This window comes from Azoarcus sp. DN11, from assembly GCF_003628555.1.
Taxonomy (GTDB): Bacteria; Pseudomonadota; Gammaproteobacteria; order Burkholderiales; family Rhodocyclaceae; genus Aromatoleum.
Window position 1 is genome coordinate 1575846 of record NZ_CP021731.1, and the last position, 57671, is coordinate 1633516.

Here is a 57671-nt window from a genome sequence, read left to right on the forward strand (position 1 = left end):
CGGCGAGGAGGCTGTCGGTCGGGTAGTCGAGCAGGGCGGCCAGCAGGCGGAAGATTTTCATCGTTGTCTCCTTTAGTCGCGGGGGCCGGCAAGAGGCGCCGGTTCGCGCGGTTCGGCGGACTCGGTACGGCGTTCGGGGAAGAGGGCGAAAGTGCCGTAACCCTTGGAGTTGTCGGCGCCGAAGGTGAAGCCGTTCTGGCCCTGGAAGCCGTGGTAGTCGTCCAGCCGGATTTCCTCGTGCGCAGTCGGCACGACGAAGCGGTCCTCGTAGTTGGCGATCGCGAGGTAGCGGTACATGTCCTTCGCGTTCTGCTCGGTGATGCCGGCGCGGTTGAGCGGGGCGAGGTCCGGCTGGCCGTCCACGTTGATCGAGCGCATGTAGGAGCGCATCGCGAGCAGGCGGTTGAGCGCGCTGGTGATGTACTCCGTCTTGCCGGCGGTGAGCAGGTTCGCGAGGTATTGCACCGGCAGGCGCATCGCCTCGGCCTTCGGGATCACGCCGTCCGATTCGGTCGGCAGGTTCTTCTGGTCGATCTGCGACTGCACGGGCGAGAGCGGCGGCACGTACCAGATCATCGGCAGCGTGCGGAACTCGGGGTGCAGCGGGAAGGCGATCTTCCACTCGACGGCCATCTTGTAGATCGGCGACTTCTGCGCGGCGTCGATCCAGCTCTGCGGCACGCCGTCCTTGAGCGCCTGGGCGATGATCGCGGGGTCGTAGGGGTCGACGAAGAGATCCAGGTGGGCCTTGTAGAGGTCCTGCTCGTTGTCGGTGGAGGCGGCGTCGAGCAGCTTGTCGGCGTCGTAGAGGATGATGCCGTTGTAGCGGATGCGGCCGACGCAGGACTCGGAACAGACGGTCGGCAGGCCGGATTCGACGCGCGGGTAGCAGCCGATGCACTTCTCGGCCTTGGACGATTCCCAGTTGAAGAACACCTTCTTGTACGGGCAGCCGGAGATGCACATGCGCCAGCCGCGGCAGCGGTCCTGGTCGGCGAGCACGATGCCGTCTTCCTCGCGCTTGTACATCGCGCCCGAGGGGCAGGAGGCGACGCAGGCGGGGTTGATGCAGTGGTTGCAGATGCGCGGCAGGTACATGTGGAAGGTGTTCTCGAACTGCTTGTACATCTCCTTCTGCATGTTCGCGAAGTTGGCGTCCTGCGAGCGCGCGGCGAATTCACCGGCGAGGTCGTCTTCCCAGTTCGGGCCCCAGGTGATCTTGTCCATCTTCTCGCCGGTGATCTGCGACACCGGGCGCGCGGTCGGCGCGGCTTCGGACAGCGGTGCGTTGTGCAGGCGCGCGTAGTCGTAGGTGAAGGGCTCGTAGTAGTCGTCGATCTCGGGCATGTTGGGGTTGGCGAAGATCTGCACGATCTTCTTCAGCTTGCCGCCGGCCTTGAGCTCGAGCTTGCCGTTGACCTTTTCCCAGCCGCCTTTCCACTTTTCCTGGTTTTCCCAGTTCTTCGGATAGCCGATGCCGGGCTTCGACTCGACGTTGTTGAACCAGGCGTACTCGATGCCCTTGCGGTTCGACCACACGTTCTTGCAGGTCACCGAGCAGGTGTGGCAACCGATGCATTTGTCGAGGTTGAACACCATCGCGAATTGCGCGCGGATTTTCATGCGTTTCTCCTGATGCTTGATCCTTTGGGGCGGGGGCGTTGTGCCGCTCCCCGCCGGCTGGGGTATCTGCTCCGCCGGGCTGCGGAACTCGCTCGCTGCGCTCGCTCAGACAGTCCTCGCCCGGCTCCGCAGACACCCCATCCTGCGTTTGTTCGTACTCGTGGTCTTACCGCGGACCCACCCCGACCGGGTTGCGCTGCTGCTCGCGTTCCGGTGTCAGCGGGCGCTCCAGCCAGTCGATGTCCTGATCCGCGACCTTGTGCAGCACGACCACTTCGTCACGCTGGCAGCCCACCGTACCGTAGTAGTTGAAGCTGTACGCGAGCTGGGCGTAGCCGCCGACCATGTTGGTGGGCTTGACGATCACGCGCGTCACCGAGTTCAGGATGCCGCCGCGCTTGCCGGTGGAGGGCGAGCCCGGCACGTTCACCGTCTTCTCCTGGGCGTGGTACATCAGCGCCATGCCGCGCGGCACGCGTTGGGAGACCACCGCGCGGGCCATCGTCGCGCCGTTGGCGTTGATCGCCTCGACCCAGTCGTTGTCCTTGAGGCCGATTTCCTTCGCGTCGTCCTCGGACACCCACACGTAGGGGCCGCCGCGGAACAGCGACAGCATGCGCAGGTTGTCCTGGTAGGACGAGTGGATGCCCCACTTGGAGTGCGGCGTGATCCACGACAGCGTCAGGTGCGGCTTCTTGCGCACCGAATCCGGGATCACGTTCTGGGCCTTCATGTCGACCGGCGGACGGTAGGCGCAGAAGCCTTCGCCGAAGTCGAGGAACCATTCGTGATCCTGGTAGAAGTGCGCGCGGCCGGTGAGGGTGCGGAACGGGATGTGCTCGTGGATGTTGGTGTAGCCCGCGGTGTAGCTGACGGTCTCCGACTCGATCCCGGACCAGGTCGGTGCGGTGATGATCTTCCTCGGCTGGGCCTGGATGTCGCGGAAGGTGATCTTGTCCTCGTGACGGCCGGCGTACAGGTGGTGGTGGTCGATGCCGGTCTTCTTGGAGAGCGCCGACCACGACTTGTGCGCGACCTCGCCGTTGGTCTCGGGCGCCATGCGCATCACCGCGTCGCACACCGAGATGTCCTCTTCGAGCGAAGGCATGCCGAAGGAAACCCCCGGGATCTTTACCGTGTAGTTGCACTTCTTGAGCTCTTCGTACTCGGCGTCCGTGTTCCAGTCGAGACCCTTCACGTTGTTGCCGAGCTTGGTCATCAGGGGGCCAAGCGCGATGTACTTCTTGTACGTGTCGGCGAAGTTGCGCTCGACCACTTTCAGCAGCGGCATGGTCTTGCCCGGCACCGGCTCGCATTCGCCCTTCTTCCAGTCGCGCACCTGGCCGAGCGGTTGCGCGAGCTCGAACGGCGAGTCGTGCTGCATCGGCAGCGCGACGATGTCCTTGGCGACGCCCAGATGCTTCTCGGCGAGATCGGAAAAGGTCTTCGCGATGGTACGGAAGATCTGCCAGTCCGACTTCGACTCCCAGCCCGGCGTCACGGCTTCCGACAGCGGGTGGATGAAGGGGTGCATGTCGGTGGTGTTGAGGTCGTTCTTCTCGTACCACGTGGCCGTCGGCAGGATGATGTCGGAGTAGGCGCCGGTCGAGTTCAGGCGGAAGTTGATGTCCACCATCAGGTCGAGCTTGCCGACGGGCGCTTCCTCGCGCCACTTCACTTCCTTCGTGCCCTTGCCGTCGCCGCCTTCCTGTAGCACGCCGTTCTGCGCGCCCAGCAGGTGCTTGAGGAAGTACTCGTGGCCCTTCGCGGACGAACCGATGAGGTTGGCGCGCCACACGAAGAGGTTGCGCGGCCAGTTCTCCTCGGCGTCCGGGTCGGCGAAGGCGACGTCGAGCTTGCCCGACTTGAGTTCGTCGACGATGTACTTGGCGATGCCGGCCTCATCCGTTGCACCGGCCTTTTCGGCGGCAGCGACGAGTTCCAGCGGGTTGCGGTTGAAGTGCGGCATGGACGGCAGCCAGCCCATGCGGGTCGCGGCGACGTTGTAGTCGGCGAGCTTGTAGCCCTTGTACTTGCCTTTCGCGGCCGGCTGCAGCAGCTCGTCGGCGTCGATGGTCTCGTAGCGCCACTGGTCGGTGTGGAAGTACCAGTAGGAGGTCGAGTTCTGGTGGCGCGGCGGGCGCTGCCAGTCGAGCGCGAACGCGATCGGCGCCCAGCCCGCCTGTGGACGCAGCTTCTCCTGGCCGACGTAGTGTGCCCAGCCGCCGCCCGACTGGCCGACGCAGCCGCACATGTGCAGCAGGTTCATGATCGACCGGTACTGCATGTCGTTGTGGTACCAGTGGTTGATCGCCGCACCCATGATGACCATCGACTTGCCGCGCGTCTTGGCGGCGTTCTGCGCGAACTCGCGGCCGGTGCGCTCGATGTCGGCGGCCTTCACGCCGGTGACCTTCGACGCCCAGGCCGGCGTGTAGGCGACCTTCGCGTCGTCGTAGGAGCTCGCGACGTTGCCGCCGCCGAGGCCGCGGTCGATGCCGTACTGCGCGACCTGCAGGTCGAACACGGAGGTCACGTACACGGTTTCGCCGGAGGCGAGCTTGAGCGTGCGGACCGGCACGTTGCGGTACAGCAGGCCCGCTTCGCCCGGCTGGAAGTGCGGGAAGCCGACCGACACGACGTCGTGGTGCTTGTCGATGCACGACAGTTCGGCGTCGATCTCGGCTTGCGTTGCGGCGTTCTTCGGCAGCAGGTTCCACTTGCCTTCCTCGCCCCAGCGGAAGCCCACCGAGCCGTTCGGCGCGACGTAGGCATTGGTCAGCGAATCGAAGACGATCGTTTTCCAGTCGGGATTGTTCATCTCGCCCAGCAGGTCGTCGAAGTCCGATGCGCGCAGGTTGCGGTCGGAGACGTAGCCTTCGCCGTGCTTGCGCAGGATCACCTGCATCGGCAGGTCGGTGTATTTCTGCGCGTACTCGATGAAGTAGGGCTCCTGGCGCTCGAGGAAATATTCCTTCAGCGCGACGTGGCCCATCGCGAGGAAGGCGGCCGCGTCGGTGCCTTGCTTGACCGGCATCCACAGGTCGGCGAACTTCACGTATTCGGCGTAGTCCGGCGCCATCGACACGACCTTCGCGCCCTTGTAGCGGACTTCGGTCGCGAAGTGCGCATCCGGCGTGCGGGTCATTGGCAGGTTCGCGCCGGTGATGATGAGGTAGGTCGAGTTGTACCAGTCGGCCGCTTCCGGCACGTCAGTCTGCTCGCCCCAGGTCTGCGGGCTGGCCGCGGGCAGGTCGCAGTACCAGTCGTAGAACGAGCCGCAGGCCGCGCCGATCAGCGACAGGTAACGCGCGCCGGCCGCGTAGGAGATCATCGACATCGCCGGGATCGGCGAGAAGCCGTAGATGCGGTCCGGGCCCCACTTCTTGATCGTGTAGATGTTCGCCGCGGCGATGATCTCGTTCACTTCCTGCCAGTCCGTGCGCACGAAGCCGCCCAGGCCGCGCACCTTCACGTACTTGTCGCGCTTCTTGCTGTCGGCCTGGATCGCCGCCCAGGCTTCGACCGGGTCCTTGCCGCTCTTGCGCTCGGCGCGATACACCTCGAGCAGGCGCCCGCGGATCATCGGATGCTTGATGCGGTGCGGCGAATACAGGTACCACGAGAACGAGGCGCCGCGCTGGCAGCCGCGCGGTTCGTGGTTCGGCAGGTCCTCGCGGGTGCGCGGGTAGTCGGTCTGCTGCATCTCGAACGACACCAGGCCGTTCTTCACGAAGATCTTCCACGAACAGCCGCCCGTGCAGTTCACGCCGTGCGTCGACCGCACGACCTTGTCGTGGCGCCAACGGTTGCGGTAGGCGTCTTCCCAGCTGCGGTCCTCGTTGGTGACGATGCCGTGGCCGCCGGCGAAGGTGTCCTTCACCTTGTCGAAGAATTTCAGGCGGTCGAGAAAATGACTCATTGCTTGCTCCTGTGAATCCGGCTGTGCGTTTCGGTCGTTGTTATGTTCGAAGTGGGGTCAGGGGTTGCGGATGTAGGCGTTCCTGCGCAGGTAGAACCACCAGTTGATGAGCAGGCACAGCGCGTAGAACGCGGCGAAACCGTACATCGCGTTCTCCGGCGTGCCGGCCTTGATCTGCTGGCCGATCACGACCGGCGCGATGAAGGAGCCGTAGGCGCCGACCGCCGAGGTCCAGCCCAGCACCGGGCCGCGCTGGTCCTGGTCGAAGACGAAGCCCACGGTGCGGAAGGTCGAGCCGTTGCCGATGCCGGAGGCGGCGAACAGCAGGATGAAGAGCAGCATGAACACCAGGAAATACTGCTCGGGTGCGGCCGACTGGTAGGCCAGATGCATCACGTAGCCGGTCACCGCGGAGGCCACGACGAGCACGTAGGAGATCCACTGGGTGACGATCGAGCCACCGAGCTTGTCCGAGATCCAGCCGCCCAGCGGACGGATCAGCGCGCCGACGAAGGGGCCGATCCACGCGTACATCAGCGCGGAAGGCGCGTTCGGGTTCTTCGCGTGGATCCAGGCGTTGGTGGCGGCGTCGAAGGTGTGGGTGTTGCCGAAGATCACCGTGATCGACAGCGGCACCGCCATCGAGAAGCCGATGAAGGAGCCGAAGGTGACGAGGTACAGCGCCGTCATCGACCACGTGTGCTTGTTGCGGAAGATCGCGAACTGCTTGTCGAGGTTGGCCCTGACGTCGCTCGTCGCCACCGCCTTCATGCCGAACAGCGTGCCGATCGTCACCAGCGGCGGCACGGCCCACATGCCGTTGCCCGAAAGCAACCCGAGGCCGCTCGGCGCCGGCAGGTAGAGGTACAGGCCGATGCCGGACACGACGAGCGCCACGGCATAGAGCGCCAGGATCTTGCCCATCGCCGCGCCGGTCGAGCCGATCGCGGGCGAGACCGTGCGCAGGTTGTTCAGGCCGAACCAGCCCACCACCGCGAGCGGCACGAGCAGCAGCAGCCACAGGAAACCTGCGTTCTGCACGTAGGTCGGCGTGCCGGCGGCGATCTTGCCGATCAGCGTGGCGGAATCCTTCGTCAGCGGCAGCGCGTCACCGCCCAGCGCGCCGAAGAGGCCGATGGTCATGACCGCGGGGATCAGGATCTGCGAGGTCGTCACGCCGAAGTTGCCGAGGCCCGCATTGAGTCCCAGCGCCGTGCCCTGCAGGCGCTTGGGGAAGAAGGTGCTGATGTTGGCCATCGAACAGGCGAAGTTGCCGCCGCCGATGCCCGAGAGCAGCGCCATCAGCTGGAACACCCACAGCGGCGTGTTCTTGTCCTGTAGCGCGATGCCGGTGCCGAGCGCCGGGATCATCAGCAGTGCGGTGGTCAGCCACACGGTGTTGCGCCCGCCGCAGATGCGGATGAAGAAGGACGCCGGGATGCGCAGCGTCGCGCCCGAGAGGCCGGAGATCGCCGCGATCGAGAACAGCTGGTCGGGCGTGAAGGGGAAGCCCGCGTTGGCCATCTGCACCGTGAGGATCCCCCACATCAGCCACACGGCGAAGCCGCACAGCAGGCTGGGAATGGAGATCCACAGGTTGCGGTTGGCGACGCGCTTGCCTTCGCGTGCCCAGAAGGTCTCGTCCTCGGGGCGCCAGTCCGCGATGTCCGCGCCGCGCGCGCGCTCGCCGGGGAGTACGCCGGCGGGAACGGAACCCGGGACCGGGCGGAGTTTTGCGGGGGCCATGCTTCCTCCTTGCTCAGGATTTGATGTTGTTTTCGGGAATCACTCGGTCGCGGCCGCGGGGCCGCCGTGCAACACATCGGTGCGGCGCACCTCGGTCCAGTACATCCAGATCAGCGACACCCAGGTCACGCCGTAAAGCAGCATGAAGGCGCTGGAACGCACGCCGGTCAGGTCGAGCAGCGCCCCGAACATGATCGGCAGCAGGAAGCCGCCGAGGCCGCCGACCAGGCCCACGATCCCGGAGACCGCGCCGATCTCGTGCGGGAATTCATCCGAGATGTACTTGAACACCGAAGCCTTGCCGAAGGCCCAGGCCACGCCGACGGTGAACATCAGCACCGTGAAGAACCAGACGTTGTGGTGGATCGCGAAGGTCTTCGGGCCGGACACGGTCATCACGGTGAACTCGGTGTGCGGGTAGGACAGCAGGAACAGGCACACCCACGACACCCACATCACCCACCAAGTCACCTTGTGCGCGCCGAAGCGGTCCGAGAACCAGCCGCCGACCGCGCGCAGCACGCCGCCCGGCAGCGAGAAACAGGCCGCCAGCAGGGCAGCGGTTTCCAGTCCCAGGCCGAATTCGGTCACGTAGTACTTGGTCATCCACAGCGCGAGCGCGACGTAGCCGCCGAACACGATCGAGTAGTACTGGCAGTACTTCCACACGCGCGGGTTCTTCAGCACGCGCAGCTGATCGGCGAACTTCACGCTCGACGACACGCGGTGCTCGGGGTCTTCGTAGGTGAAGAGCCAGAAGGCGATCGCGATCGCCAGCATCGCCGCGGCGAACGCCTTCGGCACGAATTCCCAGCCGAACGCGACGACCAGCACCGGGGCGACGAGCTTGGTGACCGCCGCGCCGGAGTTGCCGGCACCGAACACCCCCATTGCGAAGCCCTGGTTCTTGCGTTCGAACCAGCGCGCACAGTAGGCGATGCCGACCGAGAACGAGCCGCCGGCGAGGCCGACGAAGAGGCCCGCGAGCAGGAACTGCCAGTATTCGGTTGCCTGGCTGATCAGCCAGATCGGTGCGATCGTGGCGAGCATCAGCGCGAAGAACACCAGCCGGCCGCCCAGTTTGTCGGTCAGCATCCCGAGGGGCAGGCGCACCAGCGCGCCGGTCAGCACCGGCGTCGCGGCGAGCAGCCCGAACTGCGTTTCATTGAGGCCCAGCTGCGCCTTGATCGGAATGCCGATCACCGCGAACAGCATCCACGCGGCAAAACACATCGTGAATGCCGTCGTGCTCATCACCAGAACGGAAAACTGCTTGCGACGTTGCGAGGCCATCTTCCCCTTCCCCCAAGGCAGAGCGCGTTGCGCTCCATGCTGGCAGCAAGGTTATGCCTCGCGAGTCGCCGCGAACATTCGCCGAAAGCAGGGGTGAGGGACTAGTTCGTGGCAGGGGGACTAGTTCTTCGGTACTAGTCCGGGCCTGAGAGGCTTGTCGTTGCCAGGGCGGCCTGGCCTGTCTGGCTCAACGTGAACCGGGGCGACTCCCATTTTTCGGGCGATGTGACCTAGTTCCTGCCCCTCTGGCGTGCGATGCGGGGAAAATCCCCCAATGCCGGCTGGAGCGGCATCCATCGGCGAACGCAGCGAAAAAAATGCGCGCGGCCGTGTGGTCCGGCTTTTCCCCTCTGACCCGCGGGTGCGCCACTGAGGGAGGAGCGGCCATGATCACAGACGTTAAAGCGGGGCGTGCCGGTGCGCGCGCCCCGACCCCTTCGAGCGCCGCCGGGCTGGCTGGCGTGGCAGTGCCGGAATTGCATGAATCGCACGAATCGCGACGCCTGTTCCTGCAGCAGGCGGTGACCTGCAGCACCGTCCTCCCCGTACTGGTCGGACTCACGGGCCCCGCCTGGGGCGCCAACGCGAATCCCCCGGCGACCACCGGTCCCCGGGTGGTGCGCAGCTTCAACGATGCCTATCTGGAACTCGTTCGGCTCCTGCGCGAAGCCTGCGAGGTGGAGCACGTACTGATGCTCCAGTACCTCTACGCTGGCTTCTCCCTTACCCCTGCCTACCGGACCCTAGCGGGCAGCGGCACTCCGGGAGCCGATACGCTGCTGGGGGTTGCCGTGCAGGAGATGCAGCACCTGGCGAGCGTCAACCACCTGCTGGTGCTCCTCGGGGCGGCCCCCAACCTGCTTTCGGCAGAGTTTCCGTACGAGCCCCAGATCTATCCCTTCGAGTTCAACCTCGAGCCGCTGAGCCCGCGGAGCCTTTCCAAGTACATCTACGCCGAGGCCCCGATCGGCTTCTTCGATGGCCCCCGAAGTCCTGCCGACGCACAATTCGCCGACAGCGTCCTGGCGATGATCGGCCCCAAGCGCCGTCCCAACCACGTGGGCAGCCTCTACAACGCGCTCATCGCCCTCGTCGGGGAGGTGAGTCGCCGTCCGGGCATGCCCAAACTCGACGCCTGGCTGGCCAAATTGGAAGCGATCAAGGCGGAGGGGGAGAAGGAGCATTTCATCTTCTTCAAGAACGTGTTCCTGGCGCACCACCCGGCCTTCGACGGCCATCGCGACGCCTGGCAACTGGCGCCGACCGATCCCGCGTATCCTGCCTACGCGGTGCCGGTGAACCCCACGGCCTATGTGGGGCATGAGAACGAGATCCTGAACCCGGACCTGCGCGCCCTGGCTTGGCTCGCCGACCTGCACTACTGGACGGCACTGCTGCTGCTCGACCTGCACTTCCGCAGCGGCGACGACATGCCACGGAGCCTCGCTCTGGCGCACATGTCCGGGCCGCTGTTGAGCCTCGGGCGGCACCTGCCCATCCTCGGCGGCGGGCTGCCTTTCGACCCGCTGAACTTCGGCAGTGCGCCGGCGCTCGACATGGTGGGTAGCCGGCGGCTCATCGCGAGCCTCGTGCGGGAGAGCATGGAGCTCGCCAAGGCGATGGCTCCGGCCCTGCCGGCCGATTACCCCGCGGGCGTGGCCGAAACCACTCTCGTCGCCTTGAGCGACAACAGGCAGATCGCGGCACGCGCGCCCTGAGTTTCAATTCACCCGCGCCACCGAATGAGGTGGCGCTCAGGCCGCGTGCGCCCGGCGATAGTTTCCGAGCACCTTGACGATATTCGCGAAGAGGAAGATGAACTCGGCGGTGACGAGGGCGCCGGCAAGCCGGATCAGCCAGGGATTGCCGGCGAGCGCGGCGAGCAGCAGCGCCGCGAGCGCCGCCGCGTGCACGCCCAGGTGACGCCGGATCGGCTTGTCGGGCTGCAGCTTCTTCATGTTCGGCGCCTTGCCGACGTCCTGGGTCAGGTGCAGCCACGCGAGGAAGGGCACGATCTTGTAGAGCATGCCGACAATCACGCTGACGAAGCCGCCATGCAGTACCAGGATGCCCGCGAGGATGGGCCAGGCCTGGTGGTCCGAATGATGTGCGACCAGCACACACGCGAGTCCCGCGATGAAGCTGCCCATGCCCAGCTGGAACGCCCGTGTCGTCATGTCCGGCACCGACCGGCGCGACTGGCGCTGCAGCTTCAGGGTGCTCACCGCGAACGCCACGCAGAGCACTGCGAGCGCGGTCGACAGCGCGAACTCCGCGACGCCCAGTTCGCCGTACACCGTTGCGCTCCACAGCACCAGCACGGCGCCTGTGCCCAGCGCCCAGAAGCGCGTCAGGGGCGCCGGGTAGTTCGGCGTGATCTGGAACATCGGCACTACCACCCAGCTCGCCGCCGCGAGCAACACCCCGGCTCCGCCCAACAGCGCCCAGCCGATATGCAGCTTCAGCACCACCAGCAGCGGCAGGGCGAGGCCGCGCGACAGGGTCAGCCCCAGCGCCATGCCCAGCGCGATCGCGACCGTGAACCCGAGCAGTGCGATGCGCATGTCGCGTGGTGTCGCCTGCGCGACGGGTATTCGCCGCAACCCGAGGAAGGCCGCTGCGACGAAGATGGCCAGTCCGCCCCCCAGCAGCACCGTCGCCGGCATGAGAAAGCCGTGGGAACCGCTGCCGAGCCCCCACGCGAGGCACAGCGCCCCGATCGTCATCGCCAGATGCACGATGGTCGCGATCGGGCCCGAGCGCGGAATCACCGCGCCCGCCACCACCGGCAGCACCTGGAACATCGCCCCCAGCATCACCGTCAGCATGAAGCCCACGGTCACCAGATGCGTGACCGCCAGCGCCCCCGGCGTCCAGCGCGAATCGAGCAGTTCCGGTGCGGCGAGCAGCGTTGCGCCGGCAGCCACGCCGAAGATCGGTGCGGTCAGGAAGAAACGCAGCGGCGTCGAGAAAGCCGGCGCCGCGTCGTAGCTGAGGGTCTGCCCGTCGGGAATCATGGGTTCAGGATGTCGATTTCGACGACGCCGTCGTCACGGATGCGGTTCTCGTACTTGTAGCCGTCGCGGTCCAGGATCCGGAACAGCGGGTAAGGCATGCGGTCCAGCAACAAGGTCATGCTCTCGCCCTTGGGCAGGTCCGCCAGCGTATCCATCGCCAGTTCGAAGGGTTGCGGTGGTTCCAGACCGCGCGCGTCTACGACTTTTTTCATCAGGCCCTCGCGTGAAGGCGCTCGCTCAGCCCGGCGGCGACATCGGAGCCGCCAAGGTGCGAGTCGCACATGGGATAAAGGATATTCTCCTCCTTCATGTTGTGCTGCTGCATCAGGATCAGCAAGGTTTCCGATTCGCCGGCATAGTCGTCGCCGTCCTTGTTCGCGAGTGCGTCGCGCATGCGGGCGAGCGCGCTGCGCATCTCGGCATGTTCGCCGCGCATCACCTTTGTCGGCCCTTCGGTCATCCCGGTGGCGGCTTCGAACTTCGGGAAGAGCAGGGATTCCTCGGCATCGAAATGGTTTTCCATTTCTGCCGCGAACTGCTCGAACGCTGCGCTTGCCTCGTCCCACTTGCCCTTGGCTGCAGCCGTCTCGGCACGGGCGAAGGTCTGGTCGCAGCTGCGGTGGTCGTCGGTCATCAGGGAAGTGATCTGGCTCATGGTCGCGGGTCTCCGGTTAGGTGATTGCAATTCTCCCAATCCGCGAAGGGGGATCCTTGATGCTTATCAAACCGTTCGTGTATCCAATCAATTCAGGAGCGGGGCCGAATCGGGAATCCACGCGCGGTGCAATGGCAAACGCATTTACAGCCGGAAACATCCACACAGGCATGTCATGGCCAGAATGCGCACCGGGCAAGGATCGCGCGCGCAAGATTCACACCCGCGCGCGGGCCTGCTAGATTGATGTCATTGGGCGCGTGAAACGTCCGCCCACCCGTCCGGTATTCTCGTGGAGGCACTGCATGTCCGTTGAAGGGCTGGCTCGCAAGTTCCGTTTCGATCCTGCGCGGCTGAAGCGCCCGGCAAAGTGGCTGGCCGGCACCGTCCTTGTCATCGCCGTGCTCGGATTCCTGGTCGCGCCGCCGCTGGTGCGCCACTTCGGGCAGAAGATCGCGTCCGACATCCTCGGCCGCCAGGTGACCATCGAGGACATCGACATCAACCCCTTCGCGCTGTCCGTGACCGCAAAGGGATTCAGCATCGCCGAAGCCGATGGCCAACCCGGTGCCTTCTCGTTTGCATCGCTTTACGCCAACCTCGAAAGCGAGTCGATTTTCCGCGGCGCCCTGGTCTTGCGCGAACTCCGCCTCGAGGCGCCACGCATCAATTTCGTCCGGCTCGACGAGTCCCGCCACAACTGGACCGACGTGCAGGAGCGGCTTGCAGCGCGTCCGAAATCGCCGGACGACAAGCCGGCGCTGTTCTCGCTCAACAACATCCAGCTGGTCGACGGCACGGTCACCGTCGAGGACCGTACGGTGGGCGTCAGGAACGAGATCACCAACCTCACCATCGGCGTGCCCTTCGTCTCCAACCTTCCGGTCAAGGTCGAACTCTTCACCGAGCCGGTCGTCTCCGCGCTGATCAACGGCCATCCGCTGCAACTGGTCGGGCGTACCCGTCCCTTCGCCAACGACCGTGACACCGTCCTCGACCTCAAGCTCGACGGCTTCGACTTCACGCCTTATGTGGCCTACCTGCCGTTCAAGCCGGCGTTCCGGCTGCCCGAAGGCCGTGTGTCGACGGACATCGAACTCGCCTTCTCGCAGGCCGCCGACGAAATGCCGAAGGTTGCGCTGAAAGGTTCGGTTGCGCTCGATTCGATCAAGCTGCAGGACGCCGCCGGCAATCCGCTGCTCGACCTTCCCAGGCTCTCGCTCGGCCTTGCCGACGTGCAGCCCCTTGCACGCAAGCTCCATTTCGACCGCCTCGAGATCAGCCAGCCGACGGTCGACATCGTCCGCCTGGCCAGCGGACGCCTCAACTTCCAGGAGATCCTTCCCCCTCCCGCCGCGGACAAACCCGCCGCGGAGACGCCCGAGGCGACGGGGCAGGCCGCAGCGGCTACCCCGGCCGCCGAACCGCTGCTGTTCACGCTCGATAACGCAAAGATCAGCGGAGCGACGATCCGCGTCGACGACCGCGCCGCGGGCGGGCCGAACAGCGGCGGCGAGCCTTTCCGCACCGAGATCAAGGACCTGCAGTTCGAGGCCCGCAACGTCAGCACCGCGCCGGACGCGGTCGCCGAACTCGCCCTCGACTTCGGCACGGACGCCGGCGAGAAGAGCAGCCATCGTGACCGCCTGCGCCTGAATCCGCTGGAAGTCGAAGGGCGCATCGCCGCCGAGAACGTCCTCGTTTCGCGCTACCTGCCGTACTACGCCGCGCAGCTGCCGGGCGGCGACGTCCGCGGCGGCCGTGTCGATGCCACCGTGCAGTACAAGGTGAAGATGTCCGGCGACGCGCCGCAGATCGACCTTCTCGCCGAAGCGCTCGTGCTGCGCGACTTCGAACTTGCGCTCAAGGGGCAGAAGCAGCCCGTCGCGAAGCTCGCGCGCTTTGCCGTCAATGACGTCAAGGTCGTGCCGGCCGACCGCGCGGTAACTGTCGGCAGCATCGAGTCGAACGGCGCCGCGTTCGCGGCCCTCAAGGACAAGCAGGGCAAGCTCGACGTCCTCGCCCTCGTCGGCGAGCCGAAAGCGGCAAAAGCCGAACCCGCCGCGAAGCCGGCCGGGAACGCCAAGCTGGCGAAGGGCGCAGCGAAGGGCGCCAAGCCGCGGTCCGGTGACGACGGCACGGACAAGCCCTGGGCGGTAACGGTGAACAAGCTCGCCTTCGACGGCTGGTCGGCGCGCTTCGAGGACCGCACCCAGGGCACTCCGATCGTGCTGCTGGCCGACGCCATCAAGCTCGGCGCCGAAGGCCTCTGCACCGCGAAGGGGGCGACGGCGAAGCTCGACCTCACCGCGCGCGTGAACAAGCGCGGCAGCGTCGATGTGAAGGGCGCCGTCGGCCTCGATCCGCTCAAGGGCGACCTGAACCTCGACCTGAAATCCGTCGACCTCCTCCCGCTGCAACCCTATGTCGTCGAACAGCTCAACATCGCCATCTCGCGCGGCACCTTCAGCACGCGGGGCAAGCTGGCCTTCGAGTCGGCGCGCGACGGCAACCTCAAGGCGAGCTTCCGCGGCGATGCCGGCGTCGACAACTTCGCATCCATCGACAAGGCCCAGGCCGCGGATTTCCTGCGCTGGAAGAAATTCGCCGTCACCGGCATCGACTTCCGCCTCGCGCCACTCGCCGTCGCGATCAAGGATGTCTCGCTGAACGACTTCTACACCCGCCTGATCCTCGACGATCAGGGCCGGCTCAACCTGCGCGAGATACGCCAGCACGAGACCGCCGCTGCCGCACAGCCCGCAGCGCCTGCAGCGGGCGAAGCGCCGCCCGCACCGGCACCGGCGGCACCCGCCAAGGCGGAAGCGACCATTCCGCCGCCGAGCGAGTCGCCCCCGCCGATCTCGATCGGCAAGGTCACGATCAAGCAGGGCAACATCCAGTTCAGCGACCGCTTCATTCGGCCGAACTACGACGCCAACCTCACCGGCATGGAGGGCGAGCTCGTCGGCCTGTCGTCGGATCCGTCGACGATCGCCAAGCTCGATCTGCGCGGCAAGGTGGACAACGCTGCGCCGGTCACGGTCGCCGGTCAGCTCAACCCCTTCCGGCAGGACCGTTACCTCGACATCGCCGCGTCGGTGAAGGACTTCGAACTCACCGCCGTGTCCGCCTACTCCGGCAAGTACGTCGGCTACGGCATCCAGAAGGGCAAGCTGTCCGCGGACCTCAACTACAAGATCGAAGACCGCAAGCTCAGCGCAACGAACCGGGTGTTCCTCGACCAGCTCACCTTCGGCGACAAGGTCGATAGCCCCACGGCGCTGAACCTGCCGGTGCAGCTCGCGGTTTCGCTGCTGAAGAACAGCCGCGGCGAGATCGACCTCAACGTCCCCATCGGCGGTTCGCTGGACGACCCCGAATTCAGCGTCGCCGGAATCGTCGTCAAGGCGATCATCAACCTGATCGGCAAGGCGCTCACGGCGCCGTTCTCGCTGCTCGGCTCGATGTTCGGCGGCGGCGAGGAGCTGTCGTACGTCGAATTCGCGCCGGGGCGGGCCACGCTCGACGCGGCAACCACCGAGAAGATCGCGACGCTCGCGCGCGCGCTCGCCGACCGTCCCGCGCTGAAGCTCGAGATCACCGCCCGTGCGGATCCGGCGACCGATCCCGACGGCATCCGCCGCGTGCTGCTGGAACGCAGCGTCAAGGCGGCCAGGCTCAAGGAAATGGTGCGCAAGGGCGAGGAGGCCCCGTCGCTCGACGAGCTGACGCTCACCCCCGAGGAGTACGCGACATGGCTCAAAAAGGTCTATCGTGATGCAGACTTCAAGCGTCCGCGCAACGCGATCGGCCTGCTCAAGGACTTGCCGGTGGAGGAGATGGAGGCGCTCATCCTCGCCAACACCAAGGTCGACGACGAGGCGCTGCGCCAGCTTGCGCAACAGCGTGGGCAGGCGATCAAGGACAAGCTGCTCGCGGATGGCAAGGTGCCTGCGGAGCGGGTCTTCCTGCTCGGCCCCAAGGTCGAGGCGGCGAGCGGCGACAAGGCGGGCGAGCAGGGCGCCGCGCGGCGCACGCTGTTCTCGCTGAAGTGAGCGCAGGCATGCGAACCGGAGGAGATCATGGCCCGGAAACTCGATGACGACGAACGCGCCGCGGCGCTCGCGACGCTACCCGAATGGGCGCTGGTGGTCGGGCGCGACGCGATCACGCGCAGCATCCGCTTCAAGGACTTCAACGCCGCTTTTGCCTTCATGACGCGCGTGGCGCTGAAGGCGGAAAAGATGGATCACCATCCGGAGTGGTTCAACGTCTACAACCGCATCGACATCACGCTGTCGACGCACGATGCCGGCGGACTCACCGAGCGGGACGTGGCGCTCGCGCGCTTCATCGACCAGGTGGCCGCGGGCGCCTGAAATACGATGCGCCGCGGAGCCGGGTGATCCCGGCGCGGCGGCGCATCGCGGGACCCGCCCGAAGGCGGGTCGGGGTGGGATCAGGCCGCGGCGAGCGCCTGGTCCAGATCGGCGATCAGGTCGTCGACATGCTCGATGCCGACCGACAGGCGGATCATGTCTTCGGTGACGCCGGCGCGCACGAGTTCCTCGGGCGAAAGCTGGCGGTGCGTCGTCGATGCCGGATGGCAGGCGAGCGACTTGCAGTCGCCGATGTTCACGAGGCGCGTCACCAGCTTCAGCGCGTCCTGGAAGCGGCCGCCGGCCTCGCGGCCGCCCTTGACGCCGAAAGTCAGGATGCCCGAGGCGCGCCCGCCCATGTAGCGCTGCACCAGCGGGTAGTCCTTGTGCTCCTCCAGGCCTGCGTAATTCACCCAGCTGACCTTGGAATGGCCGGTCAGGAAGCGGGCGATCTTCACCGAGTTCTCGCAGATGCGGTCCATGCGCAGCGCCAGCGTCTCGATGCCCTGCAGGATCAGGAAGGCGTTGAACGGCGAGATCGCCGCGCCCATGTTGCGCAGCGGCACCACGCGCGCCCGCGCGATGTAGGCGGCCGGCCCCAGCGCTTCGGTGTAGACGACGCCGTGATACGACACGTCCGGCTCGTTCAGGCGCTTGAAGCGCTCCTTGTGCTCGGCCCACGGGAACTTGCCCGAATCGACGATGATGCCGCCGATCGAGTTGCCGTGGCCGCCCAGGTACTTCGTCAGCGCATGCACGACGATGTCCGCTCCGTGCTCGAACGGACGGCACAGGTAGGGCGAAGGCACGGTGTTGTCGACGATCACCGGGACGCCCTGGCGATGGGCGACTTCGGCGATCTTCTCGAAGTCGGTGATGTTGCCGAGCGGATTGCCGACGGATTCGCAGAACACCGCCTTGGTGCGGCCGTCGATCAGGCGCTCGAAGGCGCCCGGGTCGCGGTAGTCCGCGAAGCGCACCTCGATGCCGTATTGCGGCAGCGTGTGGGCGAACAGGTTGTAGGTGCCGCCGTAGAGCGTGCTCGAGGTGACGATGTTGTCGCCTGCTTCGGCGATCGTCTGGATCGAAGCGGTGATCGCCGCCATCCCGGACGCCACCGCCAGCGCCGCAATGCCCCCTTCCATCGCCGCGACGCGCTTTTCCAGCACGTCCTGGGTCGGATTCATGATGCGCGTATAGATGTTGCCCTGCACCTTCAGGTCGAACAGGTCGGCGCCGTGCTGGGTATCGTCGAAAGCGTAGGAAGTCGTCTGGTAGATGGGCACCGCCACCGCCTTGGTGGTCGGATCGGGCGAGTAACCGCCGTGTACCGCGAGCGTTTCGATTTTCATGCGTTCATCCCGGATTGTTGGCGAGGTTCAGTTGCGAACAAAAAGTATAGCCAGCACGGGCAGGATGAAAAAGAAGGTTTTCAGGAATGCTTATGACGCTCGCGCGAACGACGTGTCTGAATGGATATGTTGCAATCCTTCTGTTGAATCGTTTTTGAATGCTGCTAACATCAACTTTCGCGCACAACGCAACTTAACCGGACTGCAACGATCCGGACGTATAAATACAAGAGGAGGGAGATGAGATGGACGCAGCGACCGCAATTCCGGGCAAGGTGGCCACGTGGCTCGAACTTGCCGTGGCGCCCGACTGGCGCCGGCAGCAATGCAGGATCCGGGTGCACATGGTGGGGCCGCGCGAGGGCGCGTGTTATGCGATTTCGATGGACGGGCGCTGGTTGTGCGCCGGGTCGGGGGAATTGACGGTCTTCCGTGGCCTGAGCGCCGCGCTGCACTTCCTCAAGCTGCTGCGCATCGAGGATTTCGAGCCGGGTGAGCCGGCTGGCATGCCCGCGGTCGGCACGGGGCGCCATTACTGCATGTGTGCCGACAAGAAAAAGGGGCTGCTCCCCTGCGACTGCAACAGCCGGCGCTGCGCCACCACCCACTGAGCACGCCCCGACAGCGAGCGGCTGGATGGCATGGCCCAATGGAGCCATGCAGCAGCCATGCCGCACCGCGATTCCTAGCCGGAAATCCCCGAAGGCGCGTCGGTCAGTTCGACGCGAAAGAGTCCGCGGGCCGCATTCGACAACAGGATCGCCCGCGCGCGCGTCAGATCGGCGCGGGTCAGGCGCTGTTCGCGCGCCTTTCCCTCATCCAGCAGCTTGCGTCGATAGACACCGTCGAGCACCCCGCTGTCCAGCGGCGGGGTCAGCAGGCAGTCGTCGCCGAGATCCAGATAGACGTTGCTGCGTGCCCCTTCGGCGAGTTCGCCGCGTTCGTTGAAGAACAGGGCGTCGAAATGGCCGTTCGCCATCGCGTCGTGAAGTTCTGAGTCGTAAAGCGCCCGCGCGGTGGTCTTGTGCTGCAGCAGCGGATCGTTGCTCGCCAGGGTTCGCTGCGACAGGACAACGGTCGGCGTGGTCGGAGCTGTGTCGTCGAGGACATGTGCCGATATCGCAAAACTGCCATCCGCCGCGAGCTCCACGCGCACGCGGTGTGGGCCGTTGAGGCCGCTCGCCCGCTCGCTCAGCGCGGCGCGGAGTGCATCGGTGTCGAGCGCAAATCCGAACGTCCCGGCCGATCGGGCGAGGCGCTCGAAGTGGCGGGCGAGCAGCGGGTAGGGGGCTGCCGTGCCGGGCTCGCAGCGCAGCGTCTCGATCAGGCCGAACTGCGGTTTCAGGTCGGTGAGGAAGCGCCCCTTGAGCAGCGACTCGGCCCATTCGCCGTGCGGCTCCGAATCGGCGACGACGCCGCTTCCGAGGCCGACGCGCACGTGCCGGTCACGGTCGATTTCGAGCGTGCGGATCGGTACGCTGAAGCGGAAATCGCCGTCAGGTGCGATCCAGCCCAGGGCGCCGCAGTAGATGCCGCGCGGTGCCTGTTCCAGTTCGCGGATGATCTCCATCGCGCGGATCTTGGGCGCGCCGGTGATCGAACCGCAGGGAAAAAGCGCCCGGAAGATCTCCGCGAGGCTTGCCGTCACCGGTTCGGCGACCACCGTCGAGGTCATCTGCCAGACGCTCGGATAGGGTTCGATCTCGCACAGCCGCTCGACCCGCACGCCGCCGCTCGGCGCGAGGCGGCCCAGGTCGTTGCGGATCAGGTCGACGATCATGATGTTCTCGGCCCGGTTCTTTTCCGACGACGCGAGCGCTTGCGGGTCGCTGTCGCGCGCGGCAGTCCCCTTCATCGGGCGGCAGGTCAGGCGGCTACCCCGGCGCTCCACGAACAACTCGGGCGAACGTGACAGGATGGCGCCCGCCGCGTGGCTGATCAGCGCACCGTGCCGCACCGGCTGAGCCGCGCGCAGTGCCTGGTAAAGCGCCAGCGGGGCGCCGTAGAGGCGGCCGTGCAGGGCAAAGGTGAAATTGACCTGGTAGCAGTCCCCGCTCGCGATGTAGGCGCGGATGTGCGCGATCGCGCGGCAATAGTCCTGTTCCGCGATCTCGCAGCGAAGATCCATCACGCCGGCGAGCCGTTCGTGCTCGTCGAGTCGCGTCAGGGCGCCTGCGATGCATTCGTCGGTCCGGGTTGAAGACAGGTGTTCGGCACGACCGTAAACCCACGCCGTGAGGAGCGGCGAATCGACATCGGTGCCGGTGTCGCGTGCCGTACCGCGCAGGTGCGGCTCGAGCAGTTGGCCCAGTTCGTAGCTCGCCGCGATGGCGACCCATTGCCCGCGCGCCTGCGCCCGTTCAATGGCCGCGAAAGCCGCATCGATTTCCGTGGCGTGCCTGCAGAGGATGCGCTCCTCCAACTCGAGCAGGAGAAGGTCGCCGCTGCCATCCAGGTTGTCGTCGAACAGTGCGAACTCGTGCGTGCAATCGATCATCGGTGGGGTGTGCCGGGTGTCGCGAAGCGGGTTGAGGCGACGGGCATGTTAGCGCAAACGCTCTTCCGGCCGCACCGGGCGGGAGCAGGATCGGCCCGGGAGGAAACCGCAGGCGGGGGCAAGAATTGTCTTGGATCAAGGCACGAAAAATTTATTTGGTATTATCGCAACTGCATCCACTATCATTGCTGTTTGCGCGCGGACTCTCGTCGTTTACCGGATCGGCTGATGCTTCCTCCCCGTACGTCGCTGACGATCTTCCTGGTGCTGGCGTTCGCAGCGCTGACAGCCTTGGGACTCTGGATGCTGGAGGGCGTGCTTGCCGCCGAGGAACTGGGCAACACTGCGACGGTCGGGCGCAGTGTCTTCATTTCCTTCCTGGGCGTGTCCCTGGGGCTGCTGGCGGCGGTCGTAGCCTGGGCAGTGTGGCCCCTGGTGCGTTCGGCCGGCAGTCCGCCCGAGCCGAGTGCCGGACCGTCCGGCTACGCAACGCCCTCCTCCTGGACGCCGGATGGCGACGTGCAGGACTTCCGGCAGGTTCAGCTGCCGGTCAGCGAGTACGCGCTCGAAACCTACAAGGCGGCAGTCGATCACGCGCCGACCGCGATCATGATCACCAACAACCGCGGGCGGATCGAGTACGTGAACGACGCCTTCCTGAAGACGTCGGGGTATGCGCGGCGCGAGATCCTCGGCCGCAGTCCTGCGATGTTCAGCGCCGGGCATACGCGGAGCGAGGTCTATAGCGACCTCTGGCAGACGATCCTGTCGGGCAAGGTGTGGCGTGGCGAGGTCCGGAACCGCCGGAAGAGCGGCGAGGAATACTGGGAGAACATGGCCATCTCCCCCCTGCGCGACCGCTTCGGGCGCGTCTCGCACTTCGTCGCCGTGCGGGAGGACGTCACCGAACGCAAGGGGCGGGAAGAGGATCTGCGCCAGCTGGCGCTGGTGGATTCGCTGACCGGGATCGCGAATCGCCGCTACCTCCTCGAGCGTGCGGAGCAGGAGCGGCAGCGCGCCCAGCGATTCAACCTGGCCTTGACCCTGATGATGGTGGATATCGATCATTTCAAGTCGATCAACGACAGGCACGGGCATGCCGTGGGTGACCAGGCGATCCGGAGGGTGGCGCAAACCTGTGTCGGGAGCGTGCGCGAGATCGATATCGTCGGGCGCTATGGCGGCGAGGAATTCGTGGTCGTCCTGCCGGGCACGCTGCCGGAAGGTGCGCGCGAGCTCGCGGAGCGCCTGCGGCAGAAAATCGCGGCCATCGACATCGCGGGGGCAGACGGCGCGTCGTTCGGCTTGACGGTCAGCATCGGGCTGGCCGGGTTCCAGCCGGGCGACGAGCTCGAACAGGTGCTGGCATCGGCGGATGCGGCGCTGTACCGGGCGAAGAGCCTCGGGCGCAACAACGTGGTGGCGGTCACCGACTGCCTGCAACAGGGGCCGGCGGGCGACGTGCAGTGAGGGCGCGCGCTGCACGGAGGGCCGTTCAATGGAAGTCGCGGCTTGGTGCCGCGAGCGTGCCGAGCAGGGCCGAATGATCGACGACGCGGCCCGCCAGCAGGTGAATGACGTCGCCCTGGCGGCTGATCTGGCCGAACACGCCCAGCAGCCGTGCGCCGAGCAGTTCCCGGCGCTGCCGTTCGATGAGCTCGGGCCGGACGATCACGTTGGCAAGCCCCGTTTCATCCTCGATGGTCATGAAGAGCGTTCCTTTCGCGGTGCCGGGCCGCTGGCGGCAGGTCACGATGCCGGCGGCGCGGGCGAGCTGGCGGTCGGGGCAGGCGGCGATCTCGGCCGCGGTGAGAAAGCGCATCGCGCTGAGCCGTTCGCGCAGCAGCGCGAGCGGGTGGCGGCCCAGCGTGAATCCCAGCCGCGCGTAGTCGGCGAGCAGTTCCTGGGCTTCGCTCGGCGCTGCGATCTCCGCCGCACTCTCCATCACCGGTGCGCCGTGCAGGATGCCTTCCGCGGGTTGTCCGCCGGCGGCCTGCCAGAGTGCCTGACGACGGTGTCCGGCCAACCCCGCCAGGGCGCCGGCCGTGGCGAGCAGCCGGAGCTCGCGCGCATCGAGCGCGGCGCGTAGCGCGAGATCGTCCACGCCGGCGAAGGAGCCCGTGCTGCGGGCCGCGGCGATCCGTGCGGCGGCGTCGACGCTGAATCCCTTGACCATGCGTAGTCCCAGGCGTGCCGCGGGCAGGTGTGTGCCGTCCTGGGGTTCGAGCGTGCAGTCCCAGTCGCTCGCGCGTACGTCTGCACCGCGTATCGTCACGCCGTGCCGGCGGGCATCCTGGATCAGTTGCGAAGGGGAGTAGAACCCCATCGGCTGGCTGTTGAGCAGCGCACAGAGGAAGGCGGCGGGCTCGAAGCGCTTGATCCACGCGGAGAAATACACGAGCAGCGCGAAGCTCGCGGCGTGCGATTCGGGAAAGCCATAGCTGCCGAAGCCTTCGATCTGGTTGCACAGGCGCTCGGCGAACTCGGCCCGGTAGCCGTGATCGGCCAGGCCGGCGAGCAGTTGCGCGCGGTAGCGTTCGAGCTCGCCCTGGCGACGCCAGGCGCCCATCGCGCGGCGCAGCTGGTCGGCCTCGCCGGGGGTGAAGCCGGCCGCGACGACGGCGAGCTGCATCACCTGTTCCTGGAAGATCGGCACGCCCAGCGTGCGCTCGAGCACGCGGCGCACGCCGTCGTCCTGCGGTGCGCCGGGCGCGCGGCATTCCGGGCGCGGGTAGTCGATTTCCTCGTCGCGTTCCTTGCGGGCGCGGGCTTCGAGGTAGGGATGGACCATGCCGCCCTGGATCGGGCCGGGGCGCACGATCGCGACTTCGACGACAAGGTCGTAGAAGCGGCGGGGCCTGAGGCGCGGCAGCATGGTCATCTGGGCGCGCGACTCGACCTGGAAGACGCCGACCGAGTCGGCCGCGGAGAGCATGTCGTAGACGGCATCGACTTCGCGCGGGATGTCCGCGAGCGTCATTTCGCGGCCGTGCCAGGCGGCCATCAGCGCGAGGCCGCGGCGCAGGGCCGAGAGCATGCCGAGGGCGAGGACGTCGACCTTGAGCAGACCCAAGGTGTCGAGGTCGTCCTTGTCCCACTGGATGACGGTGCGTTCGGGCATCGCGGCGTTCTCGATCGGCACCAGCTCGTCGAGGCGGCCGCGGGCGATCACGAAACCGCCGACGTGCTGCGAGAGGTGGCGCGGAAAGCCGATCAGTTCCTCCGTGAGGGCGGCGAGGCGCCGTACCGTGGGGCTGTCAGGGTCGAGGCCGGCATCGCGCAGGCGCTCGGGGAGGATGTGGCGGCCGTCGAACCAGAAGTGGTCGCGCGTGAGCCGCTCGATCTGCGCCAGCGGGAAGCCGAGCGCCCGGCCGACATCGCGCAGGGCGCTGCGTGAACGGTAGCGGATGACCGTGGCGGCGAGCGCAGCCCGTTCGCGGCCGTACTTGGCGTAGAGGTACTGGATGATTTCCTCGCGCCGGTCATGTTCGAAATCGACGTCGATGTCGGGCGGCTCGTTGCGCTCCTTCGAGATGAAGCGCTCGACCAGCATGATGCCGAGCCCGGGATCGACCTCGGTGATGCCGAGCGCCCAGCACACCACCGAGTTGGCCGCCGAGCCGCGTCCCTGGCACAGGATCCCGCGGCTGCGGGCGAAGCGCACGATGTCGTGCACGGTGAGGAAGTAGGCTTCGAAGCCGAGTTCTCCGATCAGCGCGAGCTCGTACTCGATCTGCTTGCGTACGCGCGGGGGCGCCTCGCCGTCCGGGCGGTAGCGCCAGCGCAGCCCGTCCTCGACCAGGCGACGCAGCCAGCTCGACGGGGTTTCGCTGTCCGGGACCAGTTCGGCGGGGTATTCGTAGCGCAGCTCGTCGAGCCGGAATCGGCAGCGGGCGGCGATGCGCAAGGTCTCTGCGAGCAGCCCGGGCGGGTAGCGGCGGGCGAGGGTGCTGCGTTCGTGCAGGCGGCGCTCGGCGTTTGGCGCGAGCCGGGCGCCGGCTTCGGCGATGGTGGCGTGGAGACGGAGCGCGGCGAGCACGTCGGCAAGCGGCCGTCGTGCGGCGTCGTGCATCAGTGCCCCGGTCGCTGCGACGGGAGGCAGGCCGGCTGCGCGGGCGATCGCGAGCAGGGTTGCGAGCCGTTGGGCATCGTCCGGGCCGCAGGCGAGTTCGATGGCGAGCCAGGACGAACCGGGAAAGCGTTCAGCCAGCCAGCGGCCGTCCTCGGCCAGCGCGGCGTGGTCCGGTTCGTCCTCGGGGGGAAGCAGCAGGGCGAGACAACCCGGCAATCCATCTCCGAGATCGGCACGGGTCAGGCGGTAGTCGCCTTTCCCGGCGGCCCGCCGGCCGATACTGATGAGGCGGGCGAGCCGGCCGTAGGCGGAACGGTCGGTCGCGAGCAACACGAGGCGGGGGCCGTCGGCGAGGCGGATCTCGGTGCCGACGACGAGGTGCAGCGGGAGCCTTTCGCGCCGGATCTCCTGATGCGCACGCACAACCCCTGCGAGTGAACACTCGTCGGTGATGGCCAGCGCGGTGTAGCCCAGGCTCGCTGCCCGCGCGACGAGTTCCTCGGGGTGCGAGGCGCCGCGCTGGAAGCTGAAATTGCTCAGGCAATGGAGCTCGGCATAGCGGGGTGGGAGAGCATTGTTTTGACTGTACATAAATACAGTATAAAACGTGTCTGCGGATTTTCTCCCCGCGCGACCGGTTCCTTCTGCCTTCGATGGCCGTTATCGTTGCGTACCCCGGGAGCCGTTCCCGCCGAATAGTCCGTTGCGGAGCCGAATCGATGCAGATGTGGGTTGATGCAGACGCCTGTCCGAAGGCGATCAAGGAAATCCTCTACCGCGCGGCCGAGCGCTGCGGGATCGTGTTGACCCTGGTGGCCAACCAGCCGCTGTCCGTGCCGCGGTCGCCCTGGATCAAGACCCTGCAGGTGCCGCCCGGCTTCGATGTCGCGGACAACGAGATCGTCCGGCGCCTTTTGGCGGGCGACCTGGTCGTGACGGCCGACATTCCGCTGGCGGCGGGCGTGATCGCCAAGGGGGCGCACGCGCTCAACCCGCGTGGCGAGCTGTATTCGGCCGAGAACATCCGTGAATTGCTCAGCCTGCGCGACTTCATGGATACCTTGCGCTCGACCGGTGTGCAGACCGGCGGCCCGTCGGCCCTGAGCCAGGGGGATCGGCAGGCATTCGCGAACCGTCTGGACCAGTTTCTCGCGCGCCACCACCGGAGCGGTGGATAAGACGCTTATCCCCACGCGCCGTGGGCAGTCTTGTGGACAACTTGTGGGGACGTGCTGCAGATCGCTGACGCACAAGGAATTGTTGTGTCTGCACAAAAATGAGGCATTCCCGCAACGTGCCCTTGGGGAAAACCCGTCGCTTATCCCCACCAGGCGTGGGCAGTCCTGTGGACAACTTGTGGGGATGCGGTGCAGGACCCTGACGCAAAAGGAAATGTTGCTCCTGCGCAAAAATGAGGCATCGACACAACATCGCCTCGACTCGTCCGGTCGCAGCCGCAACGGCTAGAATCGACAGCTTTGGTTCGTCTGCGGAATTGTCGATGCCCCACCAGCCCCGCGTGTCCTACACGATTTCCCCCGCGCGTCCGGAGGCGCACATCTTCGACGTGACCTGCACGGTCGCGGATCCCGATCCGTCCGGGCAGGTGTTTCGCCTGCCCGCGTGGATTCCTGGCAGCTACATGATCCGCGAGTTCGCGCGCAACATCGTGACGCTGAAGGCGGAGTGCGACGGCCGGCCGGTCGGGATCGAGAAACTGGACAAGCACAGCTGGCGGGCGGCCCCCGTCGCGCGCGGGCGGGCGCTGACGCTGAGCTACGAGGTGTATGCGTGGGATCTTTCGGTGCGTGCCGCGCATCTCGATGCGACCCACGGCTTTTTCAACGGCACGAGCGTGTTCCTCGCCGTCGAGGGCAAGACCGGGGAACCCTGTTACGTGGATATCCTGCCGCCGGCCGGCCCGGCGCTGCAGACCTGGAAGGTGGCGACGACGCTGAAGCGGCCTGCGGGCGATCCGCTGGCGGCGCCGGCGATGGGTTTCGGGCTGTATTACGCGGACAACTACGACGAGCTGGTCGACCACCCCGTCGAGATGGGCGGCTTCACGCATGCGCGTTTCGAGGCGGCGGGCGTGCCGCACGAAATCGCGCTGACGGGGCGCCACGACTGCGACCTCGAACGGCTGTGCACGGATCTGGCGCGCGTGTGCACGTGGCAGATCGAGCTGTTCGGCACGCCCGCGCCGGTCGATCGCTACCTGTTTCTGACGATGGTCGTCGGCGAGGGCTACGGCGGGCTGGAGCACCGTTCGTCGACCGCGCTCCTGACGAGCCGCGGCGACCTGCCCTACGCCGGCATGGGCGAGCAGACCGAGGGCTACCGGACTTTCCTCGGGCTGTGCAGCCACGAATACTTCCACACCTGGAACGTCAAGCGCATCAAGCCGGCGGCGTTCACGCCCTACGACTTCGCGAGCGAGAACTACACGCGCCTGCTGTGGGCGTTCGAGGGCTTCACGTCCTATTACGACGATCTCGCGCTCGTGCGTTCGGGCGTGATCGCCGTCGAGGATTACCTCGCCCTGCTGGGCAAGACGATGTCCAACGTGCTGCGCAGCGGCGGCCGGCTGAAGCAGAGCGTCGCGGAATCGTCCTTCGACGCGTGGATCAAGTATTACCGGCAGGACGAGAACGCGCCGAACGCGATCGTCAGTTATTACGCGAAGGGTGCGCTCATCGCGCTGGCGCTCGACCTGCAGCTGCGCGCGGCGAGTGCCGGGCGCAAGAGCCTGGACGACGTGATGCGGCTGTTGTGGCAGCGGCATGGCCAGACAGGGGAAGGGGTCGCGGAAGACGGCCTGTTCGCGCTGGTCGGCGAAGTCGCTGAAGCCGGCCTGAAGGGCGCGGGCCGGCGCCTGTCGCGCTGGCTGAAGGACGCGGTCGAGGGCACGGAAGATCTGCCGCTGGACGAGTTTCTCAGGCCGTTCGGGATCGAATACCGCGCCGAGGCGGCGGCCAAGGGGGCGTCGCTGGGCGTGAAGCTGGCCGCCGGAAACGGTGAGGCGAAGCTGGCGAACGTGTTCGACGGCGGTGCGGCGCAGCGGTGCGGGCTTTCGGCCGGGGACGTGCTCGTCGCGCTCGACGGCCTCAAGGTGACGGCCGCGTCGCTCGACGGGCAGCTCGCCCGCCGCAGGCCGGGCGAGCTGGTCACGATCCATGCCTTCCGCCGCGACGAGCTGATGCACTTCACCGCCGAGCTGACGGCTCCGCCTGCCGACACCGTGAAGCTCGCGAGCGGCAAGCGGGTGTCCGCGCCGATGCGGACCTTGCGCAAGGGCTGGCTGGGCGCCTGAAGGCCGGGACCGGGCGGGTCAGGGCGCGGCAGGCAGGTCCTGCCGGCGCATCACCGCGCGCAGCAGCCAGCCGAACAGCACGGCGGCGACCACGGTGGACATCACGCCCGCCTCCCAGAAACCCGCGACATGCGGGCCCGCCGTCCGCCACGGCGCGTGGAAGCTCGCCCAGTAGCCGCCGGCGAGGCCGACGCCCCAGAAGCACACGGCGTGCATCAGCATCGGCACGAACGTCACCTTGTAGCCGCGCAGGGCGTGCGCGGCGACCGTCTGCACCGAGTCGAACAGCTGGTAGATGCAGATGTAGAGCAGCAGCGCGAGGCCGATTGCGCGGACCGCTTCGTCCTCCGAGAACAGCGCGATGACCGGCTTGCGCGCGAGCCACATGGCGATGCCGATGAGCGACGCGAGGCTGCCCGTGACGATCATGCCGACGCGGACCGTCATGCGCGCCCGTGCCCAGTCGCGCGCGCCGGCAGCCTGGCCGACGAGCACGAGCACGGCGATCGACATCGCCAGCGGCAGCATGTAGATCAGCGCGGCGAGGTTCGCGACGACGCGGTGGCCGGCCACGGCCTCGGCGCCCAGCCGTGCCGCGAACAGCGCGATCAGGGTGAAGGACGACACTTCGATGAAGGTCGACAGGCCCATCGGCACGCCCAGCCGCAGAAGCGAGAGGATCTCCCCGGGTTGCGGCCCGCGCCAATGTGCGAACAGGTGATAGGGCTGGTAGCCGGGATTGCGCGCGAGGTGGACGGTGCCGCAGGCGAAAGCCAGCCAGTTCACGATGGCCGTCGAGATGCCGCAGCCGAGCACGCCCAGCGGCGGCAGCCACAGGTGGCCATGCACCAGCGCCCAGGCGAGCGGGACGTGCGTTGCCGTGACGATGAAGCTGATCGCCATCAGCACGCGCGGCTTGCCGACGGCGTTGTTAAAGGCATAGAAGGTGCGGTACAGCAGTACGGCGGGCAGGCCGGCAGCGGTCGCGAGGAGGTATTCGCGGGTCTTGGCGTCGACGTCGGGCGGAACGCTGCTCAGTTCGAGGAGGAAGCCGGGGAAGACCATCAGCACGATGCCCGGGACGGCCAGCATCAGGGCCAGCCAGAACCCCTGCTGCAGCGTCGGCCCGATCCGCTCCATGCGGCCGGCGCCGAAATGGTGCGCGACGGTCGGAGCGACGGCCTGCAGCACGCCCACGACGAGCATCACGATGGAGATGTAGACGCCGCTGCCGACGGCGATCGCCGCGAGATCCACCGTGCCGTAGCGCCCGACGATGATGGTGTCGGCGATCAGCATGCTCATCGACAGGATCTGCGCAACGAGTATCGGCCAGGCGTGGTGCAGCAGCTGGCGGACGATGGTGGACGGCGAGGCGTGCGACGAGGAGGACGGCGAGATGGACGACGAGGGGGAGGCGCTCAAGCGAAAAGGGCCTTTGGGCTGCGGGTGAGGTTGATGCGCGCCGCGATAAATGCGGCACTTCTTGCGAGATAAGTTGTACCGGGTGATTGTTGCATGCCTTGAAAGCGAATTGCAGAAGGAAGGGGCTGAGAGGCCCCTTCGTCACGTCTACCAGTTCCGAATGATCAGCTCGCCCGACTTGACCTTCGCCCGGCCAGCGCCGCCCACGGTGTAGTTGATGACCACCCGATCGATGCACAGGCCGGCGAACGCCTGGTGCATCTCCGGGATGTCGTTGACCGAGATGACCATGCGGCCCTGGACGGTCTTGGCCAGGTCGCCCATGCGCTGGTACTGGTGCAGGCCGAAATCGACGCCATAGCCCTCGGTGCCCCGGTACGGAGGGTCGCAGTAGATCAGGGCGTGCTCGCGGTCGTACTTGCGGATGCAGTCGGCCCAGTCCAGGTTCTCGATGTAGGTTCGGCTCAGGCGCAGGTGGGCAGCCGACAGGTCTTCTTCCAGGCGCAGCAGGTTGAGCCTCGGGCCTGAGGTGGTCGAGGTGCCGAACGTCTGGCCCTCGACCTTGCCGCCGAAGGCCATCTTCTGGAGGTAGAAGAACCTGGCCGCGCGCTGGATGTCCGTCAGCGTCTCCTCGGGCGTGATCTGCAGCCACTTGAAGATTTGCCGCGAGGTCAGCGCCCATTTGAATTGCCGGACGAACTCCTCCAGGTGGTGGCGCACCACCCTATACAGATTGACCAGCTCCCCATTCACGTCATTGAGCACCTCGACCTTGGTCGGCGCCTTCAGGAAGTAGAGAGCAGCCGCGCCGCAGAAGGGCTCGACGTAGCAGGTGTGCTCGGGGAAGAGCGGGAGGATGTGTTTCGCCAGACGGCGTTTGCCACCGATCCAGGGGACGATGGGGGAAGCAGATTGCATTTCCATTCTGTGTAAGCCCTTTTTGATTGTTGCAATTGTTGGTAGGCTTAGACCCGCCGTGTGCACGTATCCGTCCGGAAATCCCCGTTCTTCCGCAGGCGCTCGCACTGAGGGATCGTTATCGCTCCTTGAATAGCGGAGCATGCGACGATGGAAGGTCGGTTGGTTTCGGATGGGGAAGGCGGTATCGGCACGGCGGTCGGTCGGATCGACTGGCGCACGGGCAAGCGGATGATGGCCCGCGACGACACGTTCTGGCAGCAGCATGAAACGCTGCGGCGTGAGCAGGGGCTGAGCATCCCGCAGTACTGCGAGGTGAACGGCTTGGCGCTGTCGACGTTTCGGCATCGGGTCGGGCGTCTGGTGCGCACCGGGGCCGGCGTCGAGCCCGCGTCGCGGGCAAAGTCGAAGTCGGCCGATGCGCGGGGCCAGTTCATCGCGTTGCCCCATGGCGTGGACGCGCCCTCACTCAGCGCGGAAATCGAAGTGCGCCTGCCCGGCACGATGACACTGCATCTGCAAGGCGCGGCCGCGCAGCAGGTGCTCGATCGCATCCTGGCGCAGTTGCCGTGATCCTGTCCTCGGCGGTCAGGGCCTATGTGTATAGCGAGGCGGTCGACATGAGGAAATCGATCGACGCGTTGGCGCAGTTGGTCGCCTCCTGCATGGGCATGGACCCGCTGTCGGGGCTGGTGTTCGTGTTCATCGGCCGGCGCCGCGACAAAGTGAAGCTCCTGGTGTGGGACCGGCACGGCTTCTGGGTGCTGTACAAGCGCCTGGAACGGGGCCGCTTCGCCGATCCGGCGCGCCTTTCGGCCGGCGCTCTGGCGATGAGCGAACGGGTGGCGTGGCTCGACGGCATCGATCTGGCCCGCGTGCGGCGACTCCCGACGGTGACTGCGTCCCGCGTGAGCTGAGGGCGGGGCCGTGCCCTTCATGCAATCGGGGTTTGACCGACTGCCCTGGAGGCGGCACCCGCGGGCAAGATGGACGCCATGAATCGCTCTGCCGTCATCGATCGCGCGACCCTGCCGAACGCCGTTGAGCCGCTCCAGGAGATGGTGCTGGAGATGGCCGCGCAGCTCGACGGGTTGCGGACGCAGTTCGACGCGCAGATGGAGAGCCTGCGCCACCCGCTGGCCGAACTGCGCCGGCGTCTGTTCGGCCCGCGCAGCGAGGCGATCCACGCGGGGCAAGGCGAATTGTGGAGCGAGGCGGTCGTAGTGCCGGTGCCGCCCGAGGCGTATCGCGAGGTCGAGGCGCACCGCCGGCGCCGGCCAGGGCGCGCCGCGATCGGTGAACACTTGCCGCGGCGGCGCGTCGAGCACGACCTGTCCGCGGATGAGAAAGCGGCCTTTGCCGCGGTTGAGCGCATCGGCGAGGAAGTCTCCGAGATGCTCGAGTACATCCCGGCGCGCCTCGAAGTCATCCAGAACGTGCGCCTGAAGTACCGCTGCGAACGCGCCGATGGCAGCAGCACGATCCGCACCGCCACCGCCCCGGGCGCGCCGATCGCCAAGAGCAACGCCGGGCCGGGGCTACTCGCGCACGTGATGGTGTCGAAATACCTCGATCATTGCCCGCTCGCCCGTCAGCAGCGCATCCTCGCCCGCGACGGCGTCGTGATCGCGCGCCAGACGCTGTGCGACTGGGTGCTCGACGGGGCCGAGCTCTTGAGCGTGCTGATGCCAGCGCTGCATCGCCACGTGCTCGCGAGCCCGGTGATCTTCACCGATGACACGACGCTCGCGCTGCAGGCACCGGGCAAGACCGTCACCGCGCGGATGTGGGCGTATCTGGCCGGCGGGCACCGCAAGGACGAAGAGGGCCGCTGGCAGGCGGTGGCGCCGGCGGCGCTGTACGACTGTTCCACCTCTCGACCATCCTCGAACGCCTGATGTCGGACCCGGCCCGGATCATCGAAATCCGTCGCCACCTGCATCTGGGGCAATCCGTGCGTTTCCTCGATTGGCAACAGGCCGGCCCCCAGATGGCGCTGCGCACGGGGCGGATCGTCGCGATGAAGGACACGCAACTCACCGTGCAGGACGAGCGCACCCGGCGCGAATGGAAACTGCCCTATGCAGCGATCGAAATCCCGGACGCGGCTTCGATCCCGGCGCCATCGGTGCCCGAACCGCCGCCTCCGACCCGCGCCGACTTCCACGTGGGCGACCGCGTGAGCTTCGAGGACCGTCACCTGCAGACCCGCGTCGGGACCATCGTCCGCATCAATCAGCGCACCGCCACCCTCGACTGCGACGGTCAAAGCTGGCGCGTCTCCTTCCCGCTTCTGCGGCACCTCGTCGATCTCTGACCTGCCCCGCTGACGGGGATTACCGGACGGATACGCCTATCAACGTGCATCGGGCATGACGCTGTATTTGCGAAGCCTGTACACCAGCGTCGGGCGGCTGATGCCCAGCACTCTGGCGGCGTGCGACAGGTTGCCGTGAGCCTCCGCAACGGCAGCGCGCAACATGGCCACCTCCGTTTCCGCCAGTCGCGGGCCGACGGCGGCGATCGACAGCGATTCCGCTCCCGCCGGTTCACTGACACGTCCGATGCCACCGCTGCGTTTCAACATGAGGGCGGTGGTATCGACTTCCTCGCCGCCGGTGAACAGATGGCATAAATCGAGCGCGCCGCCATCCTCGGCCAGGATGACCGCGCGTTCTATCATGTTCTCCAGTTCTCGCACGTTGCCGGGCCAGTCGTAGGCGAACATCGCATCAACCGCCCGTTCGCGGAAGCCGGTGATATGTTTATCGTGCTTGCGGCCCATGCGCTGGAGGAACCAGTTCATCATTAGCGGGATGTCGTCGCGGCGCTCGCGCAGCGGTGGCACCTCGATCGGGAAGACGTTGAGGCGGAAAAAGAGGTCCTCGCGGAATTGTCCGGCTTTGACGGCTTCGCGCAGGTTCACGTTCGTGGCGGCAACCACCCTGACGTTCACCTGGCGCGTGTGTGTATCGCCCACGCGCTCGATCTCGCCCTGCTGCAGTGCGCGCAGCAGCTTGCCCTGCGCAGTGAAGCTCAGCGTGGCGATCTCGTCGAGAAAGAGCGTGCCGTGATCGGCTCGCTCGAAGCGTCCGGCGCGAGACGTGGTAGCGCCCGTAAATCCACCGCGTTCGACGCCAAACAGTTCCGATTCCATCAGGTGTTCCGGGATGGATGCGCAGTTCACCGCGACGTAGGGGCCGTCTGCGCGCTTGCTCAGGCGATGCAGGTTGTTTGCGAAGACTTCCTTGCCGACGCCGCTCTCACCCAGGAACAGCACGGTGGCGTCGGTGGGCGCCACCTTGTTGACCATGTGGCAGACCGTGTTGAAGCCGGCGGAGATGCCGACCACGCCGAAGCTATTCTCAGGTGCGGTGGATAGCCGAGCGGCGATGCGGCTCGTGGCGGGCAGTGGCGCCTCGGCCTGTGGTGCCCATTTGACGAAATCGCCGATCCGCAGGAAGCGCAGGTCATCCTGGGCGTCTTCCCATTCCTCCACCGGCTTGCCTACCACGCGGCATTTCGCGTGCCCCATCCCGCGACATTCGGTTTCCCGCCACAGGATGGGACGGCCCATGAACGCGCTGGTGTAGCCGCACGCATAACCGACAAGCATCCAACACACCGATTCGTTGCCGATACCGTAGCTGGCGATGTGGGCCTCCGCCTCGGAGCTGTCCACGAGATAGAAGTCGCCGAAGTAGTGGCCACGCTGGACGTCGATATCCAGCGCCACCGGTTCGCAGTGCACCATGCCCTCCAGCGAGACGAGTTGCGGGCCGGCCAGGAAATCGTCATAGGTATTCAGGCTGGCGCGGACCTTGCGCGCCATTGCCGCGTCTCGCGTACCCGCCTGGTAGCCGATGCGGGTGATCAGCCCGCGCGCCGTTTCCTTGTCGAGGCTCTCGATCAGCTCCTGCCGCAAGGCGCCAAGCGAGCTGACATGCATCAGCATCATTCGCTGGTCGTCGAGCCAGATGCGGCCTTGTTGGGGCGCGAAACGCAGGCGCTTGGCGAGATCATTGAACGCCGGCACCCGAATTCCCCTGGAAGTCGCGTGTAGCTCTCGGTGAGTTTGCGCGGGTGAGTCGGGTTCGCGTCCTTCGGGGTGTCTTTTCGCCATGATTTCCTCGATCGCGGCCGGCGCGGTTGCAGGCACGGGAACTCGCCGCCGCGCACCGCGCGAACCGGTACGGCGACTGCCGTCCACCGGCCCACCGTGGGCCATACAGGATCCGATTGAGAGAGCTTATGCCCTGTGGCCAGATGAGAAATTGGTTTTCATCAAATAATAACGAATCTCGAGAGGCTGGCAAGCGAACTTTGTTCGAGGGCACGCCTGGGTAATCGATCATTTGATGGAAAAAACCTCCGGATCGATTCGGTCAAATCATCAAATTGCAGCTGTGCTCCGCGAGATTCTGCCCTTCTGCGTCCTGTAGCAAGGTTTCCCCGTCTTGGTGTGTCTGCGGGTTGGGCGTTTTCCTTCCAGATATCGGGGTTCCTGCCGGCCTGATCCACCTCTGGCACATCTTCTGCTGGGAGCTACCGTCACCGTGCAGTTGCAAGTGCGGGTCCGTCAAACCACGAATGGGACATATCCATGACATTCCCAACGACATTGCGGCGATCGGAAGCCGAGCGCTACCCGGTGCTCATGAGGGATGACGTGTTCGACGTAGCATTGAACGACGAGCAGGGCGAGGACGCCGCGGTCGGCTATGAGGCGATCTTTCGCAACACGCCCGTGGCGATCTGCCACCTGTTCAACCGCAGGATCCGGCGCTGTAACCGGCGATATGAGGAATTGTTCGGGTACGGACCCGGCGAGCTCGACAACCAGTCGGTCGGCGTGCATTACCTGAGCGACGACTCGTTTTCGACGATCGGTCAGAAATTCGGCCACTTCTTCGAGTCTCATCACACCTTCAAGGACGAGCGGCCGTTCGTGCGCAAGGACGGCACGCTGATCTGGTGCATCGTCACCGGCACCTTGCTCGATCCGGCCAACCCCAGGCTCGGCAGCATCTGGGTGGTGCAGGACATCTCCGAGCACAAGCGGATCGAGGACGAATTGAAGGCCGACGTCGAGAAGCTCGAATTCGTCGTGCAGCAGCGGACCGTGGAGCTCAGCCGGCACGTCGCGAGCCTCGAGGCGGAAGTCGCGACGCGCCAGAGCGCCGAGGAGGTCGCGAACGAGAACCGCGAGAAATACCAGAAGCTCTTTCACATGCTGCCGATCGGCATCTCGATCACGGATGCGCACGGCGGCATTCTCGAGGCCAATTGCCAGTTTGCCGAAATGGTCGGCTTGCGGCGGGTTTCGCCCGAGAACTGGCGCAAACTGCCGCTGCGCTTCTTCCTGCACGACGGCACCGAGATCCCGAGGCATCGCCTGCCCTGGCAGATCCGCGATTTCCAGAAGGATTCGATCGACAACATCGAAATCGGGATGCGCGACGAGAAGGGACGCAAGCTGCGCTGGCTGAGCGTGAGCGCGTCGCTGATCGAGCGCAAGGACGAGCAGTTCGTCGTCGCCGCCTTCACCGACATCACCTACCGCAAGCGCATCGAAGAGCTCGAACGGCTGCGCCACGCGGAGCTCACGCGCCTGGGCCGGATCAACTCGATGGCCGAAATGGCGGCGGCGCTGGCGCACCAGATGGGGCAGCCGCTGGTGTCGGCGGTCAATTACCTGAACGGCTGCCGCTTGCGTCTCGAGCGCGTCGACGGCGTCGGGGAGATCTCCGAGTCCATGGGGCTCGCGCTGAAGTATCTCGAGCAGGCGGGCGAGATCCTGCGCCACGTGAAGGAGTTCGTGTGCAAGCACAAGCCCGACAAGGAACCCGAGAACATCAACGAGGTGATCCAGGACGCGCTCGCGTTCCTGAATTTCGAGGTCCGCCGGCATGACGTCAGCGTCGACCTGCGGCTGCTGCAGGATCCCCCGCCGGTGCCGCTCTGCAAGGTCGAGATCCAGCAGGTGCTGTTCAACCTGATGAAGAACGGCATGGAGGCGATGACGGGCCTGCCGCCGGAGGGTCGCAAGCTCGTCATCGGCAGCGAGATCATCGACGGGGGCGGGGCGATGACGGTGTTCGTCCAGGACCACGGCACGGGGCTCGAGAAGCGGTCTGCGAAGCGGGTGTTCGAGCCCTACTTTTCTACCAAGACCGACGGGATGGGGATCGGCCTGACGATCTGCCGCTCGATTGTCGAGTCGCACGGCGGACAACTTTCGTATTCGAGGATCGGCAAGGGCGGGTCGCGCTTTCAATTCACCTTGCCAATGTAGGAGAGGCCCGCGCTGCCAAGAAGACCGAAGAGTCTCGGGCGGCGAAGGTCATGCACAAAAGGAGGAGTCCATGCAGGTCGAAAAGCTTTCGCCGACGGTATTCGTCGTCGATGATGAAGAGTCGGTCCGTCATTCGTTGAAGTGGTTGCTCGGTTCGATCGCCCTCGACGTGAAAATGTACGATTCGCCCCAGGCGTTTCTCGACGGCGATGTTTCGTGTGACTACGGGTGCCTGATCCTCGACGTGCGGATGCAGGCGCTCAGCGGTCTGCAGCTTCAGGAGATGCTGTGCGAGCGCGCCTTCAAACTGCCGATCATCTTTCTCTCGGCATATGGGGATGCGCAGATGGGCGCGCAGGCCATCAAAAGGGGCGCCATCGACTTTCTGCAGAAACCTTACCGCAACCAGGATCTGCTCGATGCCGTCAATGCGGCCCTGACCCAGAGCAAGGAGGCGATGGGCCAGCAAAGCGAGCGGCACAAGTACCGCAGCTGTCTCGAAAGCCTCTCGCTGAGGGAAAAGGAAATCTTTGATCTCGTCGTTGAGGGAAACAGCAGCAAGGAAATCGCCAGAATCCTGGGAATCAGTCCGAAGACCGTGGAGGCGCACCGCGGGCGGCTGATGAGCAAGCTGGGGGTCCGCTCGTCGGGCGAGCTGATTCAGTTGTCGATGCTCACGAACAGCCACTGCCTCGAGTGCAAATGGGCGTCGCGACGCCCCAACTGAGGTTGAGCCCCCGAATCCACGCGAACATCACTCATTGTCGTCCTCGTCGTCGGGTTTGAAATCCAGGCCCGCGACGACAAATGGTAAGGACCGTCCTCGCGCAAGAACAGGGTGTGGCGCTGCCTCGGTCGCATTGGCTGGTGCAGCGCCAAGTCGGCGCGCCGCGTGTCGCTCGTGTAATCCGCGCATCCCCTTCGCACACGATCTGTCCGCTAATGCGTGCGTCATGTCGCGCCGAATTCCGGTCGCGGAAGGGGCAGGTATAACTCCCTACTGATTAGGTGTGCGCACCAATTGTTGGTCAGGTGCGCGAAGCCTACATTCGTGCCGCCGGGTGGGGAGGTTCATATCGCGATCTGCATGATCGCGAGAGCCGCAGCGACCCGTCCTGAACGGAGGAGACATATTCATGAATGGGTCCATGAAGTCATGGTGCGCCGGCTCTTTAGGCGCCTTGCTTTGCGTGATGCTGGGCGGATGCGGCGCATCGGCGAATCCGTCGAACATTGTCGCGGGCGGTTCGAATGGCGCGAAACGATCCGATGCGTTTCAGGCAGCCGCGGACAACGGGAAGACGACGGTCGTGGTCGGCGCAACGGGCGTTGTGCTGACATCGGCCGATCGCGGGAACAGCTGGTCGCGGCAACAGCTCGATCCCCTCAGTTCGTTCGTCGGCGTCTCGGCCTGTGCAGACGGAAGCTTCGCCGCACTCGATTTCTTTCATCGGGTCTGGATCGCGGATGCGGCGGGCGACAACTGGGAAGCCCGTGCGATCGAGGAGCCGGTCAATCCGCTCGCTATCGCGTGTGATGGTGAGAACCGCCTGTGGGTGGTGGGCGGTGGCAGCACGATCGCGTCAAGCCGCGACCGTGGTGCGAGCTGGCGCACGACGGTCGTCGGTGACGACGCCATGCTTGCAAGCGTGCAGTTCGTGAATAAGCACGAAGGATTCATCACTGGCGAGTTCGGCGCGGTCTACCGCACGAGCGACGGTGGAGCGAGTTGGGAGGCGCTGCCGAAGATCGGTGAGGACTTTTATCCCTATGCGGCGATCTTCGCCGATCGCGACCGAGGCTGGGTGTCCGGTCTGGCGGGAGTGGTGATGCAGACCACCGACGGCGGCAAGAGCTGGAGCAAGCGGATCAATGAAGCGGGCGCGCCGATCTATGGGCTGGCGCTCGACCGGGGTACGCCGCTCGGCGTGGGGATCAACGGGCTCGTGTTCCGGGCGAGCGGGGACCAGTGGAAGCTCGCCGACGCCCGCAACGCCACCTATCTGCGGGCTGCATTGCCGTTCGGCGACGGCCGGGTCCTGGTTGCGGGCGGGGCAGGGGGGGTGGAAGTGACGACACTCGACGGCGACCGCACGGTCACCGCGAAGAACTGAGCGAGGTCCCATCATGCGCCATCGCTTTACCCACGCAGTTCATCAACTCGAGAACGTCGCCTTCGAGTTCCCGCGCGCGATCCTCGCGGCGATCCTTCTCGTGACGGTGTTCTTCGCATTCAAGCTGCCCGGCCTTCAGGTCTATTCGGCTTTCGAGGACCTGCTGCCGCAGAACCACCCTTACATCAAACTGCATAACGAGATCCGCGGCAGTTTCGGCGGGGCGAGTCAGATCGTCGTCGCCCTCGAGGTCGACAAGGGCGACATCTTTACCAATGAAACCTTGTCACGGCTGCATCGGCTGACGCAGGGGGTCGACAGTCTGCCGGGCGTGAATCACAACCAGGTCGCGAGCCTCACACACCGCACGGTGCGCAAGATCTGGCTGACGGAAAGCGGAGAGATGATTTCCCGTTTGTACTACGATCCGACGCAGCCGAAACTGAGCGTCGAGGAACTCGATACGCTCAGGAAGGACGTGAAGGCGAATCCGCGGGTCTACGGCCTGCTGGTGTCGCCCGATCTCAAGTCCGCAATGATCAAGGCGCAGCTGAACGAAGCCGACGGCATCGATTACGCCAGGATCTTCTCGGAGTTGCAGGCGGTGCGGGCCAGCGAGGCCGCAGAAGGAGTAAGAATCCACGCGGCCGGAAACCCGGTGCTGATCGGCTGGGTGTACACCTATCTGCCGCAAATCATCCAGATCTTCCTATACACGCTCGGGCTGATGGTGGCCTTGCTGGTGATCTATTTCCGGCGTCTGTACGGCGTGCTCCTGCCTTTGCTCGGAATTACCCTGTCTTCCATCTAGGGGCTCGGCTTCATCTCGCTGATGGGCTGGAATCTCGACCCGTTGAACCTGGTGATTCCATTCCTGATCGCAGCCCGTGCAATGTCGCACAGCATCCAGCTGGTCGAGCGCTATTACTTCGAACTCGCCCAGACGAACGATTCCCGGCACGCCGCGCGCAATGCGTTCGACGATCTGTTCCGGCCCGGCTCGCTGGCGATCGTCGTCGATACGGCCGGCATTCTCGTGCTCGCCCTCGGCGCTGCGCCGATCAATACGAAGATGGGCTACTACGCGGGGTTCTGGGCCTTTTCGGTGGTGTTTACGGTGCTGCTCGTCGTGCCGTTGCTGTTGCTCGTCCTGCCGCAGCCGCGTGTCGCGGCGGTGCGCGAGGGGGGCTACGGCATGTGGTCGTTGCGCTGTTCGGCGTGGTCGGCAGCCGTGGGGGATCGATCGCGGTGCTCGTCGCAGGCGCGGTCCTCGTACTGACCGGCGCCTGGCTGAGCCGCGGGGTGCAGGTGGGCGAGGCCGAGCCGGGAAGTCCGCTGCTTTATCCGCAGCACGACTACAACGTGTCGTCGCGTGCCATCAACGAGCGCTTTCCGGGGTCGGAAGAGCTCTACATCGTGGCGCGGACAGCGGACAAGGGCGGACTGAAGAATCCCGAGGTGTTGCGCGCGATCGAGTCGTTCCAGAACACGATGTTGCAGGATCCGAACGTCGGCGGCACGAAGGCCTTGCCGGGTTTGATCCGCTCGGTGAACGGGCTGATTCACAACACCGACCCGCGCTGGAACCAGATCCCGTCGAACCCGAACGAAATCGGCGGGCTGATGTTCACCTTCATGGCAGCGAGTCCGATTCCGGGTGCCCTGAACGAATATACGAACACGGACGAGAATCTCGCCAACGTCGTGTTCTTCTACAAGGACCACCAGGCGCAGACGATCGAGCGCGCCATTGCGCTGGCGCGGGAAGGCGCCGCCGGGCTGGCGGACAAGGTGCCGGGCCTGAGCATCGAACTCGCCGGGGGCAACGTGGGCGTCAATGCGGCGATCAACGATGCCGTCCGCCACGACAACTTCCTCATCGTCCCGCTCGTGCTCGCGCTGTCATTTGCCTTCGTCTGGGCCTTCTATGGTTCGCTCCATGCGGGCTGGCTGATGGTGCTGCCGATGCTCTTCGCCACGGTAATGACCTATTCGTATATGAGCATCAGGCACATTGGCATGAATGTGAATACCGTCCCGGTGATCGCCGTCGGCATCGGCGTCGGCATCGACTACGCGATCTACATCATGAACCGCATCCGCGAGGAGATGGCGGCACTGCAGGATCTGCGCAAGGCGGTTCTGAAGGCGATCGCGACGACGGGATTCGCAGTCTCCTTTACCGCGATGACGCTGATCGCCGGTGTCGTGATGTGGATCGTGCTATCGGACCTGCGCTTCCAGTCGGATGCGGCGCTGCTGCTCAGCCTGATGCTGGTCTTCAACGTGATGGCCGCCATGCTCCTCGTGCCGGCGTGGGTCATGATCTTCAAGCCGCGCTTCATCACCGCGGTCTATCTCGACGAGGACCAGGTCATCCAGGTCCGTGAAAAAGAACCGGAGCCGCCCTGCACGGCGGCGGCACAGCCGGCGTAACGCGCACAACCCGGCGCAAGACTCCAACGCAAACCGATTCGGGGCTATCAAGGGAGGAAATGCTGTATGAAGGCAGCAGGGGATTTTTCGCGTCCGAAATTGAGCGTTCTGGCGGCCGCCTTGTCGTTGGCGGCAGGCGGACAGGTGCAGGCCGCGGACGAAAATCTTCCGGATCTGGGCGGTGGCGCTTCGCCCTGGGTCGCGGACGTGTATTACGAGAACCATAGCGTGCGTCGCCACGATGCGGGACTCGCCAAGTTCCGCAACACGCTTCAGGTCGAAGCCGACAAGCCGATGGGCGACGGCTGGGCTTTCCGCAGCATTCTGCGGGGAAGCTGGGACGGCGTGTATCGTCTGAATCGGGATGAATACGGTCGTCGGGCCGGCGGACCGATCGAGCTCGAAAACACGGCGGCGCCTCTTTTGCCGCCCGTGCCGACCAGCGCAGGCACGCCCCTCAATCGGCCCCAGGTTCCGCACGGTGGGGGAATCAACAACCCGATCGGCACGGCCATCGGTTTGCCGCCGACGAACGCCTTTGGCTTCAACCTGGCGGCGAATCCGAATGACGGGATGCGGGTCCTGGGTGACCGCTGGCACAGGACGGAAGGCGGGGTGGCCTTCGGGGTGCCCGTTCGCCCTTGCGATACGGACAAGCGCGGTTGTCGTGACTTTGGCGGCTACGGGGATCTGAAGCTGAGCGAACTGGAGGCGCCGGAGTTCAATGATCGGCTCGATTTCCTGCGCGAAATCTATGCGAAGAAGACGTTCCCGTTCGCCGACGGGAGCGAGCTCTTCCTCAAGCTGGGCCGTCAGCAGGTGGTGTGGGGGCGCACGGATCTCTTTCGCGTGCTCGACGTCATCAATCCGGTCGACTATTCGCGCAATAACATCTACGACGAGCTCCAGGACATCCGCATTCCGATGTGGATCGTTCAGGCCGAATACCGCATGGGCGCGAGCGAGTCGATGCAGGACCGCAACGTGCAGGTGGTGTGGAACGTCGACAAGTTCCGCCCGAACAACCTCGGGCAATGCGGCACGCCGAACGTGATGCTCGATGCCGGTTGCTTCTTCCGCGGCATGGCCAACCTGTGGGACAACGGCGGAACGGTCGCGAACTTCGCGGCGGTTCCGCCCGGAACGGCGGGCGCCTGGGCTGCAACCGATTTCGGCCCGCACCAGATCGGCATCCGCAAGGTCCATCTTCCCGAATGGTCGCTGGCGAACACGCAACTGGGGATCAAGTACGAGGGGGTGAGCAAGGACGGCCTCGCGTTCTCGCTCAATGCGCTCACCTACCGCTCGCAACTGCCCAGTCTGCGCGCATTCAACCGTGATGCGGTTAACCCCTTCACCGGCGGCAGCGGCAACACGACGCCGCCGGCGGCGGGCGTGCCGGTCGGCGATCTGATCGCGTTCGATGTCCATTACCCGCGGGTGAACCTCGTCGGCGGATCGCTCGATTTCCAGATCCCCGATGTCGATGCCGCGGTCCGCATGGAGGCGGCGCTGACGCACGGCGAGGAGTTCGCGAACACGGCACGCCCCGAGTTGTTCTCGCGGAACAAGGTGCTGCGCACGGTGGTCGGTGTCGATCGTCCGACCTTCATCCCGTTCATCAGCAAGACGCGCGCGACGCTGATTTCGGCGCAGCTCTTCTGGCAGCACATCTTCGATCATGAACTGCACGGCGGACCACTCGGCAAGGTGGGCATGGTCGACTGGGAAGACAACTTCATCGGCACGTTGCTGATCAAGGGCTTCCTTTCCGGCGACCGGGTCAGCCCGCAGCTGATCATGGCGCGCGACTTCCGTGCGAAGGCGTTCACGATCGCGCCGCAGATCGAATGGAGCGTCACCGACGACTTCAAGGTCACGCTCGGGGCCAACTTCAAGTATGCGAACGGCGACAACCACTACAAGTTCGACGACACCCGTTCCGCCAACCCGTATCCGCCCTTCACGACCTATACCGCGTCGGGTCAGCCCTTTACGCCCGGATCGGCGGGTTTGAGCGGGATCGAGCCCCTGGGCCGGTTCCGGGCGGGACCGATCGGTGCGGCCGTCGCGGAAGACGACATTTATGTGACGGTTCGCTACAAGTTCTGAGCCGTTTAAAAGAGGAGACAGTGGAAATGAGCGGATATCTTGCAAGACAAAGCGTAATTGTGGCACTGGCCTGCACGGCGGGCGTGCTGCATGCGGCGACCGAGGCGGACATCGAGAAGTCCTTCTTTCCGTACAAGCACGGTGTGCCGACGGCCGCGGGGGTGACGCCTGGCACGGTGATCAACAAGGGGAACGTTGCGAATTTCGAGGCCGTGCTCGACCCGGGATTGCGGCGGTACATCCAGGAAGGGGCGGTCGAGATCAGCGTGGGAGCGACGACGTCGTTCGATCTGAACAAGAGCTATGTCGACGCGACCAGGGAGCATGTCGCGAAGGTGAAACTCGGCGCAAAACCAGGTGAGCTTGTCGGCTACGTGGCCGGGCGTCCATTCCCGGAAGAGCCCGATGCAAAAGATCCGCGCGCCGGCGAGAAGCTCGCGTGGAACTTCCGCTATGGCATGAACTGGGGTGACAGCCTGGCGATTTCGCCGTTCTACTGGAAGTACCGCAACATGGACAGCGCCAAGGTGGAGCGCAATATCCTGTTCAACTTCCATTTCATCAAATACACGCATCGACTGAATCAGGCACCGACGCCGGAAATTTCGCCAAACCCGTCGAAGCTGTACCGCGCCACTTATGTGAACGTGCAGGAACCACAGGACGTCAAGAACACACAGCTTCTGATTCAGCGCTACGAGGACGACCTGAAGCAGGACGACGCCTATCTCTATCTCGGCTTCCAGCGCCGCGTGCGTCGACTGTCGACCGGACAGACCACCGATGCCTTCCTCGGATCAGACATCATGATCGAGGACTTCGAGGGTTACAACGGTCGCATTTCGGACATGAACTGGAAGTACAAGGGCACGGTGAACATGCTGATGCCGTTTTACAACCATAGCGACATGAAGCTGTCGGACGAATACAAGGAGCCGGACGACTACAAGTACGTCGGCTTCAGCGGCCAGGGCGGATGCTTCCCGAACATCACGTGGCAATTGCGCAAGGTTCATGTCGTCGAGTCGTCACCGGTCGATCCCAATCATCCGGTCAGCAGGCGGGTGCATTACATGGACGCCCAGACCTCGGCGATGTCGGAGACCCTGGTTTATGACCGCAAGGGGGACTTGTGGAAGATCTTCATGCTCGGGATGTCACATCCCGATTCTCATCTGGCGAAGAACAAGGGCAGCGGCATAGTCCTTTTCGATGCATTCAGCATGATCGACGTGCAGGCGAAGCACTGCACGACAGGACAGTTCAAGGGGCAGGTGGACGCCCACATGGTTCCGGTGAACCTGTTTAACGTCCAGAACATGCGCGGCGGAAGCTGAGCCGAAAAATTTTCTCGGGAACACTCTCCTCCCGCGGAAGTTTTTGCGCGCCTTTTGGCGCGCTTTTTTTTTTGCACCACCGGGATTGGTCAGGTATCGGCGACGGTTCGGCGGGATTGTCGGAACGACCATTTGGCGCGAATTTCCGCCTTCCGCCGGCAGGTGGGGTTGCCCCTTAATCGTTAGGTGTCCGCACCAATTGTTGCACCGCAGCCATGCGCGTCTAATTGAATCCACGTTGAACACGAAATTAATGCTGCGGAGGCGTCATGTCTGATCAAAAGCCGAACAAGAAGCCGGAAAAGAAACCGGATATCACTTTCTTTCATCCGGACCTGCTCGAAGTCCCTGCAGACGGCAAGGCGCCGTACCTGAAGGGTTATCGTTGCAAGGGTTGTGGTCAACTGGATTTTCCCAAGCTCAGCCCGTGCCCGAGCTGCTGGGGTGAGGAGTTCGAGGTCGTGCCGCTCAGTCGGCACGGAAAGCTCTATAGCTTTTCCGACAATTTTATTGGCCAGGCGGGAATGAAGACGCCATATTCATTCGGCTATATCGATCTGCCCGAAAACCTGCGGATCTTCGCGCAGCTGGAAGGTGAGCCCGGCAGCTTCCGCTGCGACGAAGAGGTGGAGCTGACGGTCGGGCCGGTGCGCGACAACCGCGACGGTGTTCCGCTGATCAGCTACAAGTTCCGCAAAGCCTAATCTTCCATCGGGTGAATGAATATGAAATTGCAACGCAAGGTCTATATCGCCGGGGTAGGCGAAACGAAATTCGGGCGACATGAGGTCGATTACGACGTGCTCGGCCGGGCCGCGGCATTCGAGGCATTGAAGGCGTCGAATATCGACCGTCCGACGATGGTGCAGAGCGCCTATGTCGGCAACGGCACCAACGGCATGGTCACCGGGCAGACCGTGCTCAAGGACCTCGGCATGTGCGGGCATCTGCCGATCATCAACGTCGAGAGCGCCTGCTCGGCCGGCGGCATGGCGATCCATCTGGCGGTGCGCGATGTCGCGATGGGGCTCGCCGACGTCGCGCTCGGCATCGGCTGCGAGAACCACACGCTGCACATGGCGCAGGGCACCGCGTTCGCGACTGCGATGTCCGACATCGAGACGGTGCACGGCGCGGTGATGACGGGCAAGTACGCGATGCGCGCGCAGCGCTACATGTACGAGACCGGTGCGACGGCCGAGGACCTGGCGATGATCACGGTGAAGAATCGCCGCCACGCGACCAACAACCCGTACGCGTGGTTCAAGGGCGAGATCTCGGTGGAGGAGGTCGTCAAGTCGCGCGTCGTCGCTTCCCCGCTGACGCTGCAGCAATGCTGCGGCATCGCCGATGGTGCCGGCGCGGTCGTCGTGTGCTCGGAACAGATGGTGAAGAAGCTCGGCATCGCGAAGCCGATCCTCGTGGCCGGCTCGGTCGTGCGCTCGGGGCCGTACCACAATCGGCCGCGCGACATCACCGGCGACGACATCACCGAGGAGACCGCGCACCAGCTCTACGAGGAGTCGGGTATCGGCCCCGAGGACGTGAATATTGTCGAGTTGCACGACGCCTTCACCATCGCCGAGCTGCTGTATTACGAATGCCTCGGGCTGTGTCCGAAGGGTGAAGGGCTGAAGTTCCTGCGCGACGGCAATGCGACGCACGGCGGCAAATGCGTGGTGAGTCCGCGCGGCGGGATGCTCTCGTATGGACATCCGATCGGCGCATCCGGCGCGGCGCAGATCGCCGCAAGCGTCAAGCAGATGCGTAATCAATGTCCGGGCTACCAGGTCGATCCGGTGCCGCGCGTGGCGATGACGCACGTGACGGGCGGCGGGCTGTCGGGCACGGAGCACGCGGCCTGCACGATGCACATGCTGGTGAGCGACTGGTAAGCGAGGGGAAACGAGATGGAAACCAAAGGCAAGGAAAGGGTGGCGTTGATCGTCAATGCCGACGATCCCGTCGGCGAGGCGGTGGCCATGCGCTTGGCGGAGTCCGGCACGCAGATCGCGCTGACCGGCTCGGACGCCGGCAGGCTCGATCGGACCGCATCGCGGCTTGTGGACCAGGGCGTGCCGGTGATTGCAGTCATGACCCGCACAGCCGACCCGGGGGAGATCCGCGAAAGCGTCGCGCGAGTGATGGCGCGTTTCGGACGGATCGACATCCTGGTGCAGAACGAGCGCGCGCTCGCGGCCAAAGCGCTGGAGGAAATTTCGGACGCGGACGTCGGCGCGGCGCTCGAGGTCGGCGTCGCGGGCCCGTTCCACTACCTGCGCGAGGTCGTGCCGGCAATGCGCCAGGGCGGCTTCGGGCGTGTGGTCAACATCAGCGACATCAACTACCTGGGACTCGCCCGGACCGCCAACGTCGCCGCCGCGCGCTCGGGCCTGTTTGGATTGACGCGGGCGTTGGCGCTGGAGTCGGCGCGCGACGGTGTCACGGTGAATACCGTCGTGATGGGCGATGTCGATAGCGGGACCGTCACGGACACCGATCGGGAGACGCTCGTCGCCGGCATTCCGGTGAAGCGGCTCGGTACGCCCGCGGATGTGGCGAACGCGGTCAGCTTTCTGGCGGCCGATAGCTCGAAATACGTCACCGGGCAGACGCTCTTCGTCTGCGGCGGCAAGAGCGCCTATTTTTCGATGTCGATCTGATCAGGGAGGCGGCAATGGGTATTCGGAACAGGGTCGCGCTGATCACCGGATCGGCAAGCGGCATGGGCAAGCAGACGGCGCTGCGCTTCGCGGAGCAGGGCGCGGCGGTCGTCATCAACGACATCGACGCGGAAAAGGTGCGCGCGACGGTCGACGAGTTCAGCCGGATGGGGCATCGCGTGCTCGGCGCGGTCGCCGACATCAGCAACAAGGCGGCGGTGGACGGCATGGTACAGCAGACGGTCGACGCGTTCGGGCGCATCGACATTCTCGTCAATAACGCCGGCATGGAGCGGGCGGGCGCACTGCGCAAGCTCACCGAGGCGGACTGGGACGTCACGATCAACGTCAATCTGAAGGGCACCTTCCTGTGCTCCCAGGCCGTCCATGGGCACATGGTCGAGAACGGCCACGGACGCATCGTCAATATCGCCTCCCGCGCCTGGCTCGGGGGGGCCGGCCAAGCCCCGTATTCGTCCGCGAAGGCGGGAGTCGTCGGGCTGACGCGGTCGCTCGCGATCGAACTCGGGCGCTCCGGAATCACCGTCAACTGCGTGGCGCCGGGCCTGATCCACACACCGATGTGGGACGAACTGCCCGAGAAGAACCAGCAGTTCCTGCTGTCGCGTCAGCCGACCGGCAAGCTCGGCGATCCCGATGACATCGCGAACACCCTGCTGTTCCTCGCCGACGACGAAACCGGCTTCGTTACGGGACAGGTGCTGTACGTGTGCGGCGGGCGGAGCCTGTTCGCTGGTTGAGTGAGGGACCCGGGCGGCTGGAGGAATGTGAGATGGCACAGAACTTTTCCCGATTCAGGGTGCTGGACATGACGGGCGAACTCGGGCCCTACGCGGCCAAGATGTTCGCCGGCCTCGGTGCCGACGTGATCCACGTCGAGCCGCCCGCAGGCGACCCGCTGCGACGCGTCGGCCCGTTTTTCCACGGCGACCCGGGCGTGCAGGCGAGCCTGCCGTACCTGTATTACAACGCGGGCAAGCGCGGCCTCGCGCTCGATCTCGAGCACGAGGCGGGACGCGAGGTGTTCCGCAGGCTGTGCCGTGGCGCCGATCTGCTCATCGAGAGCTGCCGCCCGGGTTGGCTGGACGGGAGCGGGCTGTCGTGGGAAGCTCTGAGCAAGGACAACGCCCGCCTCGTGCAGACCTCCATCACGCCTTTCGGGCGCACCGGTCCGCTCGCGGCCTATCCCGGCTCGGACCTGACCTGTTCGGCGCTGAGCGGTTTCCTCTATCTCGCCGGCGTCAACGGTGACAAGCCCGTCCGGGCACCCGACAACCAGGCCTACCGGATGGCCGAGGCGTATGCGGCCGTCGGCAGCGCGATCGCGCTCTTCAGCGCGCAGCGCACCGGCCGGGGCCAGATCGTCGATGTCGCCTGCATCGAGGCCGAGGCCATGGCGCTCGAGAACGCCGCGCAGTTCTGGGACCTAGAGGGCAAGATCCGGCGCGGGCGCGGACGCGAGGCCGGCAGCGCGACGCTGCATCCGTGCGCCGACGGCTACATCGCGCTGGTCGCCATCATGGGGCGGAACAAGGAGATGTGGACGCCCTTCGTGCGCTGGATGGAAGCCGAGGGCGTGGAGGAATGGCAGGTGTTCGACGACGATCGGTGGATCGACTACGCGTATCGCACTTCGGAGGCGGGCTACGCGACCTTCTGCCGCGTCTTCGAGCGCTATACCCTCACCCGCAGCAAGGCTTACCTGTACGAGACCGGACAGCGCTTCAACGTCGCGGTCACTCCCGTCAGCGACGGACAGGACCTGCTCGCCAACCCGCAGCTGATGCACAGGAATTTCTGGCAGACGCAGTTCAACGACACGCTGGGGGCGGACATCAGCTATCCCGGTGCGCCGTACGAATTCGGCGAACTGGCGTGGCAGCTCGGGCGCAACGCACCGCGGATCGGCGAGCACACGCGGGAAATACTCATCGAATGCGGCTATTCGGCATTCGAGATCGACAAACTCGTGCGGGTGGGAGCGGTATATGCCGAACAGCATTGAGCGGGCCCTGGAGGGCATCGTCGTGTGCGATTTCTCGTGGGTCGGTGCAGGGCCGATTGCCACGAGCGTGCTGGCGCAGTGCGGCGCCGACGTCATCAAGATCGAGAGCGTGAAGCGGCCGGACACGCTGCGTCGCGGCGAGCCGTTCAAGGATGGCATCGGCACCGGCCTCGATCGCAGCGGCTACTTCGCGGCGCGCAACGCCAACAAGCGCGACATCGCACTCGACATGAACAACCCGCGGGCGCGGGACGTCGCCGTCCGGCTGATCGCCCAGAGCGACATCGTCATCAACAATTTCCGCGTCGGGCAGATGGAGAAGTGGAAGCTGGGTTGGGACGAGGTGCGGGAGATCAACCCGCGGGCGATCTACGTGACGATGAGCCTGCAGGGCACCGAGGGGCCGCACAGTCGATTCATGGGCTATGGCGTGAACCTCAACGCGTTGTGCGGCCTGACGGCGCGCGCAGGCTTCCCAGGCAAACCGCCGTTCGGCACCGGGACGAATTACACGGACCACGTCATGGTGCCGACGCACACCCTGTTCGGGATCATGGCGGCGCTGCTCGAGCGCGAGGTGACCGGCCGCGGCCAGACCGTCAGCATCTCGCAGCTGGATTCGGCGATCTGCATGACCCCGAGCGCGCCGATGGCCTTCGCGGCCAACGGCGAGACGCTCGGCCCGCTCGGCTACGGCGATCCACAAGCCGCGCCGCACGGCGTCTATACGACCCTCGGCTACCGCAAATGGATCGCGATTGCGGTCTTTGACGACGCGCAGTGGGCGGCGATGCGGCGCGTGATGGGCAATCCCCCCTGGGCCGAGGACGACCGCTTCGCGACCGCCGAAATGCGCCGCTGCCATGTGGCCGAACTCGACGAGCGCATCGAGTGCTGGACCACCACGCAGCATGGCGACCACGTGATGGAAGCGCTGCTGAAGGCGGGCGTGCCGGCGGGCGAGGTGCGCGATGCGCGCGAGGCGATCGAGGACGAGCAGCTGCGCAGCCGCGGCTTCTGGGCTTACCTCGACCACCCCGAGGTCGGCGTCACCCTCTACAACCGCGCGCCGATCGTGTTCTCGCGCACGCCGCTGGAAATGAAGACCGCCGCGCCATCGATCGGGCAGCACACGCGCGAGGTGCTGGGTGGGAAGCTGGGCTATTCGCAGGACGAAATCGAAGATCTGGTCAGTCAGGAAGTGTTGGTGTGAGCACTGTCGGCCAGTGATGTGAGCGGCCGATGACGCGAAACGCGCCGTGGCCGCAATTCCAGCCAGGAGGAGGACGAATCATGTATGAGCAACAAGCGCGGCAAGCCGGGACTGCCAGATACGTGCCCGCCGGATCTTCGGTGTACGAGTGCCCCCAGTGCGGAATGTCCGTAGCCGTAGGCGAATACCACCCCTATGCCGCTTGCCTGATGGTGGCCGGCTGCCACGACGGGGCGACGATCCGCGAGGCGCTGATGGCCGTGTTCGAGGACGGGGTGCGGGTAGCCGCGGAGAAATGCCGTAGCCATGGTGGCGCAACGATCGCGGACAAGATCGAGTCGTTGATGCGCTCGGACGCCGACTGAAGGCGGGTATCGGCGGCCGGGATCCGATAAATACAGGACGAGAGACGAGACATGGATTTTTCCCTATCCGAAGAACAGACGATGCTCAAGGACGTGGCCAGGCGCTTCACCACCAACGAGCTGATGCCCCTTGAGAAGGTCCTGCTGGAGCGGGAGATGCGGATGTGGACCGACGGGTACACGCTGCTGCCGAAGGCCGACCACGAGCGTCTGATGAACATCACCCGGGACATGGGCTTCTGGGGCATCGAGGTCGACGAGAAGTTCGGCGGTCAGGGGCTCGGCATGTTCGCCAAGACCCTGGTTGTCGAGGAAATGTCGAAGTCGCTCGTCGGTTTCTCGCATCACGGCTTCACCCTGCCGCCCGATGCCCCGAACCTCTACTACCTGAACGAATGCGGCACCGCCGCGCAGCGCGAGAAGCTTCTCGGCCCCTACTGCCGGGGCGAGATCGACTCCGCGATGATGGCTACCGAACCGGGCGCGGGCTCCGACATCAGCGGCCTCACGACGACCGCCGTGCGCCAGGACGGCCAATGGGTGATCAACGGGTCGAAGATCTTCATCAGCAAATGCGACAAGGACAACCTGTTCTTCATCTGCATCGCCGTGACGGACAAGGAGGCGCCGACCAAGCGGCGCTTCACCGCCTTCATCCTCGACAAGGACACGCCGGGACTGCGCATTGGCGCCGAAATCCCGGTCATCGGCGCGATGCCGTCCTGGACCGTCTATCTCGACAACGTGCGCGTCGGTGACGAAGCGGTGCTGGGCGAGGTCGGTGATGCCTTCATCCCGCTGCAGAACCGCTTCGGCGTGCGCCGCATCGAGCTTGCCGCGCATTGCACGGGCATGGCGGAGCGGCTGATCCAGATGATGATCGATCAGGCGAACCTGCGGAAAACCTTCGGCGAACCGCTCGCGGAGCGGCAGACGGTGCAGAACTGGATTGCCGATTCGACGATCGAGCTCGAACAGGTCCGTCTGCAGCTCTACTACACCGCATGGAAATCGGATCAGGGGCACAAGGACCTGCGCATCGAGGCATCCTCGCTGAAGATCGCCGCGACCGAAATGCTCACGCGCATCGCCGACCGCGCGATCCAGCTGCACGGCGGACTCGGCCTGTCGCGCGAACTGGGCATCGAATACGTGGCGCGCATGGTGCGCATCTGGCGGATCGTCGAGGGCGCATCGGAAATCCATCGCATGTCGATCGCGAAGAAGCTGCTGACCGACGGCACGACCTACAGCCCCTTTGTCGCGGCCTGATTCGCGCGGCAACACAAGAATGAAAGGAGAACAGCCATGCCGGTAACGCTGGAAGTAAAGAATCACGTCGCGTACGTCACCCTGAACCGCCCGGAAGCGATGAACTCGCTCGACCCCGAATCCATTGCCGATCTGGCCGAAATCTGGACGCGCGTGCGCACCGACCCCGACATCCGTGTGGCCATGCTGACCGGCGCGGGCGAAAAGTCGTTCTGCACCGGCACCGACATGAAGAAGGCGCCGCCGCCGACCGAGTGCATGGCGGCGACCTATCTGCGCGAAGGCCAGCCCCTGCTGCCGCACATGAAGATGTGGAAACCGATCATCGCTGCGATCAACGGCTACGCCGTGGGCGGCGGGCTCGAAATGGCGCTCGCGTGCGACCTGCGCATCGCGTCGTCGAACGCCAAGTTCGGTCTGACCGAAGTCAAGGTCGCGAGCCTCGCCGGGCTGAACGGCACGCAGGCGCTGCCGCGCGCGATCCCGCAAGCGGTGGCGATGAAGATGCTGCTGACGGGCGAGATGATCTCCGCCGACGAGGCGCTGCGTTATGGACTCGTCAGCGACGTGGTCGAGCCGTCGGAGCTCGCCGGGCTCGCCCGCACGTATGCGGAGAAGATCGCCGCTGCGGCGCCCTTGAGCGTGCAGGCGACCAAGCAGGCCGCAGTGCTCGGCAAGGACCTGCCGCTCGAGCATGGCATCCTGTACTCGCACCTGCTGTGGGGCGTGCTGCGCGACACCGAGGATCGCAAGGAAGGCTTCAAGGCCTTCGGCGAACGGCGCGCGCCGGAGTTCCGAGGCGCCTGAGCGGCGACGCGACGTGAGGGCGGGGCGGGGCGGCGAAGGCCGCTCCGCATGCGGGAGACACATCATGCGTCTGAGCAGCAGTTTCGACGACAACCGGCGCCTGCCGGACAGCCACGCGTTCGCGGTAGCGGACGCCGAACGCCGTTTCCGCTTCGGCGCCAACCGCAGCCCGGCCTTCACGTGGAACGAGCCGCCGGCCAGCACACGCTCCTTCGTGCTCACGTGTCACGATCCGGACGTGCCGAGCCGTTTCGAGCACATCAACCGCGACGACATCGTGATTCCCGAGTCGATGCCGCGCGTCGACTTCTTCCACTGGGTGCTCGTCGACCTGCCGCCCGCGTACCGCGGCGTCGCCGAGGGGAAATTCTCCGACGGTGTCATGCCGCGTGGAAAGCCGGGCCCCGCAGCGCGGCACGGCGCCCGGCACGGGCTCAACGACTTCACGCGCGGCTTCGCCGGCGACGCGCACATGGCGGGGCTGTACTACGGATACGACGGCCCATGCCCACCATGGAACGACGAGCGCGTGCACCGCTACGTGTTCACGCTGTATGCCGTCGATCTGGAGCGTTGCCCGGTCGAAGGGCGATTCACGGGGCCCGACGTGCTGCGGGCGATCGACGGGCATGTGCTCGGCGAGGCCTCGCTGACGGGGCGCTATACGCTCAACCCGCAGTGCAGGGCCGACTGAGGGTAACCGTCCGGTAATCGCTGGGCGGACGCTTACAGTTCGCCAGGGAAGATTTTCAGATCGACGCCCTTCAGTGCGTTGATAGGTCCGTAACTGCTCTCCAGGCCTTTGATCGTCAGCAGAGGGGACATCTTGCCAATGATGGCCGATGGCGTCACCGACGCGTCGAGATGGGCGCTGAAGCCGACGGACTCCGGCGCCAGCGCAGGTGGTTGCTGCCTGACTCAAACAAAACGGCCTCCGCGAAACCCGGTGCGATTCAGATCGCGCTGTCGACGAGTTGCGTGAACTGGCAAATATGGGCAAGCTCGACCGGGACTGTATCGAAGCTTTGTGCGAAGACCTCGGCGAAATCGCAAACGTGCAACTCGAATTCGCGGATTAGATTCGAGCTTCGATCCCGACAATCGGCGGGCTGCGAGCATGGCAACTGACGAACCTCCAGGAAGGAGGACCGAGATGTGCCCTGCGTGTTGCCGACGAAGCGCCGGGTCGGTGAACCGGCCGTCGGTTCCGTGTCCGTCGCGGTAGTGAAGATTCCGGCGGCCTGCGCCACCGCGCTTGGCCGCCTCTGCAATACATGGAGCCTCAAATGAATTCTCCCATGCTGACACCCTCGGTAGTGTCGCTGCCCTTGATGGATCCTGTCGGTTACGTCTGCTCCGCCTTCGACTACTGGCGCGATGCGATGGAGCGCAGCCTTCTCTTCCTGGACGTCATGCGTCACCGCGGAAATCAGTACCTTGAGCACATCGCCAAGACCAAGCCCAGCGTGCTCGGCTTCGACACTGAGGTGCTGATCGACGGCCGCGAACTGCCGAGGCCGGTGAATTACGAGCTGCTGCGCATTTCGCCGCCGGCGGGCATTGCGATCGATCCGCACAAGCGCCCCTTCGTCGTCGTCGATCCGCGCGCCGGACACGGCCCCGGCATCGGCGGCTTCAAGCCCGACAGCGAGATCGGCGTTGCGCTGCGCGCTGGCCATCCGTGCTACTTCGTCGGCTTTCTGCCCTACCCACAACCGGGCCAGACTGTCGGGGATGTGGTCGAGGCGGAGATCGCCTTCCTGCGCCACGTCATCGAACGTCACCCGAAGATTTCGGAAAAGCCCATAGTGGTTGGTAACTGCCAGGCCGGCTGGCAGATCATGATGGCCGCGGCGCTTGAGCCCGACCTCTTCGGTCCCATCCTCATCGCCGGCTCGCCGCTGTCCTATTGGGCGGGCGAGCGCGGCAAGGCGCCAATGCGTTACATCGGCGGGCTGGCGGGCGGTAGCTGGGTGACCGCGCTGCTGAGCGACCTCGGCGCGGGGCTGTTCGATGGCGCCTGGTTGGTACATAACTTCGAGAACCTCAACCCTGCGAACACCTGGTGGACCAAGCAGTACCGCGTATTTGCGAACGTCAACACGGAAGCCTCCCGCTATCTCGAGTTCGAGCGTTGGTGGGGAGGCCACGTCGTGCTCGGCGGCGAGGAGATCCAGTACATTGTCGACAACCTCTTCGTCGGCAACCGGTTGTCGACGGCCCAACTCGTGACCTCCGACGGGCGCCGCATCGACCTGCGCAACGTGCGCTCGCCGATCGTCGTCTTCTGCTCGCGCGGTGACGACATCACCCCGCCGCCGCAGGCGCTGGGCTGGATCCGCGACCTCTACGAGGGTGTGGACGGCATAGTCGCGAACGAGCAGACGATCGTCTATTGCGTCCATGACAGCACCGGCCACCTCGGCATCTTCGTGTCCGGCAGTGTCTCGCGCAAGGAACACACCGAGTTCACGGCCAACATGGACTACATCGACGTGCTGCCGCCGGGCCTCTATGAGACTTCGATCTCGCGCGCCGACGAGCGTCCCGACGCCGGGCTGATCGAACGCGAGTACCTGCTCGAATTCACGCCGCGCACCATAGCCGAGCTCGACCGCGAGGTGCAGCACGTGCCCGAGGACGACGTCCGCTTCGCCACGGCGGCGCGCATCTCCGAAATCAACCTCGGCCTCTACCGCCTGTTCGTGCAACCGTGGGTGCGCGCTCTGGCGACGCCCGATACGGCGACGTGGTTGCGCCGCATGCATCCCAATCGCCTCGGTTACCGGCTGCTGTCGGACAACAATCCGCTAATGGCGCCGATCGCGGCGCTGGCGGAGAAGGTGCGCGCAGACCACCACCCGGTAGCGGGGGACAATCCCTGGCGTGTCGGCGAGGGCCGCCTGTCCGGGCAGATCGCCGGCGTCCTCGACGCCTGGCGTGATTGGCGCGATCGCGCGAGCGAGCAACTGTTCCTGCTGGTTTATGGTCAGCCGCTGCTGCAGGCGGTGGTGGGGCTCGGTACCGGCCATCCGCCGCGCCGCCGCCCGGGCGGGGAACCGGAGCACCGCCGCTTCGTCGAACGCCGCCAGGCCGAGCTGCGTGCGCGCGTCGCCGAGGGTGGCCCCCATGAGGCGGCGATGCGCTCGACGATCTACGTGCTCGGCGGCGCCCCGGCGACCGACGAGCGCAACTTCAAGCGCATGCGCGCCTCGCGCGCCGAGCTCGAGCCGCGCAGCACGCTCGCCGATTTCAAGCACCTGTTGCGCGAGCAGTTCTTCATCCTGAAGAGCGACCGCGAGGCGGCGCTGGAGGCGATTCCGACGCTGCTCAAGGGGCTCACCGCCGCCGAGATCGACGCGCAGCTTGAGCATATCCGGCACGTGCTGGCGGCGAGTGGCGACCTCAGCGCACACGCGGCCGATCGCTTCGCGCGCATCGAAGCACTGTTCGTGCGCGCCCGCTCCGAAGCCTCCGCCGAGGCGGATGAAGACGCCACGATGAAGCGCAGTCGCCCCTCGGTTCGGAAGGCGAGCGGCAGCGCCCCGCAACGGCGGCGTCGCAAGACGGACGAAGCATGAAACCGTTCCGTTCAAGGAGGTAGGTGTCCGGCACACCCTGCGAGCCGCCTGTCCGCCGACGGCGCAAGGCCGTCAAACCGAGCCTGTAGGGCAGGTGCGATGCTGCGCGCTATCCCGACAGGCTTGCGGTGGTGAGAATCCGCGCCTTGCTGCGCGAAGTCTCTACGCGGCCGCGGAACTGGTCGGCTTGCCGCTGCACCCCTATAGCCAGCCGAAGTACGTGACCTGCCTGGACCTGGGCCCCTGGGGCGCCCTCTGCACCGAGGGCTGGGACCAGCAGATCTCGTTGGTGCGGGAGGACGCCAAATCGCTCAAGCGCGAAATCACGACCAAATGGATTTATCCGCCGGCCCCGGATCGCGAGGCCGCTTTCGCGGTCGCCAATCCCGATTTCGTCATCGTGCCGTGAGCGCGCCCGGAATCCTTCGTATGCCTGGCGCGGTTATCGCGCCCAGACGATCTTGCCGCCGATCAGCGTCATGACGACCTGCGCGCGCGCGAGATCGTCGGCCGTCGCCCATGCCTCAGCACCTTCGACCAGGACCAGGTCGGCGCGCCGGCCCGCGGCGATCGTTCCCGTCACATCCTCCTCTCCGGCCGCGTACGCGCCGCCCCAAGTATAGAGGCGCAGCGCGTCGGCGAGGGGGATCGCTTCCTCGGGTGCAACGCAGTATCCCCCAGCGTCACGTCGCGTGACGGTCGCTTTCAGGCCTTCGAGCGGTGCGCAGGGGACGAGCGGCGCGTCGGAGCCGAACGCGAGCGGGATGCCGTGATGCAGGAACGAACGGAATGGAAACAGCGGGGGCCGTGCCGGGTCCGGTGCGCACGCGTGCAGCGCGGGCGCGGCCAGCGGCAGCAGGGCGGGCTGCGCGACGACGACCGCACGGCTCGCGGCGACGCGGTCCATCCATTCGGGCGGGCAGACCGGACAGTGTTCGAAGCGCGGGCGCAGGCGGGGCGCGAGGCCGGCGGCGTCGAGCCACGCAAGCGTGTTCAGCGAGCGGTCGAGCAGCGTGGGGTCCGGCACGTGGAAGGCGAGCTGGAAGCCGGCGCCGTGGGCCGCCAGCGCGACCGCGTCGAGCAGATCCTGCGGCGGGTTCGGATCGCCCGTGCTTTCGTCGAGGGCGATTTTTGCTGCGCCCAGGCGCAGCGCGCCGGGCGGGCAGTCGGGATGGGCGCTGCCGGTACGCATCCCCGACGCGGCGAACTCGGCAACGCTGCCGGCGCCCGCGCAC

47 protein-coding genes (2 of these 47 cut by a window edge) are annotated in these 57671 nt (G+C 65.6%); 31 read left to right on the top strand and 16 right to left on the bottom strand.

What is annotated here, in order from left to right; all coding sequences use genetic code 11:
* The 5 genes from narJ to CDA09_RS07290 form a co-directional block, all read right to left on the bottom strand.
* Window positions 1-61: the beginning of a nitrate reductase molybdenum cofactor assembly chaperone gene (narJ, locus tag CDA09_RS07270; protein ID WP_121428011.1), read on the bottom strand. Its footprint begins 482 nt before the window's first position; the window shows 61 of its 543 coding nt (coding positions 1-61); its start codon is at window positions 59-61; its stop codon lies beyond the left edge, outside the window.
* 11 nt (window positions 62-72) lie between these two features.
* Window positions 73-1623, bottom strand: a complete 1551-nt coding sequence (gene narH, locus CDA09_RS07275; protein WP_121428012.1) for a nitrate reductase subunit beta — start codon at window positions 1621-1623, stop codon at window positions 73-75.
* 166 nt (window positions 1624-1789) lie between these two features.
* Window positions 1790-5545 carry a nitrate reductase subunit alpha gene (locus CDA09_RS07280; RefSeq protein ID WP_121428013.1) on the bottom strand — a complete coding sequence of 1252 codons (3756 nt, stop codon included), beginning with the start codon at window positions 5543-5545 and terminating at the stop codon, window positions 1790-1792.
* 57 nt (window positions 5546-5602) lie between these two features.
* Window positions 5603-7291, bottom strand: a complete 1689-nt coding sequence (locus CDA09_RS07285; protein ID WP_217351287.1) for an MFS transporter — start codon at window positions 7289-7291, stop codon at window positions 5603-5605.
* A 39-nt stretch (window positions 7292-7330) separates the two neighbouring features.
* A complete protein-coding gene (locus CDA09_RS07290; protein ID WP_121428014.1) occupies window positions 7331-8584 on the bottom strand; it encodes an MFS transporter in 1254 nt (417 codons plus the stop codon).
* Window positions 8585-8970: 386 nt separating this feature from the next.
* Here CDA09_RS07290 and CDA09_RS07295 point away from each other — a divergent pair, with 386 nt between their 5' ends.
* Window positions 8971-10302, top strand: a complete 1332-nt coding sequence (locus tag CDA09_RS07295; protein WP_164844378.1) for a ferritin-like domain-containing protein — start codon at window positions 8971-8973, stop codon at window positions 10300-10302.
* 36 nt (window positions 10303-10338) lie between these two features.
* Here CDA09_RS07295 and CDA09_RS07300 read toward each other — a convergent pair whose 3' ends face one another.
* Genes CDA09_RS07300 through CDA09_RS07310 form a run of 3 tightly spaced genes read right to left on the bottom strand, consistent with a single transcriptional unit; the run spans window position 10339 to window position 12256 of the window.
* Window positions 10339-11601, bottom strand: coding sequence for a hypothetical protein (locus CDA09_RS07300; protein WP_121428016.1), 1263 nt, complete (start codon window positions 11599-11601; stop codon window positions 10339-10341).
* The gene (locus tag CDA09_RS07305; RefSeq protein ID WP_174718420.1) at window positions 11598-11813 is read right to left on the bottom strand and encodes a DUF2249 domain-containing protein; all 216 of its coding nucleotides are present in this window, start codon (window positions 11811-11813) and stop codon (window positions 11598-11600) included. Before CDA09_RS07305 ends, CDA09_RS07300 begins: the two co-directional genes overlap by 4 nt.
* Window positions 11813-12256: a hemerythrin domain-containing protein gene (locus CDA09_RS07310; protein ID WP_121428017.1), complete on the bottom strand. Its 444-nt coding sequence runs from the start codon at window positions 12254-12256 to the stop codon at window positions 11813-11815. The genes CDA09_RS07305 and CDA09_RS07310 overlap by 1 nt, the downstream gene beginning before the upstream one ends.
* Before the next feature lie 305 nt (window positions 12257-12561).
* Between CDA09_RS07310 and CDA09_RS07315 the strand changes: the two genes are divergently transcribed.
* Both CDA09_RS07315 and CDA09_RS07320 read left to right on the top strand, forming a co-directional pair.
* Window positions 12562-16314, top strand: coding sequence for a DUF748 domain-containing protein (locus CDA09_RS07315; protein WP_121428018.1), 3753 nt, complete (start codon window positions 12562-12564; stop codon window positions 16312-16314).
* 27 nt (window positions 16315-16341) lie between these two features.
* Window positions 16342-16638, top strand: coding sequence for a 4a-hydroxytetrahydrobiopterin dehydratase (locus CDA09_RS07320; RefSeq protein ID WP_121428019.1), 297 nt, complete (start codon window positions 16342-16344; stop codon window positions 16636-16638).
* An 80-nt stretch (window positions 16639-16718) separates the two neighbouring features.
* On the opposite strand, the gene CDA09_RS07325 is transcribed toward CDA09_RS07320, so the two are convergent.
* Window positions 16719-17990: an O-acetylhomoserine aminocarboxypropyltransferase/cysteine synthase family protein gene (locus CDA09_RS07325; protein ID WP_121428020.1), complete on the bottom strand. Its 1272-nt coding sequence runs from the start codon at window positions 17988-17990 to the stop codon at window positions 16719-16721.
* A 245-nt stretch (window positions 17991-18235) separates the two neighbouring features.
* Between CDA09_RS07325 and CDA09_RS07330 the strand changes: the two genes are divergently transcribed.
* A complete protein-coding gene (locus CDA09_RS07330; RefSeq protein ID WP_121428021.1) occupies window positions 18236-18601 on the top strand; it encodes a hypothetical protein in 366 nt (121 codons plus the stop codon).
* A gap of 74 nt (window positions 18602-18675) precedes the next feature.
* On the opposite strand, the gene pabB is transcribed toward CDA09_RS07330, so the two are convergent.
* Window positions 18676-20487 carry an aminodeoxychorismate synthase component I gene (gene pabB, locus CDA09_RS07335; RefSeq protein ID WP_121428022.1) on the bottom strand — a complete coding sequence of 604 codons (1812 nt, stop codon included), beginning with the start codon at window positions 20485-20487 and terminating at the stop codon, window positions 18676-18678.
* Window positions 20488-20715: 228 nt separating this feature from the next.
* Between pabB and CDA09_RS07340 the strand changes: the two genes are divergently transcribed.
* Window positions 20716-21957 (top strand): sensor domain-containing diguanylate cyclase, encoded by a 1242-nt coding sequence (locus CDA09_RS07340; RefSeq protein WP_121428023.1) that lies wholly within the window; start codon window positions 20716-20718, stop codon window positions 21955-21957.
* A gap of 25 nt (window positions 21958-21982) precedes the next feature.
* Here the strand turns inward: CDA09_RS07340 and CDA09_RS07345 are convergent, their stop codons facing one another.
* Window positions 21983-25150: an error-prone DNA polymerase gene (locus tag CDA09_RS07345; RefSeq protein WP_121428024.1), complete on the bottom strand. Its 3168-nt coding sequence runs from the start codon at window positions 25148-25150 to the stop codon at window positions 21983-21985.
* 128 nt (window positions 25151-25278) lie between these two features.
* Between CDA09_RS07345 and CDA09_RS07350 the strand changes: the two genes are divergently transcribed.
* Window positions 25279-25737, top strand: coding sequence for a YaiI/YqxD family protein (locus CDA09_RS07350; RefSeq protein WP_121428025.1), 459 nt, complete (start codon window positions 25279-25281; stop codon window positions 25735-25737).
* 323 nt (window positions 25738-26060) lie between these two features.
* The gene (locus CDA09_RS07355; RefSeq protein WP_121428026.1) at window positions 26061-27872 is read left to right on the top strand and encodes a M61 family metallopeptidase; all 1812 of its coding nucleotides are present in this window, start codon (window positions 26061-26063) and stop codon (window positions 27870-27872) included.
* A gap of 18 nt (window positions 27873-27890) precedes the next feature.
* Here CDA09_RS07355 and CDA09_RS07360 read toward each other — a convergent pair whose 3' ends face one another.
* Both CDA09_RS07360 and CDA09_RS07365 read right to left on the bottom strand, forming a co-directional pair.
* Window positions 27891-29273, bottom strand: a complete 1383-nt coding sequence (locus CDA09_RS07360) for an MATE family efflux transporter (protein ID WP_121430772.1) — start codon at window positions 29271-29273, stop codon at window positions 27891-27893.
* Window positions 29274-29444: 171 nt separating this feature from the next.
* Complete coding sequence (locus CDA09_RS07365) at window positions 29445-30215, bottom strand: DNA adenine methylase (RefSeq protein ID WP_121430773.1); 771 nt, start codon at window positions 30213-30215, stop codon at window positions 29445-29447.
* 150 nt (window positions 30216-30365) lie between these two features.
* Here CDA09_RS07365 and tnpA point away from each other — a divergent pair, with 150 nt between their 5' ends.
* The 4 genes from tnpA (at window position 30366) to CDA09_RS07385 (ending at window position 32532) form a co-directional block, all read left to right on the top strand.
* A complete protein-coding gene (gene tnpA / locus CDA09_RS07370) occupies window positions 30366-30788 on the top strand; it encodes an IS66 family insertion sequence element accessory protein TnpA (protein WP_121428027.1) in 423 nt (140 codons plus the stop codon).
* Window positions 30785-31132, top strand: coding sequence for an IS66 family insertion sequence element accessory protein TnpB (gene tnpB / locus CDA09_RS07375; RefSeq protein ID WP_121428028.1), 348 nt, complete (start codon window positions 30785-30787; stop codon window positions 31130-31132). Before tnpA ends, tnpB begins: the two co-directional genes overlap by 4 nt.
* 78 nt (window positions 31133-31210) lie before the next feature.
* On the top strand, window positions 31211-32113 hold the full coding sequence (locus CDA09_RS07380) for an IS66 family transposase (RefSeq protein ID WP_164844380.1): 903 nt from the start codon (window positions 31211-31213) through the stop codon (window positions 32111-32113).
* Entirely contained in the window at window positions 32113-32532 is a 420-nt protein-coding gene (locus CDA09_RS07385; RefSeq protein ID WP_286164402.1) for a hypothetical protein, read from the top strand. Before CDA09_RS07380 ends, CDA09_RS07385 begins: the two co-directional genes overlap by 1 nt.
* 39 nt (window positions 32533-32571) lie before the next feature.
* Here CDA09_RS07385 and CDA09_RS07390 read toward each other — a convergent pair whose 3' ends face one another.
* Complete coding sequence (locus tag CDA09_RS07390) at window positions 32572-34374, bottom strand: sigma-54-dependent Fis family transcriptional regulator (protein WP_286164403.1); 1803 nt, start codon at window positions 34372-34374, stop codon at window positions 32572-32574.
* Window positions 34375-34818: 444 nt separating this feature from the next.
* On the opposite strand from CDA09_RS07390, the gene CDA09_RS07395 reads away from it, so the two are divergent.
* From CDA09_RS07395 to CDA09_RS07470, 18 genes are all read left to right on the top strand, one after another.
* Window positions 34819-36510, top strand: coding sequence for a PAS domain-containing sensor histidine kinase (locus CDA09_RS07395; protein ID WP_121428031.1), 1692 nt, complete (start codon window positions 34819-34821; stop codon window positions 36508-36510).
* A gap of 70 nt (window positions 36511-36580) precedes the next feature.
* Entirely contained in the window at window positions 36581-37237 is a 657-nt protein-coding gene (locus tag CDA09_RS07400) for a response regulator transcription factor (protein WP_121428032.1), read from the top strand.
* 409 nt (window positions 37238-37646) lie between these two features.
* Window positions 37647-38624, top strand: a complete 978-nt coding sequence (locus tag CDA09_RS07405) for a WD40/YVTN/BNR-like repeat-containing protein (RefSeq protein ID WP_121428033.1) — start codon at window positions 37647-37649, stop codon at window positions 38622-38624.
* 13 nt (window positions 38625-38637) lie between these two features.
* A complete protein-coding gene (locus CDA09_RS23590; RefSeq protein WP_286164404.1) occupies window positions 38638-39435 on the top strand; it encodes an RND transporter family protein in 798 nt (265 codons plus the stop codon).
* Between the two features lie 21 nt (window positions 39436-39456).
* Entirely contained in the window at window positions 39457-39903 is a 447-nt protein-coding gene (locus CDA09_RS23595) for a hypothetical protein (RefSeq protein ID WP_286164405.1), read from the top strand.
* Window positions 39873-41060: an efflux RND transporter permease subunit gene (locus CDA09_RS23600; protein WP_286164406.1), complete on the top strand. Its 1188-nt coding sequence runs from the start codon at window positions 39873-39875 to the stop codon at window positions 41058-41060. The genes CDA09_RS23595 and CDA09_RS23600 overlap by 31 nt, the downstream gene beginning before the upstream one ends.
* A 66-nt stretch (window positions 41061-41126) precedes the next feature.
* Window positions 41127-43172: a DUF1302 family protein gene (locus tag CDA09_RS07415; protein ID WP_121428034.1), complete on the top strand. Its 2046-nt coding sequence runs from the start codon at window positions 41127-41129 to the stop codon at window positions 43170-43172.
* Window positions 43173-43198: 26 nt separating this feature from the next.
* On the top strand, window positions 43199-44509 hold the full coding sequence (locus CDA09_RS07420) for a DUF1329 domain-containing protein (RefSeq protein WP_286164485.1): 1311 nt from the start codon (window positions 43199-43201) through the stop codon (window positions 44507-44509).
* A 269-nt stretch (window positions 44510-44778) separates the two neighbouring features.
* The gene (bbsA, locus tag CDA09_RS07425) at window positions 44779-45213 is read left to right on the top strand and encodes a benzoylsuccinyl-CoA thiolase subunit BbsA (RefSeq protein ID WP_121428036.1); all 435 of its coding nucleotides are present in this window, start codon (window positions 44779-44781) and stop codon (window positions 45211-45213) included.
* A gap of 21 nt (window positions 45214-45234) precedes the next feature.
* On the top strand, window positions 45235-46404 hold the full coding sequence (bbsB, locus tag CDA09_RS07430) for a benzoylsuccinyl-CoA thiolase subunit BbsB (RefSeq protein WP_121428037.1): 1170 nt from the start codon (window positions 45235-45237) through the stop codon (window positions 46402-46404).
* A gap of 39 nt (window positions 46405-46443) precedes the next feature.
* Window positions 46444-47172 (top strand): SDR family NAD(P)-dependent oxidoreductase, encoded by a 729-nt coding sequence (locus tag CDA09_RS07435; RefSeq protein WP_286164407.1) that lies wholly within the window; start codon window positions 46444-46446, stop codon window positions 47170-47172.
* Window positions 47173-47186: 14 nt separating this feature from the next.
* On the top strand, window positions 47187-47933 hold the full coding sequence (locus CDA09_RS07440) for an SDR family NAD(P)-dependent oxidoreductase (protein ID WP_121428039.1): 747 nt from the start codon (window positions 47187-47189) through the stop codon (window positions 47931-47933).
* A gap of 32 nt (window positions 47934-47965) precedes the next feature.
* Window positions 47966-49198 (top strand): CaiB/BaiF CoA transferase family protein, encoded by a 1233-nt coding sequence (locus CDA09_RS07445; protein ID WP_121428040.1) that lies wholly within the window; start codon window positions 47966-47968, stop codon window positions 49196-49198.
* Window positions 49182-50411, top strand: a complete 1230-nt coding sequence (locus CDA09_RS07450; RefSeq protein WP_121428041.1) for a CaiB/BaiF CoA transferase family protein — start codon at window positions 49182-49184, stop codon at window positions 50409-50411. Before CDA09_RS07445 ends, CDA09_RS07450 begins: the two co-directional genes overlap by 17 nt.
* 164 nt (window positions 50412-50575) lie before the next feature.
* Window positions 50576-50776, top strand: coding sequence for a hypothetical protein (locus tag CDA09_RS07455; RefSeq protein ID WP_121430775.1), 201 nt, complete (start codon window positions 50576-50578; stop codon window positions 50774-50776).
* Window positions 50777-50827: 51 nt separating this feature from the next.
* Window positions 50828-52048 carry an acyl-CoA dehydrogenase family protein gene (locus CDA09_RS07460; RefSeq protein ID WP_121428042.1) on the top strand — a complete coding sequence of 407 codons (1221 nt, stop codon included), beginning with the start codon at window positions 50828-50830 and terminating at the stop codon, window positions 52046-52048.
* A 36-nt stretch (window positions 52049-52084) separates the two neighbouring features.
* Window positions 52085-52855, top strand: coding sequence for an enoyl-CoA hydratase/isomerase family protein (locus CDA09_RS07465; RefSeq protein WP_121428043.1), 771 nt, complete (start codon window positions 52085-52087; stop codon window positions 52853-52855).
* Between the two features lie 64 nt (window positions 52856-52919).
* The gene (locus tag CDA09_RS07470) at window positions 52920-53549 is read left to right on the top strand and encodes a YbhB/YbcL family Raf kinase inhibitor-like protein (protein ID WP_121428044.1); all 630 of its coding nucleotides are present in this window, start codon (window positions 52920-52922) and stop codon (window positions 53547-53549) included.
* Between the two features lie 259 nt (window positions 53550-53808).
* On the opposite strand, the gene CDA09_RS07475 is transcribed toward CDA09_RS07470, so the two are convergent.
* Window positions 53809-54105 (bottom strand): hypothetical protein, encoded by a 297-nt coding sequence (locus tag CDA09_RS07475; RefSeq protein WP_128106537.1) that lies wholly within the window; start codon window positions 54103-54105, stop codon window positions 53809-53811.
* A 36-nt stretch (window positions 54106-54141) separates the two neighbouring features.
* On the opposite strand from CDA09_RS07475, the gene CDA09_RS07480 reads away from it, so the two are divergent.
* Both CDA09_RS07480 and CDA09_RS07485 read left to right on the top strand, forming a co-directional pair.
* A complete protein-coding gene (locus CDA09_RS07480; RefSeq protein WP_121428046.1) occupies window positions 54142-56436 on the top strand; it encodes a DUF3141 domain-containing protein in 2295 nt (764 codons plus the stop codon).
* 187 nt (window positions 56437-56623) lie between these two features.
* Complete coding sequence (locus CDA09_RS07485; protein ID WP_217351289.1) at window positions 56624-56845, top strand: hypothetical protein; 222 nt, start codon at window positions 56624-56626, stop codon at window positions 56843-56845.
* Between the two features lie 33 nt (window positions 56846-56878).
* Here CDA09_RS07485 and CDA09_RS07490 read toward each other — a convergent pair whose 3' ends face one another.
* Window positions 56879-57671: the 3' portion of an amidohydrolase gene (locus tag CDA09_RS07490; RefSeq protein ID WP_121428047.1), read on the bottom strand. The gene runs 764 nt beyond the window's last position; 793 of the gene's 1557 nt are visible here — the last part of the coding sequence; its start codon lies beyond the right edge, outside the window — the gene reads right to left on this strand; its stop codon occupies window positions 56879-56881.

Excerpts from the sequence above, each read along its gene's own strand:
- CDA09_RS07365 (WP_121430773.1), bottom strand. The coding sequence starts at position 30,215 with ATGCAATCTGCTTCCCCCATCGTCCCCTGGATCGGTGGCAAACGCCGT.
- CDA09_RS07350 (WP_121428025.1), top strand. The coding sequence starts at position 25,279 with ATGCAGATGTGGGTTGATGCAGACGCCTGTCCGAAGGCGATCAAGGAA.
- CDA09_RS07460 (WP_121428042.1), top strand. The coding sequence starts at position 50,828 with ATGGATTTTTCCCTATCCGAAGAACAGACGATGCTCAAGGACGTGGCC.
- narH (WP_121428012.1), bottom strand. The coding sequence starts at position 1,623 with ATGAAAATCCGCGCGCAATTCGCGATGGTGTTCAACCTCGACAAATGC.
- CDA09_RS07455 (WP_121430775.1), top strand. The coding sequence starts at position 50,576 with ATGTCCGTAGCCGTAGGCGAATACCACCCCTATGCCGCTTGCCTGATG.
- CDA09_RS07320 (WP_121428019.1), top strand. The coding sequence starts at position 16,342 with ATGGCCCGGAAACTCGATGACGACGAACGCGCCGCGGCGCTCGCGACG.
- CDA09_RS07325 (WP_121428020.1), bottom strand. The coding sequence starts at position 17,990 with ATGAAAATCGAAACGCTCGCGGTACACGGCGGTTACTCGCCCGATCCG.
- CDA09_RS07445 (WP_121428040.1), top strand. The coding sequence starts at position 47,966 with ATGGCACAGAACTTTTCCCGATTCAGGGTGCTGGACATGACGGGCGAA.
- CDA09_RS07280 (WP_121428013.1), bottom strand. The coding sequence starts at position 5,545 with ATGAGTCATTTTCTCGACCGCCTGAAATTCTTCGACAAGGTGAAGGAC.
- CDA09_RS07465 (WP_121428043.1), top strand. The coding sequence starts at position 52,085 with ATGCCGGTAACGCTGGAAGTAAAGAATCACGTCGCGTACGTCACCCTG.
- CDA09_RS07340 (WP_121428023.1), top strand. The coding sequence starts at position 20,716 with ATGCTTCCTCCCCGTACGTCGCTGACGATCTTCCTGGTGCTGGCGTTC.
- CDA09_RS07395 (WP_121428031.1), top strand. The coding sequence starts at position 34,819 with ATGACATTCCCAACGACATTGCGGCGATCGGAAGCCGAGCGCTACCCG.
- CDA09_RS07295 (WP_164844378.1), top strand. The coding sequence starts at position 8,971 with ATGATCACAGACGTTAAAGCGGGGCGTGCCGGTGCGCGCGCCCCGACC.
- CDA09_RS07300 (WP_121428016.1), bottom strand. The coding sequence starts at position 11,601 with ATGATTCCCGACGGGCAGACCCTCAGCTACGACGCGGCGCCGGCTTTC.
- bbsA (WP_121428036.1), top strand. The coding sequence starts at position 44,779 with ATGTCTGATCAAAAGCCGAACAAGAAGCCGGAAAAGAAACCGGATATC.
- CDA09_RS07290 (WP_121428014.1), bottom strand. The coding sequence starts at position 8,584 with ATGGCCTCGCAACGTCGCAAGCAGTTTTCCGTTCTGGTGATGAGCACG.
- CDA09_RS07405 (WP_121428033.1), top strand. The coding sequence starts at position 37,647 with ATGAATGGGTCCATGAAGTCATGGTGCGCCGGCTCTTTAGGCGCCTTG.
- CDA09_RS07315 (WP_121428018.1), top strand. The coding sequence starts at position 12,562 with ATGTCCGTTGAAGGGCTGGCTCGCAAGTTCCGTTTCGATCCTGCGCGG.
- CDA09_RS23595 (WP_286164405.1), top strand. The coding sequence starts at position 39,457 with ATGGGCTGGAATCTCGACCCGTTGAACCTGGTGATTCCATTCCTGATC.
- CDA09_RS07355 (WP_121428026.1), top strand. The coding sequence starts at position 26,061 with ATGCCCCACCAGCCCCGCGTGTCCTACACGATTTCCCCCGCGCGTCCG.
- CDA09_RS07415 (WP_121428034.1), top strand. The coding sequence starts at position 41,127 with ATGAAGGCAGCAGGGGATTTTTCGCGTCCGAAATTGAGCGTTCTGGCG.
- CDA09_RS23590 (WP_286164404.1), top strand. The coding sequence starts at position 38,638 with ATGCGCCATCGCTTTACCCACGCAGTTCATCAACTCGAGAACGTCGCC.
- pabB (WP_121428022.1), bottom strand. The coding sequence starts at position 20,487 with ATGATCGATTGCACGCACGAGTTCGCACTGTTCGACGACAACCTGGAT.
- CDA09_RS07420 (WP_286164485.1), top strand. The coding sequence starts at position 43,199 with ATGAGCGGATATCTTGCAAGACAAAGCGTAATTGTGGCACTGGCCTGC.
- CDA09_RS07310 (WP_121428017.1), bottom strand. The coding sequence starts at position 12,256 with ATGAGCCAGATCACTTCCCTGATGACCGACGACCACCGCAGCTGCGAC.
- CDA09_RS07400 (WP_121428032.1), top strand. The coding sequence starts at position 36,581 with ATGCAGGTCGAAAAGCTTTCGCCGACGGTATTCGTCGTCGATGATGAA.
- CDA09_RS07330 (WP_121428021.1), top strand. The coding sequence starts at position 18,236 with ATGGACGCAGCGACCGCAATTCCGGGCAAGGTGGCCACGTGGCTCGAA.
- CDA09_RS07345 (WP_121428024.1), bottom strand. The coding sequence starts at position 25,150 with ATGTACAGTCAAAACAATGCTCTCCCACCCCGCTATGCCGAGCTCCAT.
- CDA09_RS07470 (WP_121428044.1), top strand. The coding sequence starts at position 52,920 with ATGCGTCTGAGCAGCAGTTTCGACGACAACCGGCGCCTGCCGGACAGC.
- tnpA (WP_121428027.1), top strand. The coding sequence starts at position 30,366 with ATGGAAGGTCGGTTGGTTTCGGATGGGGAAGGCGGTATCGGCACGGCG.
- CDA09_RS07305 (WP_174718420.1), bottom strand. The coding sequence starts at position 11,813 with ATGAAAAAAGTCGTAGACGCGCGCGGTCTGGAACCACCGCAACCCTTC.
- CDA09_RS07285 (WP_217351287.1), bottom strand. The coding sequence starts at position 7,291 with ATGGCCCCCGCAAAACTCCGCCCGGTCCCGGGTTCCGTTCCCGCCGGC.
- bbsB (WP_121428037.1), top strand. The coding sequence starts at position 45,235 with ATGAAATTGCAACGCAAGGTCTATATCGCCGGGGTAGGCGAAACGAAA.
- CDA09_RS07440 (WP_121428039.1), top strand. The coding sequence starts at position 47,187 with ATGGGTATTCGGAACAGGGTCGCGCTGATCACCGGATCGGCAAGCGGC.
- CDA09_RS07450 (WP_121428041.1), top strand. The coding sequence starts at position 49,182 with ATGCCGAACAGCATTGAGCGGGCCCTGGAGGGCATCGTCGTGTGCGAT.
- CDA09_RS07385 (WP_286164402.1), top strand. The coding sequence starts at position 32,113 with ATGTCGGACCCGGCCCGGATCATCGAAATCCGTCGCCACCTGCATCTG.
- CDA09_RS07480 (WP_121428046.1), top strand. The coding sequence starts at position 54,142 with ATGAATTCTCCCATGCTGACACCCTCGGTAGTGTCGCTGCCCTTGATG.
- CDA09_RS07380 (WP_164844380.1), top strand. The coding sequence starts at position 31,211 with ATGAATCGCTCTGCCGTCATCGATCGCGCGACCCTGCCGAACGCCGTT.